General features: G+C 73.3%; 43 protein-coding genes. 21 read left to right on the top strand and 22 right to left on the bottom strand.

The window, feature by feature from the left end; genetic code table 11:
• Positions 1-22: 22 nt before the first annotated feature.
• Both fabG (ACFVIM_RS06310) and ACFVIM_RS06305 read right to left on the bottom strand, forming a co-directional pair.
• Positions 23-727 carry a 3-oxoacyl-ACP reductase FabG gene (fabG, locus tag ACFVIM_RS06310; protein ID WP_384299179.1) on the bottom strand — a complete coding sequence of 235 codons (705 nt, stop codon included), beginning with the start codon at positions 725-727 and terminating at the stop codon, positions 23-25.
• A gap of 323 nt (positions 728-1,050) precedes the next feature.
• On the bottom strand, positions 1,051-1,869 hold the full coding sequence (locus tag ACFVIM_RS06305; protein ID WP_384299164.1) for a TetR/AcrR family transcriptional regulator: 819 nt from the start codon (positions 1,867-1,869) through the stop codon (positions 1,051-1,053).
• 161 nt (positions 1,870-2,030) lie between these two features.
• Between ACFVIM_RS06305 and ACFVIM_RS06300 the strand changes: the two genes are divergently transcribed.
• Entirely contained in the window at positions 2,031-3,710 is a 1,680-nt protein-coding gene (locus ACFVIM_RS06300; RefSeq protein WP_384299162.1) for an MFS transporter, read from the top strand.
• Between the two features lie 202 nt (positions 3,711-3,912).
• Here the strand turns inward: ACFVIM_RS06300 and ACFVIM_RS06295 are convergent, their stop codons facing one another.
• Positions 3,913-4,485: a helix-turn-helix domain-containing protein gene (locus ACFVIM_RS06295; protein ID WP_384299160.1), complete on the bottom strand. Its 573-nt coding sequence runs from the start codon at positions 4,483-4,485 to the stop codon at positions 3,913-3,915.
• Positions 4,486-4,578: 93 nt separating this feature from the next.
• Between ACFVIM_RS06295 and ACFVIM_RS06290 the strand changes: the two genes are divergently transcribed.
• Positions 4,579-5,445, top strand: a complete 867-nt coding sequence (locus ACFVIM_RS06290) for an EamA family transporter (RefSeq protein ID WP_384299157.1) — start codon at positions 4,579-4,581, stop codon at positions 5,443-5,445.
• Positions 5,446-5,597: 152 nt separating this feature from the next.
• Here the strand turns inward: ACFVIM_RS06290 and ACFVIM_RS06285 are convergent, their stop codons facing one another.
• Entirely contained in the window at positions 5,598-6,401 is an 804-nt protein-coding gene (locus ACFVIM_RS06285) for an acyltransferase (protein ID WP_384299154.1), read from the bottom strand.
• 458 nt (positions 6,402-6,859) lie between these two features.
• Between ACFVIM_RS06285 and ACFVIM_RS06280 the strand changes: the two genes are divergently transcribed.
• From ACFVIM_RS06280 to ACFVIM_RS06260, 5 genes are all read left to right on the top strand, one after another.
• On the top strand, positions 6,860-8,716 hold the full coding sequence (locus tag ACFVIM_RS06280; RefSeq protein ID WP_384299152.1) for an ATP-binding protein: 1,857 nt from the start codon (positions 6,860-6,862) through the stop codon (positions 8,714-8,716).
• 114 nt (positions 8,717-8,830) lie between these two features.
• On the top strand, positions 8,831-9,259 hold the full coding sequence (locus ACFVIM_RS06275; RefSeq protein WP_384299150.1) for a roadblock/LC7 domain-containing protein: 429 nt from the start codon (positions 8,831-8,833) through the stop codon (positions 9,257-9,259).
• On the top strand, positions 9,256-9,615 hold the full coding sequence (locus ACFVIM_RS06270) for a DUF742 domain-containing protein (RefSeq protein ID WP_384299147.1): 360 nt from the start codon (positions 9,256-9,258) through the stop codon (positions 9,613-9,615). Before ACFVIM_RS06275 ends, ACFVIM_RS06270 begins: the two co-directional genes overlap by 4 nt.
• A gap of 58 nt (positions 9,616-9,673) precedes the next feature.
• Positions 9,674-10,303: an ATP/GTP-binding protein gene (locus ACFVIM_RS06265; RefSeq protein ID WP_384299176.1), complete on the top strand. Its 630-nt coding sequence runs from the start codon at positions 9,674-9,676 to the stop codon at positions 10,301-10,303.
• Entirely contained in the window at positions 10,300-11,595 is a 1,296-nt protein-coding gene (locus tag ACFVIM_RS06260; RefSeq protein ID WP_384299145.1) for a cytochrome P450, read from the top strand. The genes ACFVIM_RS06265 and ACFVIM_RS06260 overlap by 4 nt, the downstream gene beginning before the upstream one ends.
• A 52-nt stretch (positions 11,596-11,647) precedes the next feature.
• Here the strand turns inward: ACFVIM_RS06260 and ACFVIM_RS06255 are convergent, their stop codons facing one another.
• Both ACFVIM_RS06255 and ACFVIM_RS06250 read right to left on the bottom strand, forming a co-directional pair.
• Entirely contained in the window at positions 11,648-12,877 is a 1,230-nt protein-coding gene (locus ACFVIM_RS06255; protein WP_384299143.1) for a cytochrome P450, read from the bottom strand.
• A 355-nt stretch (positions 12,878-13,232) separates the two neighbouring features.
• A complete protein-coding gene (locus ACFVIM_RS06250) occupies positions 13,233-13,697 on the bottom strand; it encodes a DUF4442 domain-containing protein (RefSeq protein WP_384299140.1) in 465 nt (154 codons plus the stop codon).
• 112 nt (positions 13,698-13,809) lie between these two features.
• On the opposite strand from ACFVIM_RS06250, the gene ACFVIM_RS06245 reads away from it, so the two are divergent.
• Positions 13,810-14,787: a hypothetical protein gene (locus ACFVIM_RS06245; RefSeq protein ID WP_384299138.1), complete on the top strand. Its 978-nt coding sequence runs from the start codon at positions 13,810-13,812 to the stop codon at positions 14,785-14,787.
• Between the two features lie 106 nt (positions 14,788-14,893).
• On the opposite strand, the gene ACFVIM_RS06240 is transcribed toward ACFVIM_RS06245, so the two are convergent.
• Together ACFVIM_RS06240 and ACFVIM_RS06235 are read right to left on the bottom strand one after the other, a co-directional pair.
• Positions 14,894-15,739 carry a spermidine synthase gene (locus tag ACFVIM_RS06240; protein ID WP_384299135.1) on the bottom strand — a complete coding sequence of 282 codons (846 nt, stop codon included), beginning with the start codon at positions 15,737-15,739 and terminating at the stop codon, positions 14,894-14,896.
• A 332-nt stretch (positions 15,740-16,071) separates the two neighbouring features.
• Positions 16,072-17,271, bottom strand: a complete 1,200-nt coding sequence (locus ACFVIM_RS06235; RefSeq protein WP_384299132.1) for a GTP-binding protein — start codon at positions 17,269-17,271, stop codon at positions 16,072-16,074.
• A gap of 593 nt (positions 17,272-17,864) precedes the next feature.
• On the opposite strand from ACFVIM_RS06235, the gene ACFVIM_RS06230 reads away from it, so the two are divergent.
• The 6 genes from ACFVIM_RS06230 to lnt all read left to right on the top strand — a co-directional run bounded on the left by ACFVIM_RS06230 (position 17,865) and on the right by lnt (position 23,703).
• On the top strand, positions 17,865-18,623 hold the full coding sequence (locus ACFVIM_RS06230; RefSeq protein WP_384299130.1) for a TVP38/TMEM64 family protein: 759 nt from the start codon (positions 17,865-17,867) through the stop codon (positions 18,621-18,623).
• 202 nt (positions 18,624-18,825) lie between these two features.
• Positions 18,826-19,698: an undecaprenyl-diphosphate phosphatase gene (locus tag ACFVIM_RS06225; protein ID WP_384299127.1), complete on the top strand. Its 873-nt coding sequence runs from the start codon at positions 18,826-18,828 to the stop codon at positions 19,696-19,698.
• A 52-nt stretch (positions 19,699-19,750) separates the two neighbouring features.
• Positions 19,751-19,942, top strand: coding sequence for a hypothetical protein (locus ACFVIM_RS06220; protein WP_384299125.1), 192 nt, complete (start codon positions 19,751-19,753; stop codon positions 19,940-19,942).
• Positions 19,943-20,172: 230 nt separating this feature from the next.
• A complete protein-coding gene (locus ACFVIM_RS06215; protein ID WP_384299124.1) occupies positions 20,173-21,327 on the top strand; it encodes a methyltransferase in 1,155 nt (384 codons plus the stop codon).
• A gap of 139 nt (positions 21,328-21,466) precedes the next feature.
• The gene (locus tag ACFVIM_RS06210; protein WP_384299121.1) at positions 21,467-21,910 is read left to right on the top strand and encodes a nuclear transport factor 2 family protein; all 444 of its coding nucleotides are present in this window, start codon (positions 21,467-21,469) and stop codon (positions 21,908-21,910) included.
• A 140-nt stretch (positions 21,911-22,050) separates the two neighbouring features.
• The gene (gene lnt, locus ACFVIM_RS06205) at positions 22,051-23,703 is read left to right on the top strand and encodes an apolipoprotein N-acyltransferase (protein WP_384299119.1); all 1,653 of its coding nucleotides are present in this window, start codon (positions 22,051-22,053) and stop codon (positions 23,701-23,703) included.
• On the opposite strand, the gene ACFVIM_RS06200 is transcribed toward lnt, so the two are convergent.
• Together ACFVIM_RS06200 and ACFVIM_RS06195 are read right to left on the bottom strand one after the other, a co-directional pair.
• Positions 23,600-24,532, bottom strand: a complete 933-nt coding sequence (locus tag ACFVIM_RS06200; protein ID WP_384299117.1) for a Gfo/Idh/MocA family protein — start codon at positions 24,530-24,532, stop codon at positions 23,600-23,602. The two genes, lnt and ACFVIM_RS06200, sit on opposite strands and share 104 nt — an antisense overlap.
• Positions 24,533-24,561: 29 nt before the next feature.
• Positions 24,562-25,866, bottom strand: coding sequence for an FAD-dependent monooxygenase (locus ACFVIM_RS06195; RefSeq protein ID WP_384299115.1), 1,305 nt, complete (start codon positions 25,864-25,866; stop codon positions 24,562-24,564).
• Positions 25,867-26,255: 389 nt separating this feature from the next.
• Here ACFVIM_RS06195 and ACFVIM_RS06190 point away from each other — a divergent pair, with 389 nt between their 5' ends.
• Entirely contained in the window at positions 26,256-26,807 is a 552-nt protein-coding gene (locus ACFVIM_RS06190; protein ID WP_384299173.1) for a TetR/AcrR family transcriptional regulator, read from the top strand.
• A gap of 245 nt (positions 26,808-27,052) precedes the next feature.
• Positions 27,053-27,535, top strand: coding sequence for a hypothetical protein (locus tag ACFVIM_RS06185; protein WP_384299112.1), 483 nt, complete (start codon positions 27,053-27,055; stop codon positions 27,533-27,535).
• 15 nt (positions 27,536-27,550) lie between these two features.
• On the opposite strand, the gene ACFVIM_RS06180 is transcribed toward ACFVIM_RS06185, so the two are convergent.
• The 7 genes from ACFVIM_RS06180 to ACFVIM_RS06150 form a co-directional block, all read right to left on the bottom strand.
• Positions 27,551-28,006 (bottom strand): hypothetical protein, encoded by a 456-nt coding sequence (locus tag ACFVIM_RS06180; protein ID WP_384299170.1) that lies wholly within the window; start codon positions 28,004-28,006, stop codon positions 27,551-27,553.
• Positions 28,007-28,386: 380 nt separating this feature from the next.
• Positions 28,387-29,070: a uracil-DNA glycosylase gene (locus tag ACFVIM_RS06175; RefSeq protein WP_384299111.1), complete on the bottom strand. Its 684-nt coding sequence runs from the start codon at positions 29,068-29,070 to the stop codon at positions 28,387-28,389.
• An 80-nt stretch (positions 29,071-29,150) separates the two neighbouring features.
• The gene (locus ACFVIM_RS06170) at positions 29,151-30,731 is read right to left on the bottom strand and encodes an ABC transporter substrate-binding protein (protein ID WP_384299109.1); all 1,581 of its coding nucleotides are present in this window, start codon (positions 30,729-30,731) and stop codon (positions 29,151-29,153) included.
• Positions 30,732-31,221: 490 nt separating this feature from the next.
• Positions 31,222-31,983, bottom strand: a complete 762-nt coding sequence (locus ACFVIM_RS06165; RefSeq protein WP_384299106.1) for an SDR family oxidoreductase — start codon at positions 31,981-31,983, stop codon at positions 31,222-31,224.
• Positions 31,984-31,996: 13 nt separating this feature from the next.
• Positions 31,997-32,758 (bottom strand): 3-oxoacyl-ACP reductase FabG, encoded by a 762-nt coding sequence (gene fabG, locus ACFVIM_RS06160; protein WP_384299104.1) that lies wholly within the window; start codon positions 32,756-32,758, stop codon positions 31,997-31,999.
• Positions 32,759-33,086: 328 nt separating this feature from the next.
• Entirely contained in the window at positions 33,087-33,470 is a 384-nt protein-coding gene (locus ACFVIM_RS06155; RefSeq protein WP_384299102.1) for a DUF3037 domain-containing protein, read from the bottom strand.
• Positions 33,467-34,291, bottom strand: coding sequence for a HipA family kinase (locus tag ACFVIM_RS06150; RefSeq protein ID WP_384299099.1), 825 nt, complete (start codon positions 34,289-34,291; stop codon positions 33,467-33,469). The genes ACFVIM_RS06155 and ACFVIM_RS06150 overlap by 4 nt, the downstream gene beginning before the upstream one ends.
• A 233-nt stretch (positions 34,292-34,524) precedes the next feature.
• Here ACFVIM_RS06150 and ACFVIM_RS06145 point away from each other — a divergent pair, with 233 nt between their 5' ends.
• On the top strand, positions 34,525-36,660 hold the full coding sequence (locus ACFVIM_RS06145; protein WP_384299097.1) for a prolyl oligopeptidase family serine peptidase: 2,136 nt from the start codon (positions 34,525-34,527) through the stop codon (positions 36,658-36,660).
• A 114-nt stretch (positions 36,661-36,774) separates the two neighbouring features.
• Complete coding sequence (locus ACFVIM_RS06140) at positions 36,775-37,272, top strand: Rieske (2Fe-2S) protein (RefSeq protein WP_384299095.1); 498 nt, start codon at positions 36,775-36,777, stop codon at positions 37,270-37,272.
• On the opposite strand, the gene ACFVIM_RS06135 is transcribed toward ACFVIM_RS06140, so the two are convergent.
• Positions 37,259-37,942 carry an isochorismatase family protein gene (locus ACFVIM_RS06135; RefSeq protein ID WP_384299092.1) on the bottom strand — a complete coding sequence of 228 codons (684 nt, stop codon included), beginning with the start codon at positions 37,940-37,942 and terminating at the stop codon, positions 37,259-37,261. The two genes, ACFVIM_RS06140 and ACFVIM_RS06135, sit on opposite strands and share 14 nt — an antisense overlap.
• Before the next feature lie 148 nt (positions 37,943-38,090).
• Here ACFVIM_RS06135 and ACFVIM_RS06130 point away from each other — a divergent pair, with 148 nt between their 5' ends.
• Complete coding sequence (locus ACFVIM_RS06130) at positions 38,091-38,552, top strand: pyridoxamine 5'-phosphate oxidase family protein (protein WP_384299089.1); 462 nt, start codon at positions 38,091-38,093, stop codon at positions 38,550-38,552.
• Positions 38,553-38,699: 147 nt separating this feature from the next.
• Here ACFVIM_RS06130 and ACFVIM_RS06125 read toward each other — a convergent pair whose 3' ends face one another.
• A complete protein-coding gene (locus ACFVIM_RS06125; RefSeq protein WP_384299167.1) occupies positions 38,700-40,031 on the bottom strand; it encodes an aminotransferase class I/II-fold pyridoxal phosphate-dependent enzyme in 1,332 nt (443 codons plus the stop codon).
• A gap of 34 nt (positions 40,032-40,065) precedes the next feature.
• Between ACFVIM_RS06125 and ACFVIM_RS06120 the strand changes: the two genes are divergently transcribed.
• Positions 40,066-40,740 carry a pyridoxamine 5'-phosphate oxidase family protein gene (locus ACFVIM_RS06120; RefSeq protein WP_384299087.1) on the top strand — a complete coding sequence of 225 codons (675 nt, stop codon included), beginning with the start codon at positions 40,066-40,068 and terminating at the stop codon, positions 40,738-40,740.
• A gap of 143 nt (positions 40,741-40,883) precedes the next feature.
• Here the strand turns inward: ACFVIM_RS06120 and ACFVIM_RS06115 are convergent, their stop codons facing one another.
• From ACFVIM_RS06115 to ACFVIM_RS06105, 3 genes are all read right to left on the bottom strand, one after another.
• Positions 40,884-41,981, bottom strand: coding sequence for a DMT family transporter (locus tag ACFVIM_RS06115; RefSeq protein WP_384299085.1), 1,098 nt, complete (start codon positions 41,979-41,981; stop codon positions 40,884-40,886).
• A gap of 313 nt (positions 41,982-42,294) precedes the next feature.
• Positions 42,295-43,410 (bottom strand): DMT family transporter, encoded by a 1,116-nt coding sequence (locus ACFVIM_RS06110; protein WP_384299082.1) that lies wholly within the window; start codon positions 43,408-43,410, stop codon positions 42,295-42,297.
• Positions 43,411-43,730: 320 nt separating this feature from the next.
• A complete protein-coding gene (locus ACFVIM_RS06105) occupies positions 43,731-44,267 on the bottom strand; it encodes a Clp protease N-terminal domain-containing protein (RefSeq protein ID WP_384299079.1) in 537 nt (178 codons plus the stop codon).
• A 246-nt stretch (positions 44,268-44,513) separates the two neighbouring features.
• Here ACFVIM_RS06105 and ACFVIM_RS06100 point away from each other — a divergent pair, with 246 nt between their 5' ends.
• A complete protein-coding gene (locus ACFVIM_RS06100) occupies positions 44,514-44,942 on the top strand; it encodes an SRPBCC family protein (RefSeq protein WP_384299077.1) in 429 nt (142 codons plus the stop codon).
• Positions 44,943-44,981: the final 39 nt, after the last annotated feature.

Here is a 44,981-nt window from a genome sequence, read left to right as displayed (position 1 = left end):
CCCCGCGGGTTCCCCACCCGTCTCAGTGCCCCATACCGAGCCCGCCGTCGACGGGCACCACGGCCCCGGTGATGTAACTCGCGCCGGGCCCCGAGAGGAACCGCACCACCTTGGCGACCTCCGCCGCCGACCCGGTGCGCCCCAGCGGGATGGCCTCGACCATCGACGTCCGCCGCGCCTCGGGCAGGGCGGCGCTCATGTCGGTGTCGATCAGCCCCGGCGCCACGATATTCACCGTGATGTTCCGTGGCGCCAGTTCCCGGGCCAGTGAGCGGCCCAATCCAATGAGCCCCGCCTTGGAGGCGGAGTAATTCGTCTGCCCGGTCGCGCCGAGCATTCCGGATACGGACGAGACAAAGATGATCCGACCGCACCGGCTTTTCATCATCGGCCGCAACGCGCGCTTGGCGACGCGGTACGAACCCGTGAGATTGGTGTCGAGTACAGAGGTGAAATCCTCCTCCGTCATCACGGCGAGCAGCCGATCGGCCGTCACACCGGCGTTGGAGACCAGAACCTCGACGGGACCCTGTTCGGCCTCGATCTCCTTGAACGCCCGGTCCACCTGCTCGGGGTCGGTGACATCACAGACCACCCCGAACAAGCCTTCCGGAACGTCTCCGGAGCGGGTGGTGACCGCGACCCGGTCTCCCGCTGCGGCCATTTCCCGGGCTATCGCCAGACCAATTCCCCGATTCCCTCCGGTAATCAGAACTGAACGTGACACGGACACAGACACCGCTCTCCCATCACCACAGCGACGGTGGAATCCGGGAACCGGATTCCACCCGGCACGGGCACCAGCGAAGCAGAGGACCTTTGCCGGTTCAATACCCGCGGACATGACCGCGGTACATGACGAGGGCGCGGCCCTGGTCGACGCGCCGGACCCGGATCATGGGTGGACGCGGCCCAGGCCACCGGCTTTGAGACACACACCGCCGCACCGGAGGGGCGCGGAGGGGCGCCCCCTGTCAGCACCCAGAAGGGGTTTAGCCTCTGAAACAGAGGCAGAATCCGCTCCCGCTCCCCTAGTTGCTGACTGGAAGGTCAGTCCGGTCGGCGCTCTCCGCCCGCCGCAGGGGCCCCGGCCGCCAGACCGCGCGTGTCCACCAGCCGCTCGATGCCGTCAAGCAGTCGCTGTAGCCCGAAGTCAAAACGGTCGGCGGCATACGGGACCGCCCCCTGGGCGAGGGCACGCTGGAGCGCTGGAAAGCGGTCAAAGTCGACCAGTCTGACCAGCGCGTCATCGCGCTCCCGGGTCGAGGTGTCCTCGGGTACGCCCTCGGGTGCGCCCCGCTCGGCCCGGGACCCGGCCGCCCCCGCCGCGCGATCCATCCGGAGCCGGGCGAGCCCGCGTACATACGCGTCGACGGACTCGATGGCGGCGAGCTTCTCCGGCTCGGTCAGCGCGGTGCCGTCGAAGACCCGCAGCGCGGAGTCGAGCCAGCGGAGCATGTTGGGGCCGGGGACCCGTTCGGCGTCATGGAGCTGGAGCACCCAGGGGTGGCGCAGCACGCTCTCCCAGTCGTCCCGCGCCCAGGCGGCGAGCTTGGCGCGCCAGTCGCCCGGCCGTTCGTGCGGCAGGGCGGAGCCGGTGATGACCGCGTCGAGCATCAGGGCCTCCAGTTCGGCCCGGCCCGGGAGATAGGTGTAGAGGGAGGCGGTGCCGATGCCGAGACGGGAGGCGACCCGGCGCATCGACATCGCCGCGAGCCCCTCCTCCTGGGCCACCTCGATGGCCACGGCGACGATCCGCTCCAGGGTCAGTCCGCGCTCGGGCCCCCGGGAGCCGCGCCGCGTGTCTCCCCACAGCAGTTCCAGGGCGCGCTCGCGCGCGGTCGCCTCGGTCGGCGCGTGCGTCTTCACAGAGCTCCAGCCCTCTCACTTCGCACCAGTGTCTCGAACCTCGCACCACAGTGTCCCGAACCCGTGGTCGCTTGGCGGCCGCCAAAAACTCAGTATATCGTTCGGAGTTAAGCGAACAACGTTCGGTGTTATTCGGGGCTTTCGGACTATGGGGTCTGCGCATGATCGGGGACACGGCGGCGACAGCGGCGAAAGACGGGCGGGCGCGTCGGCGCCGCGAGAAGAACACCCTGCTCGCGGCCACCCTCACCAACGGCCCCAATGAGCTGATCGACTTCATCCTGCCCCTGTGGGCCGGGGCGACCATCGGACTCAGCGCCACCGAGGTGGGCGTCCTGCTCGCGGTGGAGATGGCCATCTCCGTCCTGATGCGCCCGGTGGCGGGTGTCCTCGCCGACACCTACGAGCGGCGCACGATCGCCGCCGTCGGCGCCGCGCTGTACGCGGTCTCCACGGCGGGCTACGCGTTCGCGGAGAACGCCACGCACGCCTACGCGGCCGCCGCGATCGGCGGTGCGGGCGGCGCGCTGCTCTGGGTGGCCGTCCGGGCGATCATCAGCGAGCGGCTGGCCGAGGACTCGGCCGTCTTTCCCCGGCTGCTGGCCGCCCAGGAGACCGGATCATGGGTCGCGTTCGTCGGCGGGATGACCCTGATCGGGTCGATCGACTTCCGGGGCGTCTTCCTCGGCTGTGCCGCCGCGTGCGCCGCCGCCTCGGTACTGCTGCTGACCTCACCCGGGCGCCCCGGCGCCTCCCGGCGCCGCAAGGACCGGCACGAGGATCACCTGACGAAGCGCGAACGCCCCACGGCCGGACTCGGCGAACTGGGCCGCAAGCTGCGGCCCATGCTGATCGCCGTCGCCTTCACCATGACCGCCGAGTCGACGATCTCCCTGCTGCTGGTGATGCACCTCCAGCGCGGCTTCGGGCTGGACGTCACGGCGGTCGCCTTCGTCTTCCTGCCGGGCGCGATCGTGATGTCCCTGGCCTCCGAGCGGCTCCATGGAGTCGTGGTGCGCTTCGGCCGGACCCGGGTACTGACCGTCGCCTCCCTCTTCAGCGCCGTCTTCGCCGCCAGTCTGGCCTGGGCCCCCCATCCGGCGGTCATCGCCGGGCTCTGGGTGCTCAGCGGTCTCGCCTGGGCCACCGTGATGCCCATTCAGCAGGCCGTCATCGCCGAGGCGTCCGGGGAACGCGCGGGCCGCGGCATGGGTGTGTACGAGTCGGCGAGCCTCCTCGGCGCGCTCATCGGGTCCCTGGGGGCGGGACTGCTCTACGACCACGCCAACTGGACGGCGGCCTGTCTGGTCGCGGCGGCGGTCATCCTCGCCGGTGCCGTGGTGGTGCCCCGCGCGGTCCGGCGGCTGGGCGTCGCGGACCTGCCGCCCCCGCCGCCCGCGCCCGCGGAGACACCAGTAGAGGCGCGGGCAGCGGCAGCGAAGGACGCCGGGCAGGGCATGACCCCCGCCCCCTCCCTGAAGAAGGAGAAGCGCGAGGGCGGGGAGAGGCGCGGGAGCAAGCCCAAGGGCGAGGCACCGGTGAAGACCCCCGCCGAGCGCGCGGCCGAGCTGCGCAAGCATGTCGGCACGTTCGTGGCGGCACAGATCGGACTGGCGGTCTTCGGGATCTCCTGGATCGCCGACCTGTTCACCGAGGACTTCGCCACGACCCTGATGCAGGGCGGCGGCCGGGACGGCGGAATGGAGAGCCTCGCCTACGGCGCGGGCCGGATCTGGGTCGTGGTCCTGCTGGTGGATCTGATCTGGACCGGCTCCCAGCTCCTGCGCGCGAGGAGCGCCGCCCGCGCGGCCGACCGCACGGGCGGCGGCCCCCCGCGCTGACGGCACCTCAGCCCCCGGTGCGCCGAGGCACCCGCCACGGCCCCGGACAGCGCCACCCTCCCCGGCCACACACCCAACCGCCCTGACAGCACCGCCTTCCCCGGCGGCCGAGGCAGCCGACCGCCTCGGCCGCCGAGGCGCTCATCCGCCCCTGGCGCACCTCAGCCCCGGCGGCCGAGGCATCGGCCACCGCTGCGGCGCCTCATCCTCCGGTCGCCAGCGAGACCGCCATCGTCAGCTCCACCACCGCGTCCCCGTCATTGCGGTAGCCGTGGGGCACGTTGGCGTCGAAGACGGCCGAGGAGCCCATGGCCACCCGGTGCTCCTCACCGTCCACCACGAGCGTGAGTTCTCCCGCCGTGACGTGGATCAGCTCGACCGTGCCGTCCGCGTGGGCGTCGGACTCGCTGCCGTCCCCGGGCATCAGCCGCCAGGTCCACAGCTCCAGCGGCCCCGGACGCTCGGTGCCCGCGAGCAGCCGGGCCCGGCTGCCGGTGGAGGTGGACCACATCCGTACCGACTGCTCCGGGGTGACGACCCGGACGGCCGCGCTCTCCACCTCGTCCAGCAGGGTGGCGATGCTGACGCCGAGCGCGTCCGCCAGCTTCACCGTCGTACCGACGCTGGGGTTGGTGCGGGCCTGCTCAATCTGGATGATCATGCCCCGGCTCACCCCCGAACGGGCGGCGAGGGCGTCGAGCGTCAGCCCGCGCTCCCCGCGCCAGTGCTTGAGGTTGCGGCCGAGCGCCTGGGCGAGCTGATCGAGATCCGACACATCAAGTCCACTCAACTAAATGACAGAGTCAAATATATTGCACTACGGTGGAATGAACCAAGCCGTTCATCACACTGTACTGCGAGGCATGCCATGACCGTCCTGCTCGCGCTCGCCACCAGCCTGCTCTGGGGAGTGGCCGACTTCCGCGGCGGGCTGCTCACCCGGCGCATGCCCGCACTGACGGTGGTCGTGGTCTCCCAGGCGCTCGCCGTGGCCGCGCTCGGTGTGATCGTGGTCGCCACCGGCGCCTGGCGGGAGGCGGGACCCCTGCTCTGGTACGCGGCGGCGGCGGGCGCGGTGGGCCCGGCGGCCCTGCTCTGCTTCTACCGGGCGCTCGCGCTCGGCCCCATGGGCGTGGTCTCACCGCTGGGCTCCCTGGGCGTCGCCGTGCCCGTCGCCATCGGCTTCCTGCTCGGAGAGCGGCCCGGTCTGCTCCAGTACGCGGGGATCGCCGTCGCCGTCGTGGGGGTGGTCCTCGCGGGCGGACCGGAGCTGCGCGGCGCGGCCGTACAGCGGCGGGCGCTGACCCTCACCCTGGTGGCGGCCGTCGGCTTCGGCGCGGTGATGGCCCTGATCGCCGAGGCGTCCACCACCCTCAACGGACTCTTCCTCGCCCTCTTCGTCCAGCGCGTCATGAATGTCGCGGTCGGCGGCGCCGCGCTCTATGGAGCGGTACGGCGCGGGGCGCGGGCGCTGCCGGAGGAGGGGGGCGCGCGGACCGTGCGCTCGGCGCTGCCGTGGCTGGCCTTCGTGGGCCTGGCCGACGTGGCGGCCAACGGCACCTACGCGCTCGCCGCCCAGAACGGACCGGTCACGGTGGCGGCCGTCCTGGCCAATCTCTACCCGGTGGTGACCGTCCTGGCCGCGCTGCTGCTGCTCGGGGAACGGCTGCGCGCGATCCAGGCGGCCGGCGCCGGACTGGCCCTGGCGGGCACGGTCCTGCTGGCGACGGGCTGAGGCACGGCACCGCACTCCGCCGGGCCGGGTAGGCCTTCCCGGCGCCGGGGAGGCCGGGCGGGTCGGCGGGGAGGCCGGGCCCGCGTCCGCCGTATCCACCCCTCAAACCCAGCGACCCGAGCGACCCCACTGCCCCCGCCGCCCACGCGCGCTCACCCGCCGGTGGGCGCGCCCTCCACCTCCGCCGCCCCCGGGCCAGGAACCGGGCCAGGAACCGGGCCCGACCGTTCCAGCTCCAGCAGCGCCAGCAGCTGTTCGGGCGTCGCCCCGTCCGGGATCGGCACCGGGGCGGGCGTCCGCAGCGGGGGCCGCCAGCCGTGCTCGGGATCCCAGCTCCGTACGACCCGGGCCGGGGCTCCGGCCACCACACAGTGATCGGGCACCTCGCCCCGGACGATGGCGCCCGCCGCGACGACGACATTGCGGCCGATGCGGGCGCCGGGGAGCACGACGGCCCCGGCCGCCAGCCAGCTGCCGGGACCGATCTCCACCGGCGCCACCCGGGGCCACTGGCGCCCGATGGGCTGGTCCGGGTCGTCGTAACTGTGGTTGGTGGAGGTTATGTAGACATACGGTCCGCAGTACGTGTTCGCACCGATGGTGACCCGGGCGTCGGCGACCACATGACTTCCCCGTCCGAGAACGACTCCGTCACCGAGCGTCACGATGGGATCGGGGCCCAGATCGAGTCCCGGCATCATCCCGGCCGTGAGCGTGACCTGTTCGGCGATGACGCAGCAGTCGCCGAGTTCGATCCAGCGCTCACCGAAGACCGTGCCCTGCGGGAAGGCGAGCCGGGTGCCCTCCCCGATACGGCGGAACCGCAGCTTTCCGGGGTGCCGCGCGGTGACCGCGCCCACGTCCCTCACCCAGTCCCAGCCCCGGTGCACGGCGCGGCTGAGAACACCCCGCCACCAGAGGCGGAGCGATGAGAACACGTTTCCGTTTTCGGGCATCCGCCCACCGTAGTCGGGCCCGGCGGGGCCGATCGGAGCGGTGCGCTGTGATGTTTGCCCCATCCGCTTCCGGTCGGTCCGGTCACTCAGCGCAAAGATCACACTTGGCCGAAAAAAGCCTCTTCGAGAGGCACGGGCGTTTCCTCGACGCCTCCCGTCGGCCCCTTCCGCCTCCCGAACCTCCGTCGACCTCTCGGGTTTGAGCAGCGTTCTTGAAGAATTCCCCAGTTATCACGAACCCGGCTGACGGAGGGCCACTTCGGGCCGAACTCCTCCGTTCCGTGGGGTGCGATCCGGGTCAAGCGCTCACCCGCTGCGGCGCATGACTAGCATGAGCGCCACATACGTATGGAAGATCACCGTCAACTTTCGGTGACTGACTGTGGGTTCGACCGGCCCCCCGGCCGAGCGTCCCACAGCCCTCAGTTCTCCCCCGGACCCAAGCAGCGAGGGACCGCATGTCCGTGCCAGTCGCCCCCACTCCGCGCAGAATACGAACACCACGGCCGCTGCCGCTCGCCCTACCGCTGGCCTCGGTCGTCGTGGCCGGAGCGGTCGGCGGCGGCGCCGCGGTCGCCGCACCCTCCGCCGCGCGCGGCTGGGTCGCCGCCACCGTCGCGGTCGCCTGGCTCTGGGTGGCCCTCACCGCCGCCCTCGCCACACTCAAGGCCCGGCGGCTCCATGCCTCGGCGGTCGGCGCCACCACCGAACTCCGCTCCGCGCAGGCCCAGTCGGCGCAGATGGGCGCCGAGTCGGCCCACCTGGTCAATGTGACCCTCCCCTCCGTCATCAAGCGGCTGCGCGACGGCGAGGGCGCCGAGGCCACCCTCGCCGACACCCCGCCGCCCACCGACGCCCAGCTCCGGCGCGTGCTGCGGATGTTCGCCGCCGAACTGGAGCGGGGCGAGCGCCGCCGGGAGGCCGCCGAGGCCGACGCCGCCGCCACCCGGGCCCAGCTGGTCCGCGCGGCCGAGGGCCTGGACACCCTGATGGGCGTGACCCTGCCGACCGCCGTCGCCAAGCTCCGTGACGGGGCGTCGGCCGACACCGCGCTCGGCGAGATCCAGCTCCCCGCCGACCCCCGGATGCGGGCCATGCTCGACACCCTGGTGCGGGACTACGCCTTCAGTGAGCGGCGCGCCGCGGTCGCCCGGGGCGCCAGCGCCAAGGTGCTCAGCCGGGTCCAGGCCAAGGCCGTCTCGATGCTCGCCGACCTGCGCGACTTGCAGGATCGTCACAGCGGAGAGGTGTTCGGTGATCTGCTGCGACTGGACCACAACACCTCCCAGCTGGGCATGCTCACCGACCGGCTGGCCCTGCTGCTCGACGGGCGGGCCAGCCGCGCCTGGAACAAGCCCATCGGCATGGAGAGCATCCTGCGCGGCGCGGTCGGCCGGATCGCCGCCTACCGGCGGGTCCGGCTGCACAACGCCAGCAACGCGGCCGTCGCGGGCTACGCGGCCGAGGGCGTGATGCATCTGCTCGCCGAGCTGATGGACAACGCCGCCAACTTCTCCCCGCCCATCGACGAGGTCCATGTCTATGTGGAGGAGCGCACCGCCGGACTGGTCGTCACCATCGAGGACAGCGGTCTGAAGATGTCCGACGCCGCCATGCGGCGCGCGGAGGAGGCCGTGGCGGGCCACTTCGACGACCTCGCCACGCTCCAGAGCACCCGGCTCGGTCTCGTCGTCGTCGGCAAGCTGGCCACCAAGTACAACATGGGCATCAACTTCCGCCCGTCCTCGCGCGGGGGCACCGGTGTGGTGGTCCTCTTCCCGCCGCAGCTGCTGCACCAGCAGGCCCCGGCCGAGACCGAGCCGCTGACCCGCCGCCCGGTGACGGCGGCCCGGGACGCGGGCGTCACGCACTCCTTCGCCTCCGGCCCGGTGCCGGGCGCCTCCGACACGATGGTGGGGCGCGCCTCCTCCAGCGTGCCGGGGACGCCGGGTGCCCCCGGTGGACCCGACGCGACCGCGGGACGCGGCATCCCGGGCGTACCCGGTGTACCGGACACGGCGGAGAGCATCGTCACCCCGACCGCGCGGCCCGCCGCCGCGCGGGATGTCCCCCCGGCCCGTGAGCCCCTGGCCGAGCGCGGTACCTCCCGGGTGGCGACGCCCAATGGACTGCCCGTCCGCCCGCCCGGCCGGACCATGGCCGCGGCGGACCGGACCCGGCCCACGCCCCCGGCCGGTGGCGAGCGGACCGCGGCCACGGCCCCCCCGGCCAAGAACGCCGGGGAGCGGTTCGGCGCCTTCCACCGCTCCCAGCGCCGTACGCCCCAGGAGCCGCCGCGCACCACGGAGGGGTGAGCCCCCTCCGTACCGGGGCCGTACGGTCCCGTACCCGACCCAGCACCCAGCGCACGACAGGAGGCACGGGCGGCACGCGCCGGAGAATCCGGCGCTGCCCGCCCCACGCAGACCATGCAACCCAGCCAAACGACTGACAACAGCCTGACCTGGCTTCTGGAAAGCCTGCTCGACCGCACCCCGGGCACCCGGCACGCCCTGGTCCTCTCCCGCGACGGGCTGAAGCTCTGCTGGACCCCGCATCTGACGCTCGACCAGGCCGACCAGCTCGCGGCGATCTGCTCGGGCATCCAGGCGCTGGCCCAGGGCGCGTCCGCCGAGTTCGGCAACGGCAGCGGGGGGGTGCGGCACTCGATGACCGAGTTCCACGGAGGGCTGCTCTTCATCGTGGAGGCGGGCTCCGGGGCGCATCTGGCGGTGGTGGCCGAGGACGGCGCCGACCCGGGCGCGGTGGGCCACCAGATGACCGAGCTGGTGGAGCAGATCGGCGAACACCTGCGGGCGGAGCCCCGCGTGTCGCCGACCCAGAGCCCGCTGTCATGATCCGGCGCCCCGTCGACCTGGGCGATCCCGACCGGCTCTACACCGTCACGGGCGGCCGCGACAGCGCGGACGACGACGACTTCGACCTGGTGACACTGATCGTCGCCGAGTGCGAGCCCTCCCCCGGGATGCAGTCGGAGCACGTCCGGATACTGGAGCTCTGCCGCCACCCCGTCGCCGTCGTCGAACTCTCCGCCGAGCTGCGGCTGCCGATCACGGTGGTACGGATCCTGCTCGGCGATCTCCTCGCGACGGGGCGCATCACCGCACGCCACCCCCGGGCGGGCCGCTCGCTGGTGGACCTGCCCGACTCCGCCCTCTTGGAGGAGGTGCTCATTGGACTCCGCAATCTCTGAGACGACGGACGCCCAGATCGCCAGCGGTACCGCGCACGCGCCGCCCACCCCCGCCGCCATGGCCCCGCCAGGCCATCCGGCGCCCGCCGCCGAACCCACCGGCCGCACCCCGCTGCACGACACCGCCGAGACCGGACTGAAGATCGTGGTCGTCGGCGGCTTCGGGGTGGGCAAGACCACCCTGGTCCGCTCGGTCAGCGAGATCCGCCCGCTCAACACCGAGGAGCTGATGACCCAGGCGGGCGTCGGCGTGGACGAGACCCACGGGCTCTCCAGCAAGACCACGACCACCGTGGCCTTCGACTTCGGCCGGATCTCCCTCAACGAGCGGATGGTGCTCTATCTGTTCGGGGCGCCGGGCCAGGAGCGGTTCTGGTTCCTGTGGGACCGGCTCTTCTCCGGCACGCTCGGCGCGGTCGTCCTCGTCGACACCCGCCGGATGAGCGACTCCTGGTACGCGATCGACCGGCTGGAGCACCACCGGACCCCGTTCGTGGTCGCGGTCAACCGCTTCGACGGCGATCCGCACAGCTACTCCCTGGACGAGATCCGCCAGGCGCTGGCGCTGCCCGGGCATGTGCCGCTGATCGACTGTGACGCCCGGGTCCGCTCCTCCGGCAAGCACGTCCTGATCAGCCTTGTCGACCATCTCCACACACTGGCCACGGCCCGGGAGTTGACCCCATGACCGACCTCACCGGACACGAGACGGAGACCGGGCTGGTCCCGCCGGGGGCCGCCCCCGGTCCCCCGCCGGGCTGCCCCGCGCACACGGGCGCCGTCTCGCTGAGCGGGCTGGAGTACCAGCAGACCCCGTCCCAGCTCTACCGCGCGCTGCGGCGCGAGCACGGCCCGGTGGCACCGGTGCTGCTGGACGGGGACATCCCGGCCTGGCTGGTGCTCGGCTATGCCGAGGTCACCTATGTCACCGCGCACGACGACCTGTTCGCCCGGGACTCCCGGCGCTGGAACCAGTGGCACGCCATCCCGGCCGACTGGCCGCTGATGCCGTTCGTGGGCTATCAGCCGTCGGTGCTCTTCACCGAGGGCCCCGAGCACCGGCGCCGCGCGGGGGTGATCACCCGCGCGCTGGAGGCGGTCGACCAGTTCGAACTCGCCCACTGGTGCCGGGGTATCGCCCACAACCTCATCGACGCGTTCGCGGGCAGCGGCCGGGCCGAGCTGATGTCCAGCTTCGCCCACGCGCTGCCGATGCGCGCGGCGGTCCAGATGTGCGGTATGCCCGCCGGGAGCCAGGACACCGAGGCGCTCGTCCGGGATCTGCGGATCTCCCTCGACGCGCACGAGGGCGACGACCCCGTCGCCGCGTATGTCCGGGTCCAGGAGCGCATCCAGCGGCTGGTCTCCGACAAGCGCGCGGCGCCCGGCACGGACGTCACCTCCCGGATGCTGGACCAGGCGGCCGGGCTGAGCGACACGGAGATCGTGCAGGACCTGATCTCCGTGATCGCGGCGGCCCAGCAGCCGACGGCCAACTGGATCTGCAACACCCTGCGACTGCTGCTCACCGACGACCGGTTCGCCCTCAGCGTCTCCGGCGGCCGGCTCAGCGTCGGGCAGGCGCTGAACGAGGTGCTCTGGCTGGACACCCCGACGCAGAACTTCATCGGCCGGTGGGCGGTGCGCGACACCCAGCTCGGCGGCCGCCAGATCCGGGCCGGTGACTGTGTCGTCCTCGGTCTGGCGGCCGCCAACACCGACCCGCAGATCTGGCCGGAGGGGCATGTGGGGGCCGAGAACTCGGCCCATCTCTCCTTCAGCAACGGCGAGCACCGCTGTCCCTATCCGGCGCCGCTCCTCGCCGATGTCATCGCCCGCACCGCGGTCGAGACCCTGATGGAGCGACTGCCGGACGTGGTGCTCGCCGTCGAGCCGGAGGAGCTGGCCTGGCGCCCGTCGATCTGGATGCGGGGCCTGACGGCCCTGCCGGTGAGCTTCACCCCGGTCATCGTGCGCTGAGGCCCGTGTCCGCACCGTACGGAGGTGTCCACCGCCGTACGGTGTGCCGGGGTCAGCCGGTCCGTACGGGGGTGAAACGGACCGGCAGCGCGGCGGGTCCCCGGGTGAAGACTCCCTGCTCACCCGGGGTGAACCCGTCCGCGAGCCGCAGCTCGGGCATCGCGTCGAGCAGCAGGTTCACCCCGATCTCCACCTCCGCGCGGGCGAGCAGGGCGCCCACACAGAAGTGCCTGCCGAGCGCGAAGGCCAGATGGTCGGCCGCCGCCGTGAAGGCGTTCTCGGCGGCGAGGTCCGGGCGGAAGATGTCGAAGGTGTCGGGGTCCCGGTAGCGGGTCTCGTCCCGGTTGGCGGCCCCGATCAGACAGGTCACGGTGGCGCCCGCCGGGATGGTGCCGCCGCTCACCGTGACCTCGGTGGCGGTCTGACGCATGATCATCTGTACCGGAGGGGTGAAGCGGAGGGTCTCCGCGAACGCCCGGTCGATCAGCGAGCGGTCCTCCCGTACGGCGGCGAGCTGCTCCGGGTGGGTCAGCAGATTGGCGAAGATCCCGGCGATGGCCTTGTCGGTGGTCTCCCCGCCCGCCGCGAGCAGCAGACTGCAGAACGCCTTGATGTCCTCGTCGCTCATCCGCACGCCGTCGACCTCGGCCGCGCAGAGCGTGGAGAGCAGATCGCCGCCGAGGTTCTCCCGGCGCTCCCGGATGATCGGGATCATGTACTCGGCGAACTCGACCCGGGTACGGTCCCCCGCCGCCGCGACCTCGGGGTCCCCGGTGAGATTGCCGAGGAACGCGATCACATTGGTGTACCAGGTGTGGAAGCGCGCGTGGTCGGCCTTGTCCAGCCCGAGCATGTCGGCGATGACATTGACCGGGAACCGGGTGGCGAACGCGTCGACCAGATCCACCTCCCCGCTGTCCCGGAAGCGGTCGATCAGCTCGACGGCGTTGCTCTCGATGACCGGCAGGAACTTCTCCCGCAGCTCCGCCCCCCGGAACGCGGGCGCCACCAGCGCCCGCCTGACGGCGTGTTCCCTCCCGCTGAGCTGGAGGATCGTCCGGCCGTGCACGGGCTCGACCTGCCAGGCGTAGTTGTCGGTGCTGTACACCGACTCCTTGTCCTTGAAGGCCCGTTCGACGTCCTCGTAACGGGAGATCAGATAGCTGTTGGTGGCCTCGTGCCAGATCAGGGGTGCGTGGTCGCGCATGACGCGGTAGGCCGGGTAGGGGTCGGCGGCGAACTCGGGCGACAGGATGTCGGGTACGGACTGTGCGGTGACCATGGACGCTCCCTTGACGGTGATGGCGTGCGCACGGCACGTTACCGACCGTTGATCAGCCAAAAAAGAGGGATCTTGGCCGAATCCGATCGCCCCTTGCACCTCTTGACCCTATTTACCCCCTTACTCCCTCCCTCGCACCCTCCTCGCCCCTTCACTCCCTCGCCCCTTCACTCCCTCGCCCCTTCACTCCCTCGCCCCTTCACTCCCTCGCCCCTTCGCTCCCTCGTGCCGACGCGCACCTCTCACCATGAACCCGGGGCCCCACGCGGGCGCGCCCACCAGCGGGGGCCCCGGCACGGGAGCCGCGGGCGCGGCCCATGGGTGGGCCCCCGGGACCCGGGGAGGGAGAAGCGGCTCAGGCGTGCGGCCGCAGCATCCACACGATCGACATCTCCCCCGTCACCGCCCCGTCCTCGCGCCGGATCGCGATCTCGACCCCGAACTCCGGCCGCCCGCCCGCCTCCAGCTCCGCGCTGACCTCGGCCGCGGGCCGGGCCAGTCGGGCCGTCGCCGTCACGGGACCCTTCGCCAGCTTCTTGTAGCCGATCTCGGCCTTCACGGCGAGCGGCACGGCACGGTCCATCAGATGCCCGAACGCGGCGAGGACGATCGCGCCGCTGGCGGACTCGGCGAGGGTGAACATGGCGCCCGCGTGCGGGCCGCCGACATGGTTGTGGAAGTCGGGCTGGTCGGGCAGGCGCAGGACCGCGCGTTCGGCGGTGGTCTCCAGGAACTCCAGGTTGAGGGTCCGCACCATGGGCACGGTGGCGGCGAGCAGCTCGCCGAAGGACGTCTGTTCTGCACTCGTGTCTGCGTTCACGGCCCGGATGTTACCTACGAGTAGGTAGCTTGGCCATCCCCACCCTCCCGCCCATCGGGACAAACCGGTACCGGCGTCGGCGCCTTCACGTGTCACCTCTATCGTTGCCGCCATGTGGCCAGGACAGCAGCCGCCCGGTGGCGGTGACCCGGAGCAGAACCCGTACCACCAGCCGGGGTACCACCAGCCGAACCCGTACCAGCGGCAGCCCGGGTATGGGACGGTCCCGCCGCACCAGCAACCGACGCCCCCGTACGGCGCCCCGCAGCCCCCGCCGGCGCCACCGTCGCGGGGCGGGCGGACCCCGCTCGTGATCGCCCTGGCCACGGCCGTGGTGGTCGCCGCCGTGGTCACCGGCGTCATGGTGCTGCGCGAGTCCGACGACCGCCCCGGATCCGGCGAGCCGCTCGCCGCTCCCTCCGCGCCGCCCACCGGCGCCGCGCCCGCGCCCGGCGCCCAGCCGCGCTCCGCCGACGACGCCCGCCCCACCGTCCCCGGCTGGAAGGTCGTCACCAATCCCCGCCACGGCACCCGCTTCGACGTGCCGCCCGACTGGGAGGTGGAGCGGTCCGGGATGAGTACGGGGTTCGAGGACGAGCGCAAGGGCGATGGCAGCCCCCTGATCACCATGTCCGCCCCGGCGCGGCTGAAGAGCGCGTGGTGCGTCGCCGACACCGACCAGGACGGACGCGCCGAGGAGCACGGTCTGGCGACGGTGGGCACCAAGGGCGGCAAGGGCGCCAAGAGCACCGGGCAGGCCGCCGCGCAGGAGGCGGGCAACTGGGTCTTCGCCGCCTACGCCCAGTCCGAGCCGGGCCGGGTGAAGGCGGCCCCGGCCACGCCCTACACCACCGCCTCCGGGCTGACCGGCAGCGTCGCGACGGCGACGGCGACCGGGACGCGCAAGGCGAACCGGTGCGCCACGGACGGGAAGGCGACGGCGTTCACCTTCAAGGACCCGACGGGCGAGTTCCGTACCTGGGTCCTGTTCGCCAACGCCGGGATCGCGGACGAGCTCCCGGACCCGACCGTACGGAAGATCCTGAGCACGGTCCGGCTGACGGGCGGCCAGGGGACGTCCTCACCGTAGCGCCGGTCTCCCCCTGGGGTTCCGCCGTGCCGGTGACGGCGGCGGTGCTCGCCGTACCGGACGTACGGGCGCTGACCCGGCGTTCCGCCGGTGCCCCGCGCGCGGCTCAGCCGATACCGAAGGCGCCGCCCGGCGGCGGGGGTGAGGGCCGCGCGTCCGCGTCGGCCACCGGCCGCGCCCCGCCGGTGAGCCGCCGTACCGCCGCGCCGTGCTCGACCCGCGCGGGGAAGGCATCGGCCGCCGTACGCCGGGCCAGCTCCTCCGTGTCGAACGGCCGGTGCGCGGCCACCAGCAGCGCGTTGCCGAACCGGCGCCCCCGCAGCACGGCCGGTTCGGCGACCACCGCCAGCTCCGCGAAGACCTCGGCGCAGGCCGCGAGCTGGGAACCGAGGAAGGCGAACGGCGCGCCATCGGCCAGATTGGCGACATAGACCCCGCCGGGGCGCACCACCCGCGCGGCGGCGCGTGCGTACTCGGCCGAGGTGAACGCGGCGGGCACCCGGGAGCCGCCGAACACATCGGCGACCAGGACATCGGCCGAGCCGTCGGGCGCGGAGTCGACCCAGGCGCGGGCGTCGCCGGTACACACCTCGATACCGGAGTCCGGCGGCAGCGGCAGCCGCTCCAGGACCAGCTCCACCAGTGCGGCGTCGGCCTCGACCACCCGCTGCCGGGAGCCGGGGCGGGTCGCGGCGGCGTAGCGGGGCAGGGTGAGCGCGCCGCCGCCGAGATGGAGCAGTTCCAGCGGAGCGCCCGGCTCCGGTATGAGGTCCAGCAGATGGCCGATCCGGCGCGCGTACTCGAACTCCAGGTGGGTGGGGTCGTCGAGGTCGACATACGACTGGGGCGCGCCGTCGACAGTGAGCAGCCAGGCCCGGTCACGGTCGACATCGGGCATCAGCCGGGCGGTCCCGGACGCGACGGTCCGGACGACGGGAAGGGATTCGTCCACCCCCTCATTCTCCGCGCCTCCGCCACGCCGGGACCCCCCGGGTCCGGCCCGCGGAAGCCATGACGGTCACCGCACGGTCGGCGGGAGCCATGACGGTCACCGCACGGCCCGCGGGAGCCCGGACGGTCACCGTCCGGTACGCCGGAACCGGGACCGTCACCGCACCGTACGCGGGAGTGCGGACCATCACCGTCCCGTCCGGTACGCCGGGTACCGGGCGCCGCTGGCCGGGACCGCCGGACCTGACCCACGGGTCCGGCCGTGGCCGGGTCCGTCGATCAGGTCGATCAGACCGGCCCGGGCGGTGCGGCCGGGCCGGCCTTCACCGCGCCTCACACCACCTCGGTCACCGTCCCCGCCCCCACCGTGCGACCGTCCGCGCGGACCGCGAAGCCGAGCCCGGGCTCCAGTGGCAGCCCCCGGTCGAGTTCCACGGCCACGGTCAGGGTCGGGGTCTCGCCCGGCCGCACCCGCTCCGGCCGCGCGCCGTCCGGCCCGGCCGGGCGCGCCGTGCCCGCGACATCGGCGGTCCTGAGGTGGAACCTGAACCGCGCGCCGGGCGTGGTCCCGGTGAGCGGGGACGCCCCGGCGTCGCCCAGCACCGAGACCCGGGCGGTGAACCGTCGTCGCGGGGTGAGGCTGCCGGGGGCGGCCACCACGTCTCCCCGCTGGAGCGAGCCCCCCGGCACCCCCCGTACCCGCAGGGAGACGCTCTCCCCGGCACCGGCGGACTCCGCCGGGCCGTCGAAGGTCTCCACCCCCGTGACGACCGCCTCGTTCCCCGTACTGCCGGCGTTCCCGGTGTTTCCGGTGTTTCCGGCGCCGCCGCCCTCCGCGCCGATCAGCTCCACCTGGTCGCCGACGCGGACCACTCCTCGTTCCACGGCCCCGCTGACGACGCTCTCACCGTCGGTGCCGCTCCGCGCGGACTCCACCGGGAGCAGGAAGGGCGCGTCCGTGGAACGCACGGGCAGCGGCACATAGGTGTCCACGGCGTCGAGGAGCGCCTCCACCGCCCCCCTCCAGCGGGGCTCGCCCGCCAGCGCCCGCAGCGCGGAGACCCGGACGACCGGCGCCGTCTCCCCGCCGTAGCCGTACGCGGTCAGCAGGTCCCGGACCTCCCGCTCCACCCGGTCGGTCCGGTCGTCGTCGCTGGCGTCCGCCTTGGCGAGCGCGACGACGACGTGGTCGACGCCGACCTGGCGGGCCAGCAGCAGATGTTCGGCCGTCTGGGGCATCACCCCGTCGGGGGCGGAGACCACGAGGATCGCGCCGTCGAGCCGGGCCGCGCCGCTGACCATGTGGGTGATGTGGCCCGGCTGGCCGGGGAGGTCGAGATGGGTGTAGCGGCGGGTGCCGGTGGCGTACCCGACGGAGGCGACGGGGGAGCCGTCGTCCCGGGGCGCCCCGGCGGCGGGGCCGCCGAGGACGGTGGCGATGGCGGCGGTCAGGGTGGTCTTGCCATGACCGGCGTGGCCGATGGCCCCGATGTTCAGATGCGGCTGGATACGGACGTCTACGGACTCGGACATGTCGTTTCCCTCGGATGTGTCCTGCGCGGATGAGCGGACCCCGGGTCATGCCGACCCTCCCCCAGCGGGGTCCTCCGGACGATCCGGGAAGGGTCAGCCTCAGGCGCCGTCCAGCAGCGCCGACGCGAGAAGGGCGACGGCGGGGGGAACAGGGCTCTCCACAGGGACACGGGCAGCTCCGGGCGGGTCCGTGACCACGGACCTCACACGGTGAGAGGGCTGCCCGACCATGCTGAGATCCTCGCGGACGCGGTATGCGCCGTCGACTGCTTTTCCCCGCCCAACCGTCCGCGCTCCGCGTCCCGTTCGCGCCCCGGGCCGACCGGGCCGACGGCGCCCGTACGGGCCGCACGCGGTGGAGGTGGGAGCCTCCCGGACCGGGTGCCCGTCCCCGTACCGCCGTCACCCGCCCTCTGTGCCCGGCACCGTCCGCGGGGCCGACCGCCGAGGGCACGGGCGGGGTTCGGACCGTGTACGGAACGGCCGTGGACGCGTCCGGGGAGAGACCGGCGACGGCGTCACGGAACGAGGAGAGCACGGGAGGAGAAGGGGCATTACGGCGATCACATCCCCTGGTCGGTTAGTCTCCCCGGATGTTCGAGCCCGTCTCCACGCCGCCCGCGCCCGGTATCGCGGTGCGCTGCGCCAAGGTGCTGCTCTCACCGTGGGCGCGCCTCGCCGTCCTGCTGACGATGCTCGCCTGCGCCGGTGCCGTGGTGGTGCTGTACGAGCCACAGCGACTCCTCTCGGAGGGCTGGCCGGCGCATCTGGGCGGGGCGGCGGCCGTGGTGCTCTTCGCGGTGGCGTACGGCGCGTGTACGGCGGCCTTCGTGCCCCGGCCCCTGCTCAACCTGGCGGCGGGCGCGCTCTTCGGCTCCCAGGCCGGACTGGTCTCGGCTGTCGCGGGGACCGTCATCGGCGCGGGCATCGCCTTCACCCTCGGCCGGCTGCTGGGGCAGGAGGCGCTCCGGCCCCTGCTGCGCGGGCGGCTGCTGAAGGCCGCGGACACCCAGCTGAGCCGGCACGGCTTCCGCTCGATGCTGGCGATACGTCTCTTCCCCGGGGTGCCGTTCGCGGCGGCCAACTACTGCGCGGCGGTCTCCCGGATGGGCTACACGCCGTTCCTGCTGGCGACGGCGGTGGGGACGATCCCGAACACGGCCGCCTATGTCATCGCGGGCAGCAAGGCGGGGTCGCCGACCTCGCCGACGTTCCTGATCGCGACGGGGTTCATCGTGGTGACCGGGCTGGTCTCGGCGGCGGTCGCCTGGCGCAAGCGGCACTCGCTGCGGCGGAGCTGGGCGGCGGCGGGCCCATCCCCCGCCGTACCGCCGACGGCTGACGGTCCCTGACCACCGTCGCCCCCACGCCACACCACTCCCTTCCATCACGTTTCTGCGCAGCGCTCGCACGCACCCCATTGGTTGACGGTAAGTCACCGTCAGCACACCAGAGCGTCATCTTCGAGCGCTACTCTTCCTCACACACCGATGCGTGATCCGGATGGCCTGGCGCCATCAACCGTGGTCTTTCCTGGGCGGCGTGGTTTCTTCGATGTCATGGTTCGAATCGTTCATCCTCGGGCTCGTACAGGGGCTCACCGAGTTCCTGCCGATCTCCTCCAGCGCACATCTGCGGCTCACCGCCGCGTTCGCGGGCTGGGAGGATCCCGGCGCGGCGTTCACCGCCATCACCCAGATCGGCACCGAGACCGCCGTCCTCATCTACTTCCGTCAGGACATCGCGCGGATCGTCTCCGCCTGGTTCCGCTCGCTCACCGACCGGGCGATGCGACAGGACCACGACGCCCAGATGGGCTGGCTGGTGATCATCGGCTCGATCCCGATCGGGGTGCTCGGGGTGACGCTCAAGGACCAGATCGAGGGCCCCTTCCGGGATCTGCGTCTCATCGCCACCACACTGATCGTCATGGGCCTGGTCCTCGGCGTCGCCGACCGGCTCGCGGCGCGTGACGAGGCCGGTGGCCGCCATCGGGCGGTCAGACAGCGCAAGACCCTCAAGGAACTGACGGTCAGGGACGGTCTCGTCTACGGCTGCTGCCAGGCGATGGCCCTCATCCCCGGTGTCTCCCGCTCGGGAGCGACCATCAGCGGTGGTCTGCTGATGGGGTACACCCGTGAGGCGGCGGCGCGGTACTCCTTCCTGCTGGCCATCCCGGCGGTCCTGGCATCCGGCGCGTACGAACTGAAGGACGCGGGCGAGGGTCATGTCGCCTGGGGGCCGACCATCTTCGCCACGCTCATCGCCTTCGGGGTGGGCTACGCGGTGATCGCCTGGTTCATGAGATTCATCACCACCAGAAGTTTCATGCCGTTCGTGATCTACCGGGTGCTCCTCGGGATCGCCCTGTTCATCCTGGTCGGCACGGACACCCTCAGCCCGCACGCGGGAGAGTCAGGTGGCTGACAGTCGTCACAACGGTGCAGACGGTCGCGGCCGGACGCCGTAACCTGTTCGCATGTCCCCCCATCCAGACGAGCCAGAGAACGCCGTGCCCGCCCAGTCCGCCGCAGAGCTCAACGCCCGCATCCGGGAACTGTGGGCCGATGGGCAGCTGCCCGAGGACCGGCGAGCGGAGTACGAGGCCCTCGTACTGAAGTGGGCGGCGGCGGCCCTGGACCGCGTCGGCAAGATCGAACGCGCGGCCTGATCCCCCGTTCGGTCACCCGCCCTCCGGGCACCAGCGCGTACGGAGCCCCCGGCGCCTCGCATGTCGTTCGAGGCGCCGGGGGCTTCGCCGTGGGTCCCCGTGCCGCGTACCGCCCCTGGGGGCAGCCGCGCGACACAGGATCCGCACGACGGCTCCGGGCGGCAGACCGCGCGACGGTCACGGGCGGACCGGACCGGACGCGGTCCGCACTCCGCTAGCCTGGCCGGACGATGAACCGTTTGAGCACGTCATGGGGCGACCTCGCACTCGCCCGCTACCCCGAGGACCCCCGCGACACCCTCCGCGCCTGGGACGCCTCGGACACGTATCTGCTGCACCATCTGGAGGAGGAGGGCGTCGACCTCTCCGGCACCGTGGTCGTCGTCGGCGACCGCTGGGGAGCGCTGACCGTCGTGCTGGCGGACCACTCCCCCGTACAGATCACCGACTCCTTTCTCGGCCGGCGGGCGACCGAGGCCAACCTCGCCCGCAACGGACGGGCGGACGCCGGGGTGAGGCTGCTCACCGCGCGCGACACCCCGCCGTCCCGGATCGATGTGCTGCTGGTGCGGGTTCCCAAGAGCCTGGCCCTGCTGGAGGACCAGCTGCACCGGCTGGCGCCCGCGACGCACGCGGGGACCGTGGTCGTCGGTACCGGCATGGTGAGCGAGATCCACACCTCCACCCTGCGGCTCTTCGAGCGGATCATCGGCCCGACCAAGACCTCACTGGCGGTACGGAAGGCCCGGCTGATCCACTGCGCCCCGGACCCGGCGCTGCCCCGCACGCCCAGTCCCTGGCCGCTGCGGTACGCGCTGCCGGGCGATGTCCGGACCGTGGCCGGGCGGACGGTCGTCAACCACGCGGGCATCTTCTGCGCCGAGCGTCTCGACATCGGCACCCGTTTCCTGCTGGACCACCTTCCGGAGCGGTCGGGACCCGAGCGGGTGGTCGACCTCGGCTGCGGCAACGGGGTCGTCGGGACCGCCATGGCGCTGGCGAACCCGGAGGCCACCGTGGTCTTCGTGGACGAGTCGTACTCGGCGGTGGCGTCGGCCGAGGCCACCTACCGGGAGAACGTGTCCCCGGACGCGACGGGGTCCGGGGCGGAGTTCGTCGTCGGCGACGCGCTCTCCGAGGTGGCGGACGGCTCGGTCGACCTGGTCCTCAACAACCCGCCCTTCCACTCCCACCGGGCCACCACGGACACCACGGCCCGCCGGATGTTCGCCGACGCCCGCCGCGCCCTGCGCCCCGGCGGTGAACTCTGGGTCATCGGCAACCGCCACCTCGGCTACCACGTGCGGCTGCGCAGGCTCTTCGGGAACTGCGAGACCGTGGCGAGCGACCCCAAGTTCGTGCTGCTGCGGGCGGTGCGGCGGTAGCGGGACCCCTGATCCGCCGCGGCCCGGCCAAAACGCGCCGGGCGCCGAGCCGCGGCCATACGGAGGATCATCAGCCATCGCCGCCGCTGACCGCCGCACGGCTCTTGGCCTCGGGCCGCTCCTGACCGAGACTGAGCCGATGACGCAGCGTGTGGATCTCGCGACGGTGATGGACCGGCTGGCCATCGACGACCTGATCAGCGGCTACGCGATGGCCGTGGACGACGCCGACTGGGCCGCCTGGCGGGCGCTCTTCGCCCCGGACGGACAGGTGGACTACAGCGGCGCGGGCGGGATCACGGGCCCCGCGCACGAGGCGGCGGAGTGGCTGGCGGAGACGATGCGGGACTTCCCCGTACGCCAGCATCTGATCGTCAACCGCCGACTCCGCCTTCAGGACCTGGGCGGATATCCCGGTGATGGCGCCGAGGTGGTCGCCGACTATGTCAACCCGATGCGCCAGGAGTCGGGGGTGGAGTACGTCTCCGGGGGGCGGTACTCCTTCGGTGCGGTGCGGACGGCCGAGGGGTGGCGGCTGAGCAGCGTCGTCGTCCAGGAGCGGTGGCGCCGCACCACATCGTGACCAGCGGCCCGCGCCCCCCGGCCCGCCCCCGGCGAGGCCGGTACGCACCCGGTTGAACGGGGGTGGGGGCGCCCACACACTGGGAGGACGGCCGGGGTCCGAGGCGGGCACCGGCCGCCCAGGCCCGGAGGAGGCGCGGGATGCGGATACCGGTCGCGGCCCGCCGGGGCGCCCGCTGGTGCGTCACCGCCCGGAGCGGCCGCGCCCTGTCCGCCGTCGGGTGCGGCGCGCTCCCCGTGCTCGCCTTCCCCGCACCGTCCCTGTGGTGGTTCGCCCCGGTCGCCCTAGTCCCCTGGATCCTGCTGCTGGCGTCGGCCCCGACGGCCCGGCGGGCCGCGTACGAGGGCTGGCTCGGCGGCCTGGGGTTCGTCCTGGCCGTGCACCACTGGCTGATCCCGAATCTGCATGTCTTCACCCTCGTCCTGGCGGCGCTGCTCGGGGTTCTCTGGGCGCCCTGGGGGCTGCTGGTCCGCGCGCTGCTCGGCGGCGATCCCTCCCCCGGGCGGACGCTGGCGGCGCTCGCGGCCGTGCCGTCCGGCTGGCTCGTGATCGAACGGATCCGCTCCTGGGAGGGGCTCGGTGGCCCCTGGGGGCTGCTGGGCGCGAGCCAGTGGGAGGTCGGCCCGGCGCTCCGGCTGGCGTCGGTGGGCGCGGTGTGGCTGGTGAGCCTGCTGGTGGTGCTGGTGAACACGGCCGTGGCCGCGCTGATCGTGGCGCCCCGCGCCCGTACCGCCGTACTCACCGCGGGACTCGGCTGCGCGCTGACGGCGGCGGCGGTCGGCTACGCGGCGCCGGAGCCGAGGGAGGCCGGACGGGTCCGTATCGCCGTCGTCCAGCCCGGGGTGATCGGCGGACCGGGCGCCGGCCTCCCGGCGGAGCGCCGGTTCGCGCGGGAGGAGGAGCTGACCCGGGGGCTGGTGGGGCGGGAGGTGGACCTGGTGGTGTGGGGCGAGAGCGGGATCGGCGCCGATCTGGCCGAACGGCCGGACCTGGCGGAGCGGCTCGCGGCGCTCTCCCGTGCGGTGGGCGCCCCGCTGCTGGTCAACGTGGACGCCAGACGGCCGTCGGGCCAGGGCGCGCGACCGCCCGGCGAGGGCGCCATCTTCAAGAGTTCGGTCCTCATCGGCACGCACGGCCCCACCGGCGACCGCTACGACAAGATGCGGCTCGTGCCCTTCGGCGAGTACGTCCCCGCACGCGGGCTCCTCGGCTGGGCGACGTCGGTGGGCCGCGCGGCGGACGAGGACCGTGCCCGCGGTGCCGGGCCGGTGGTGCTGGCCCCGGGCGGCGGCGCGCCCCGGCTCGGCCCGCTGGTCTGCTTCGAGTCCGCGTTCCCCGATATGAGCAGGCACCTGGCCCGCGCGGGCGCGGAGCTGCTGGTGGTGCAGTCGGCGACCTCGACGTTCCAGGACAGCTGGGCGCCCGCACAGCACGCCTCGCTCGCCGCCCTGCGCGCCGCCGAGACCGGTCGCCCGGTGGTGCACGCCACGCTGACCGGGGTGAGCGCGGTGTACGGGGCCGGGGGAGCCAGGATCGGCCCGGCGCTCTCCACCCGGACCAGCGGCACCGGGATCTACGATGTCCCGCTGGCCCGGGGAAGCAGCCCCTACGCGCGTTCCGGCGACTGGCCGGTCCACGCGGCGCTCACCGTGCTGGCGGTGGTCTGCGCGGTGGCGGGGGCCCGTTCGCTCAGGAGATCCGGCCCGTTCGCGCCGACGGGGCCGACTGCTCCAGGGCGCTCAGCACGACCTGCTCGCACAGCTCGTGGGTCCGCAGAGCGTCCTGGGCGCTGACCACCGTTCCGGCGCGTACGGAGTCGAGGAAGCCGAGCACGGCCTGCTCGATGCCGCGCTGGCGGGCCACCGGAACCCAGTCACCGCGCCTGCGGATGGTGGGCTGGCCCTTGTGGTCGACGATCTCGGCGAGATTGCGGACCTCGCGCTTGCTGTCCTGACCCGCCACTTCGAGGATCTCCTCGGTGGAGCCGCTCAGGTGGTTCATGGTGCCGATGGCGGTGAAGCCGTCGCCCGAGAGCTGGAGCACGACATGGTGCAGGAGTCCGTCCACGGTCCGGGCCCGGACATCGGTGTGCTCGATGGTGCCGGGGACCAGGAAGCGCAGGGTGTCCACGACGTGGATGAAGTCGTCGAAGACGAAGACGCGCGGGTTCTCGGGGAGGCCGACACGGTTCTTCTGCATCAGGATCAGATCGCGCGGGTGCTCCAGGCACTGGGCGTAGCCGGGCGCCAGCCGCCGGTTGAAGCCGACGCCGAGGCTCACCCCGCGCGCCTCGGCGAGGTCCACGAGGTCGCGCGCGGCGGACAGCTCGTAGGCGAGGGGCTTGTCGACATAGGTGGGGACACCGGCCTGGAGCAGCTCGGTCACGATCCCCGGGTGGGCGGCGGTCGGCGCGTGGACGAAGGCCGCGTCCAGTCCGGCGGCGATCAGGGAGTCCAGGGTGGTGTGGCGCCGCTCGGACGGTACGCGGTAGGTGTCGCCGAGCTCTTCCAGGGTCGCGGGGGTCCGGGTCTGGAGGTGGAGTTCGACCCCGGGGAGCGTGCCGAGAACCGGCAGATACGCCTTGCGCGCGATGTCTCCGAGACCGATGCAGCCGACCTTCACATGCTCTCCCTGGTGATGAGGTGTCCTGTTCAGGCCCGGGATACGGGTCCGTGCGGGGCCCGGTCAGGATACGGGGGACCGGGCGGCCGCCAGTCGGCGATCCCGTCGAAGGCCCGTGCGGCGGCGGCCGGTCCGAGGCGGCCCGCCAGTGACATGAGCGCCGCGCGGACGGCGACGCCCGGCGCCGAGCGCACGCCCACCAGCCGGGCCACCCGGGCGCCTTGGCGGACGATCGCGGTGGTACGCGGCAGCCGGTCGGCGCTGTAGGCGGCGAGGGCGGTGGCGAGGTCGTCCCCGCCGAGGTGGTGGGCGAGGACGATGGCGTCCTCGACGGCCTGGTTGCCGCCCTGGCCGAGGTTGGGGGTCATGGCGTGCGCGGCATCCCCGACGAGGGCGGTCCGTCCGCCGTGGAAGGCGGGCAGCGGATCGATGAGGTGGTGGACGTCATGGCGCAGGATCCGTTCGGGCTCCATGGCGGCGATGGCCTCGGGGACGGGGTGGTGCCAGCCGCCGAAGCGGCGGCGGAGCTCCGCCTTCTCGTCGTCGGCGCGCCGCCCTTCGGGGGCGAGGGCGGCGGCGTACGCGTAGATCCGGCCGTCCTGGAGGGGCAGGCTGCCCCAGAGCGAGCCCGGCCCCCAGGTCTCGTGCGGGGCGAAGGGTTCACCGAGGCCGGGGATGACGCTGCGCCAGGTGGTGAATCCGGTGTAGCGGGGGCCGGGGTGGCGCGGGAAGAGTCGGCGGCGGGTGGCGGAGTGGATGCCGTCGGCGCCGATGACGAGATCGGCCGTGAACGCCTCCCCCGTCCCGGCGGTGTCGGCCGTGTCCGGCACGTCGGCTGTCCCGGTCGCGTCCGGCACGTCGGCTGTCCCGGTCGCGTCCGGCACGTCGGCTGTCCCGGTCGCCACGGTGACGCGGGCGGGACGGGCGCCGGGGAGACCGGGGTCGGTGAGGGCGGCGCGGGTTCCGGTGCGCAGGGTGCCCTCCGGCAGCCGCGAGGCGAGCCGCTCGATCAGGGTGGCGCGGTGGATGAGCACGATGGGTCCGCCGAAGCGGGCGGTGACCGCGGCACTGTCGGTACGGGAGAGCCAGCGGCCGCCCGGCGCCCGCAGCCCGCCCGCGCCCTGCCAGGAGGCGAGATCGCGGATCTCGTCGCCGAGGCCGATGACGTCGAGCGCGCGCTGGGCGTTGGGGGCGAGGCCGATGCCCGCGCCGACCGGCTCCAGGGACGGGGCGCGTTCCAGGACGGTGACCCGCCAGTCCCGCTGGGCCAGCGCGACGGCGGCGGTGAGGCCACCCACGCCGCTTCCGATGACGACCACATGACGCTCGGCCATACCGATCCCCTCCAACTACATCTGTAGTGACACCGGCGAGGCTACTACAGCTGTAGTGGGCGAGGTAGGTTGGCTCCATGGCAGACCCCACCCCGGGCCCGGGCCCGGCCAGCGGCTCCGGCGCCTCCGACGCCTCCGGCGGTTCCCCGGACCCGGCGCCGCTCCCAGGCCGCCCTGACCGTCCCGGATCGCCGCAGCGCCAGGCCCCGGGTCCACGCCCGGCCGCCCCGCCCGTCGGCCCCACGGGCGGCTTCCCCGCTCCGGGACCCGACAGCCGCCCGGCTACCGGCCCCGCGACCCATCCGGCGAGCGTTCCGGCGCCCGGCCCCGCGACCGGCCCCGGGCGGTCAGACACACGGCGGGCCGGTGCCTCCCCCTCGCGCGCCGAACTGATCGCGGACACCGCACTCGCCCTCCTCGCCGAACGGGGCATGCGCGGGCTCACCCACCGGGCCGTGGACGAGGCCGCCGCCCTGCCCCAGGGATCCACCTCCAACCACTTCCGCACCCGGCAGGCACTGCTGGAGGCCACGGTGCGGCGGCTGGCCGAACGCGACGCGGCCGTGCTGGACCTCGACGCACTCCGCACACCGGACGGGGGCGCCGCCGGGCTGGCCGACACCCTCGCGGGCGGGCTGCACCGCTATCTGACGGGCGGCACCGCGCTGCTCATCGCCCGCTACGAGCTCGCGCTGGAGGCGACCAGGCGACCGGAGCTGCGTACCGTCTACGACACCGCGGGCGCGCGGTTCCGCGCGCTGGTGACGGCGTTGCTGGAGGAGGCCGGATCCGCCGATCCACGGCGGCACGCGCGGACGCTGCTCGCCTGGACCGAGGGCACGCTCGTCAGCCACGCGGTGGGGGCGGACCGCGAGGAGCCGCCCTCGCTGGACTCCCTCCGCGCCTCCTACGGCGAACTCCTGCGCCCCCTGCTGCCCTGAAGGCCCGGCGAACGCCCACCGGCCCCGCCGCGTCCCGCCCTCGGCCTGCCCGGTCGGCCTTCCCCGTCAAGGAGCACACCCGGGCCGGTGACCGGCGCGGCACGGACCGGGCCGGGCGAAAGACCGGCGCGGGAGCGCGCCGGACGGAGGATGGGACAGATGGGTGAGGGGTGGGGTCACCCGTACGGATCATTGTCGGTGCCGTGCGTCGGTGAAGCACCCCGGCGCCCACCAGAGTTGCCCGGGTGACCAACCCGAAGAACCCGGACACCGGCCCGCTGCCCCCCACGGCCCGAGCCGTCGTCCGCACCCTCGCCCTCACCCTGTCGGGCCTCGCCGCCGCCGGCTGTGTCAGCGTGGACCCGGTGCCGCCGACGTCCGCGCCGCCGCGGCAGAGCCCCCCGCCGCCACGCAGCGCTCAGCAGCTCACCCAGGGACCCGCCCAGGAGACCCTCGGGTCCGGTACCCCGGCGCCCAGCGCCACCCGGCGCGACGCCACCACCGAGCCACACCACCGCCACGGGCGGACCGATGGCGGAGACGGAGGCGGTGAGCTGCCCCGGGCGCCGTGGTCGCAGCGCGACAGGGTGCCCGCGCCCCGGACACCCGCCCGGCCACCGCTGGACGGTGCCGATCCCTGCGCCCTCGGCGAGCGCCATGGAAGCTGGAGCGCGGACAGCGTCCAGTCCCAGATCTGCCGGGAGATCTACCGTCGCGCCCGGGGCTGAACCGGCCGGACCGGCTCACTCCTCGCGGAGGGTGCGCTCCAGCCGGGTGATCGCCGCCCGTACGTCCTGCCGGTGGCCGCCGTGGCCCTCGCCGCCTGGTCCGAGCGCGTCCGTCGCCGCGCGCGCTCGGGCCAGATGGACCCGCGCGGCCTCCGGCCGCTGGAGCTTCACATAGTCGACCGCGAGGTTCAGGTGGAGCGCCGGATAGAAGGCGCGGACCGCGAGCGCCGCCGGGATCCGGGCGGCGGGACCCTCCCGGCTGAGCCCGTCCGCCGCGGCCAGGGCTCTGAGGTCCCAGGCCAGCTCATCCCCGGGATCGTCCTGGGTGTCGGCCATGTAGTGGGCGAGGGTGCAGCGGTGCAGGGCGTCCCCCGCCTCGCCGATCTCCGACCAGAGCGCGCCGAAGCGGTTTCTGGCCTCTTCCCGGTCGCCGCCGTGCAGCAGCATCACCGCCTGCCCGATCCGGACCATGACCGGGTCGTGTGACGCCTCCGGCTCCCGCTCCCTCACCCTGGCCTCCCACGTCGGTGCGGCGCGGGGCGACGGGCCCCGCACCCCGACGCTAACCGCCGGGCCCGCCGATCCGGCTCAGGCGGGTACGCCGGTGCGGACCCGTGTCACCCCCCGGGCCCATCCCGGTGCCAGGACACCCGCTTCCCGGCCCGGCCGAGGCCCAGGACCGGGCCCCGGCTCCGGCCTCGGGACACCGGGACACGCGTTCCCAAGGCACTCCCCCCGGGGGCACTGACCGCACGGTTCCCCGTGCCGGGACAGGCCCTCCCCGAGCCTGCCCCGGCACGGCTGCGGCACCGGCACCGGGCCCGCTTCCGTACCGCCCGGAGGGCCCGCGCTCAGCCCAGGTTCGGAATGCGCCAGTCGATGGCCTCATGGCCCTGGGCCGCGACCGCCGCGTTGATCTGGGTGAACGGCGCCGAGCCGAAGAACTTCTTCGCCGAGAGCGGGGACGGATGCGCCCCCTTGACCACCACATGACGGGTCTCGTCGATCAGCGGCAGCTTCTTCTGGGCGTAGTTCCCCCACAGGACGAAGACGGCCGGGTCGGGACGGGCGGCCACCGCGCGGATCACCGCGTCCGTGACCTTCTCCCAGCCCTTGCCCTTGTGCGAGTTGGCCTCCCCGGCCCGCACGGTGAGGACCGCGTTGAGCAGCAGGACGCCCTGCTCGGCCCAGGGCATCAGATAGCCGTTGTCCGGGATGGGCAGACCCAGCTCGGCCTGCATCTCCTTGTAGATGTTCCGCAGCGAGGGCGGGGTCTTGACCCCCGGGCGCACGGAGAAGCACAGGCCATGGCCCTGGCCCTCGCCGTGGTACGGGTCCTGGCCGAGGATGAGGACCTTCACCCGGTCGAAGGGGGTGGCGGCGAGGGCGGCGAAGACCTCCTCGCGCGGCGGATAGACCGCCCCCTTCTCCCGCTCCTCCTCCACGAACTCGGTCAGCTCCTTGAAATAGGGCTGCGCCAGCTCATCGCCGAGGACGCCGCGCCAGGACTCGGGCAGCATGTCGGTGTCGGTCACGTCAAGAACCTCCGGAACGCGTGTGGTTGCCAGTCACAGAACCTACCGGCCCCCACTGACAACGGGCCCCGGACCCCGTCCTACCAGCTGGCCTTCCGATACAGCTCCCACATCTGCATCACCGTCTGCGGATCCAGTGTGCGCTCGGCGCCGCCGATCTCCTCATGGGTGGCCACATAGAGCTTGCCCTGCCACAGGGGCAGCAGCCGGACGTCGTCCGCGAGGATCCGCTGGGCCTGCGCGAAGGTGTCGGCCACGGCGCCCCGGTCCGTCTCCCGCCTGGTGGCGGGCAGCAGGACCTTGGTGATCACCGGGCTCTCGTACGGCGTCGCGAGCACGTTGTTCTCCCCGACGAAGGGCGCGATGAAGTTCTCCGCGTCCGGGAAATCGGGGAACCAGCCCCGGCCGAAGACGGGATAGGCGCCGGACTGGTAGCCCTTCTGGAACTCCGTCCACGGCTTGCCCTGGATGGTGACCGAGAACAGCCCCGAGGCGTCGAGCTGCCGTTTCAGCTCGGCGAACTCATTCGCCGTCGTCGAGCCATAACGGTCCGTGGTGTACCAGAGGCTGAGCTTGACCGGGGTCTCGACGCCGTCCTTCTCCAGGATCCTTCGCGCCTTGGCAGCATCGGGTTCGCCGAAGCGGTCGAAGAACTCGGTGGTGTGTCCGGCGATTCCCTTCGGCACCATCGAGTAGAGCGGTTCCGCGGTGCCCTGGTAGACCCGGCCGACGAGTTCGCCCCGGTCGATGACCTGCGCCAGCGCCCGGCGCACGGCGATCTTTCCGACGGCGGGGTCCTTGGGGTTCAGAACGAGATAGCGGATGTCGGCGCCGACGGTCTCCACCAGCCGCAGGTGCTCGTTGCCCGGTTCCTTCCCCTGGAGTTTGACCACGTCCTCCGAGGAGAGCCCCCGGTAGGTGGCGTCGATCTGCTCCTTCCGGAGCGCGGTCACCATCGCGGCGGAGTCCTGGAAATAGCGGATGGTGACGGCTTCGTTGCGCCGCTTCGCGAATCCCTTGTAGTCGTCGTTCCGCTCCAGCTCCGCCTTGTGCTTGGGGGTGTAGGAGCTGAGGACATACGGTCCGGACCCGGTGAGTCCGCCATCGTCGCGGAGCTTGTCCGCGGGGTACTTCTCCGGCGGTACGAGCGAGGTGGCGGGCGCGGCGAGAATGAAGGGGAACGTGGCGTCGGCGGTCTTCAGCCGGAAGGTGACCCGGTGGGCCCCGGTCGTCTCGATGGAGGCGAGGGAGTTGAGCAGACCGTTGGGGCCGCCGGGCACGTCGATGGTGCGGATGCGGTCGATCGAGTGCTTCACCGCTCGGGCGTCGAGCTTCTCGCCGTTGGAGAACGTCAGCCCCTCGCGCAGCTCACAGACGTAGACCGTGTTATCGCCCCCGGTGAAGGCGCACTTGCGGGCGGCGTCGGGCTGGGGCGCGCTGCTTCCGGTGGGAAAGCTCAGCAGGGTCTGGAAAACGTTTCGGTACAGCTCCCAGGAACCGTCCCAGGCCTCCGCCGGATCGAGCGTGGTGGGCGCGCTGGTCGTACCGACCACGATCTTCTGATTTCCATCCGCTTCCGCGTCCGCGAAAAGACCGCAGCCGACCAGCGGGAATATGCACGCCAGTGCCGCGACGGTCCGCAGGGAGGTCCGGTTGAACACGTGTACGCTCCTCGTTCGACCTGAATCGGCCGACCATATCGCAGCGCTGCAACGGGTCAACCTCGCGGTCCGGCCGGGGAGTTGAACGGGTCTGTTCCCGCTCGCGGGGCACTCGGCGCGACAGAAAAGCGGAAGGTAAAGCCCCCCTCAAAGGTGATCTTCGTCCGTCCGGAATGCGGAACGCGTCGTCCACGCATTCGGGTCGCGCACGGTCCGGGCCGCGGCGCGGACACATCGCGGCGCGGGAGTAACGGGGCAGCGCGGCACGGAAGCGGAGAGGCGCGGTAGCGCGGAATCACGGAATCCGGGGACCGGCGATTCACCGGGGCTCCGCCGCCTCCTCACCCCACCCCGGTGAATCACCGGACGATCACCGGAATTCCATGATCATCGATGTCCGGCCCGATCGCGCCCCCGTCACCGGATCCCGCTCACCGGATCCCGCCCGGTGAATCCCGGCGCGGCGAGACCCGGCGCGGCGGAACCCGGCTCAGTGAATCCCGGCGTTGAGGAAGAGCCCACCGTCCACGACCAGTGTCTGTCCGGTGATCCAGTCCGCCTCTCCCGAGGTGAGGAAGGCGGCCGCGCCACCCACGTCCTGGGGCATGCCCAGCCGGCCCAGCGGGTAGGAGGCCGCGATCTCGGCCTCACGGTCCTCGTAGAGCGCCTTGGCGAAGTTGGTCTTGATCACGGCCGGGGCGATGGCGTTCACCCGTACCCCCGGCGCCCATTCATGGGCCAGTTGCACGGTCAGATTCACCATGGCCGCCTTGCTCATCCCGTAGGCGCCGATGAACGGGGACGGCGCCAGCCCCGCGACCGAGGCGATGTTCACGATCGCACCGCCGTTCTCCCGCTGCCAGGCCCGGTAGGTCCGCTGGGCGAAGCCGAGCGCCGAGACCACATTGGTCTCGTACACCTTGCGTGCCACGCCGAGGTCGAGTTCGGCGAGCGGACCGTAGACCGGGTTGGTCCCGGCGTTGTTCACCAGGAAGTCGACCCGGCCGAACGCCTCCAGGGTCCGTTCGACCGCCTCCGTCTGGTGGGCCTCGTCATGCGCCTTGCCCGGCACGGCGATCACCCGGTCCCGGCCCAGCCGGGCCACGGCCTCCGCGAGGGCCTCCGCGCCCCGGCCGGTGACACAGACCCGGTCGCCGCGTGCCACCAGCGCCTCGGCGACCGCGTACCCGATACCTCTGCTCGCGCCCGTGACCAGCGCGACCTTGCCGCTCTCCGGCCTCTCCACCGTCATCTCCGGCCCCGTCTCAGTCGAGCGGCCCGCCGGCCACGTACAGCACCTGGCCGGAGACGAAGCCCGCGTCGTCGCCCGTGAAGAAGGCGATGGCGTTCGCGACGTCCTCGGGGCGGCCGACACGCTGCACGGGGATCTGCGCGGCGGACGCCGCCTGGAGCTCGTCGAAGCCCACCCCGATCCGGGCGGCCGTCCCGGCGGTCATGTCGGTGACGATGAAGCCGGGCGCGACGGCGTTGGCCGTGACGCCGAACTTGCCGAGCTCCTTGGCCAGGGTCTTGGTGAAGCCCTGGAGACCGGCCTTGACGGCGGAGTAGTTGGCCTGACCACGGTTGCCGAGCGCGGAGGACGAGGAGAGCGAGACGATCCGCCCGAACCCGGCGTCCACCATGTGCTTCTGAGTGGCCCGGGACATCAGGAAGGCGCCCTTGAGGTGCACGTTCATCACCGTGTCCCAGTCGGACTCGGTCATCTTGAAGAGCAGGTTGTCCCGGAGCACCCCGGCGTTGTTGACGAGGATGGTGGGCCCGCCGAGTTCCTCGGCCACCCGCGCCACGGCCGCCTCCACCTGGGCGGCGTCCGCCACGTCACAGCCGACGGCGAGGGCGGTCCCGCCGGCCTTGGTGATCCGCTCGACGGTGTCCGCGCAGGCGCTCTCGTCGAGGTCGAGCACGGCGACGGCCCGGCCGTCGGCGGCCAGCCGTACCGCGGTCGCGGCGCCGATGCCACGGGCCGCTCCGGTCACGACGGCCACGCGCCGCTCGGTGGTGGACATGCTGGTTCTCCTCGCGCTGGGGTCCTTGGTAGCGGCTGTTCGCCTCCGGGGCGCTCGCGTCGGGATTCTCGCGCCCGACGCGCTCGATCGCTCGTGCCTCACGGTCTCCGCGCGGTGGCGACCACCCCCAGGCCCCCGCCTGGGGGCGCGCCCCTGTGGCTCACAACCGGCCGCACCGCCCGGCCCACCGGGTGAGCGACCGCTTAGTATCATGCGAAGGCGACGCTAGAACCCCGTACAGCCAGTGTCAATGGCGGCCGTGGCCGCCGCGGGGGCGCGTCCCCTGGCGATATCGGGACCGCACCCGTCCGCGGCAGCCCCCCGGCCCTCAGCGCACCAGCAGGTCCAGCAGCCGGTCCACCTCCGAGGCCGGGTCCGTCGTCAGACCGGTGTGGACCGGGCCGGGCTGGACCACGGTCGAGCGGGGGGCTATCAGCCACCGGAAGCGGCGGCCCGCGTCATCGGACGCGGCCTGACCGGCCGCCTCCCCACCCGCGCAGATCCGTTCCACGGCACTCAAGGCGGCGCGCACCCCGGTCACATCGGCACCGGGGTCAAGCGCCCTCAGCTTGGACTCGTCCAGCAGGGTGCGCGCCGCCACCAGGGAGCGGGCCCGGGAGTAGACCACCACTCCGGCGTTGAAGCACTCGCCACGCTCGACCCGGGGGACGACCCGCAGCAGGGCGTACTCGAAGACCTCGCGCTCGCTCACGCGTCCCCTCCAGCGTTCGTACGGCCGGTGAGCCAGCCGGGGGCCTGTGACGGGCGCGGCGCGGACGGCTCGCCCAGGGTGATACGGGTGTGGATGGATCCCGCGCGGGCCAGGAGCGCCTCGGTGTAGGCGCGCCGCAGCGCGTCGGTGGTGTCGAAGCCGGGCTCGTCGACCAGCCACTCGTCGGGGACGTCGGCCGCCACCTCGGTGAGCAGCTCCTCGGTGACCAGGGGCGCGAGATCGGCCGCGGCCGCGGCGACATCGGGTGAGAAGCGGGCGAGGGCGTGGTCGGAGGCGTCGTAGGGCTTGGCGACGGAGGCGGCGGCTCCGGGCCAGTTGTGGTGCCAGATCATGGTGGCGCCGTGGTCGATGAGCCAGAGGTCGCCGTGCCAGATGAGGGTGTTGGGGTTGCGCCAGGAGCGGTCGACGTTGTTGATCAGCGCGTCGAACCAGATGACGCGCCCGGCCTCGGCGGGGCCGACCTCGTAGGCGAGCGGGTCGAAGCCGAGCGACCCGGGGAGGAAGTCCATCCCCAGGTTGAGCCCGCCGCTGGCCTTGAGCAGTTCCTGGACCTCCTGGTCCGGCTCGCCGAGCCCGATGACGGGGTCCAGCTGGATCCCGACCAGTTCGGGGACGCGCAGCCCCAGCCGTCGGCCCAGCTGGCCGCAGATGACCTCGGCGACGAGGGTCTTGCGGCCCTGTCCCGCGCCGGTGAACTTCATGACGTAGGTGCCGAGGTCGTCGGCCTCGACGATCCCCGGGAGCGAGCCGCCTTCACGCAAGGGCGTGACATAGCGGGTCGCCGTGACTTCGGAAAGCATTGGCCCACACTACGACGGACCAGCGCGGGGCCCGTGCCGCCACCCTCCCGGCGCTCCGCGCTCGACCGCGTCACCAGGGTCGCGCGCCACCCCCGCCGACTCCCGCGCCGACCGCGCCACCAAGGTCGCGCGCCACCCCGCCGACTCCCCTTCAGGCTCCGATCCAGACTCCCGTTCAGGCTCCCGCCAAAACCGTTTGCCCGCCTGCCCCCACCCGTGCGCAGGATCCCTTGATGCGCACCCATGAGCTCCACGCCCCCGACTTCCCCGACCAGTTCGCCCGCACCCGCCGCTTCTCCCTCGGCCTCCCCCAGCGCGTCACCGTCTCCCCCGACGGCTCCCGTGTGCTCTTCGTCCGCACCACCGCGGGCGATGACCCCGTCAGCCGTCTATGGCTCCTCGCGGACGGCCGTGAGCGGGTTCTCGCCGACCCGTCGGCGCTCGGCGCCGCCTCGGACGCCTCCCTCCCCGAGGCCGAGCGCGTCCGCCGGGAGCGGGCCCGGGAGACCGCCTCCGGCGTGGTCGCGTACGCCACCGACGCCGGGGTCCGGCTCGCCGCCTTCGCCCTCGGCGGCGAGCTGTGGGTGGTGGGGACCGACGGGAGCGCGGCACGCCGCGTCGGGACGGCGGGACCGGTCGTCGACCCGCGTCCGTCCCCTGACGGCACGTGGATCGCGTACGTCAGTGGGGGCGCGCTCCGGCTCGTCAGGTCCGACGGGAGCGGCGACCGGCCGCTCGCGGTGCCCGAGGCCCCGGAGGTGTCCTATGGGCTGCCCGAGCACGCCGCGGCCGAGTCGATGGGCCGGACGCGCGGCTATTGGTGGGCGCCCGACAGCGCGGCGCTCTTGGTGGCGCGCGTGGACACGGCTCCTGTGGGGCGTCTGTACGTGACGGACCCGGCCGAACCCGCCCGGCCGCCCCGGTCCGCCCCGTACGCCATGGCCGGGACCGCCAACGCGCGGGTGAGTCTCCTGGTGGCGCGCGTGGACGGTACCCGCGTCCCGGTCGCGCTGCCCACGGAGGCTCCGGAGGCCACGCATCCGCGGGGAGCCTGGACGGACCGCGCGTTCGAGTACGTCGCGGCGGCGGAGTGGGACGCCCACGGTCCCACCGCCCTGGTCCAGACCCGCGATCAGCGCACGACCCAGTGGCTCGCCGTCGACCCGGCGACGGGCGCGAGCGAGGTACTCGGGTCGCGGCGGGACGCCGCGTGGGTGCCGCTGGTGCCGGGCGTCCCCTCCCGTACGGCGTCCGGGACACCGGTGTGGACGTTCACGGGCGAGGACGACCTGGAGCGGCTCGCGGTCGGTGACGCGCGCTCCCCCGCGGGCCTCCAGGTCCGGGAGGTCTTCGGAAGCGCCGGGGAGCGCGTCTACTTCCAGGCGAACGGGGAGGAGCCGACGGAGATCCACGTCTGGTACCACGACCCGGCCTCGGGTTTCGTCCGTCTGAGCGAGGGGCCGGGCGTGCATGCCGCGGTCGGGTTCGGCGACGACACCGTCGTCCTGGAGAGCACCACCTGGTCGGGCCGGACCGTGACCGTCCGCAGCGGTGGCAAGGACACCGGGCGGATCGCGGTGCGCGCGCAGGAGCCCGTGGTGACGCCGCGCCCGTCGCGTCTGGTCCTCGGGGGGCGCGCGCTGCGCTCCCATCTCCACCTCCCCTCCTGGTACGAGGAGGGGGCGGGCCCGCTGCCGGTGCTGCTCAACCCGTACGCGGGGCCGAACATGCAACTCGTGGTGGAGGCACGGTCCTGGTGGAGCACGGTGTCACAGTGGTTCGCCGAACAGGGCTTCGCGGTGCTCGTCACGGATGGGCGGGGCACCTCGGGCCGGGGCCGCGCCTGGGACACGGCGATCCACGGGGACCGGCTCACCCCGGCCCTGGAGGACCAGATCGACGCCCTGCGCGCGGCGGCCGGACTCCACCCCGGGCTGGACCTGTCCCGGGTCGCGATACGCGGCTGGTCCTACGGCGGCTATCTGGCGGCGGGCGCGGTACTGCGCCATCCGGAGGTCTTCCACGCGGCGGTCGCGGGCGGCGCGCCGACGGACCGCCGGTTGTACGACACCCATTGGGAGGAGCGCTTCCTGGGCCATCCGGAGCTCTTCCCCGGCGCCTACGACCGCAGTTCACTCCTCGCCGACGCGCACCGGCTCCGCCGCCCGCTGCTGCTGGTGCACGGCCTCGTGGACGACAACGTCCATGTGGCGCACGCCCTGCGGCTGTCGGCGGCTCTCCTGGAGGCGGGCCGTGAGCACAGCGTGCTGCCGTTGCCGGGTACCGGTCATCTGGTGACGCGAAGGGAACAGATGCGCGGCTTGTTGCTGCGGGAGCTGGAGTTCCTCGCGAGGTCCCTGGATCTCTGAGAGGCTGAACTCCTCGCGTCTCGGCCCCGTACCACACCGGGAACCGGCCACACAGGCCCGCGCGTTCTCGCGCCGACAGGGCAGTCAGGCCCGTGAAGAGTGAGGAGTCACACCATGAGCGGATCACAGAGCCGTGGGACCGCCGCCCGCCGTACGCTCACCCGCCGCACCGTCGTCGCGGCGGCGGGCGGCGCCGGACTCACCGCCGCCCTCGCCGCCTGCGGAGACGGCGGCGGAGGTGGCGGGGACGGCGGCGACGGCGAGCGCGTCGTCACGGAAGGCGGCGGAGACGGTGCGCGGGAGACCACCGCGTCCCCCTCGGAGCCCGTCGGCCCGGTGATCGCCCAGACCGCCGACATCCCCGAGGGCGGCGGCAAGGTCATCGGCGACCTGGTCATCACCCAGCCGTCACCCGGCCGGTACAAGGCGTTCTCGGCGAAGTGCACCCACCAGGGCTGCAAGGTCCGCTCGGTCAGCGACAACGTCATCAACTGCCCCTGCCACAACAGTGACTTCGACGCGGAGACCGGGGATGTCCAGGGCGGCCCGGCCCGGTCCCCCCTGCCCTCCCGGGCAATCCAGGTGGAGGCGGGCGCGATCAGGCTGGCCTGAGGCCCCCAGGCCGAGGAGAGCCCCCCTGGCCGCCCTCCGGTGCTCCGCGCCAGCACTCCCGTACCTCCGCGGTGCTCGCCACCGTCGCCACCAGTCCCAGCGTGTACCGGACCATCGCCCGGGTGTACACGGCGGGCACCCCGGCGATGGCGTCCTCCACCACGACCGCCGTATAGCCGAGGTTGACCAGGTCGAAGACGGCGTTGGGCACGGCCACATTGGCCGACACGCCGACGACCACGACGGTGCGGCGGCCGAGGTTGCGCAGCAGCGCGTCGACCCCGGTGCCCGCCAGCGGCGACAGACCGTGCAGCCGCCGCGTCACCAGATCCCCGTCCCCGACCGTGACCGGCGGCGCGATCCGTACCGCGTCGGTCCCCGCGAGCTGGCGCACCGGCAGTCGCTCGACCGCGCGGAACAGGGGTGCGTTCCGGTTCGCTCCCCGGCCGTCCGGCCGCCGTTCGGCGACCGCGTGGACCACCTGCACCCCGGCCGCGCGGGCGCTCTCCACCAGGTCCGCTATCCGCTCCAGTACGCCCGTCTCCCGTACCAGTGCGGCGAGTTCCGGGAGCGCGCTCCCCTCCCCCACCACCCCGCGCTGGCACTCGACGGTGAGCAGGGCGGTGGTCGCGGGCGCGATCCGCCGGGCGAGGGCGTCGGAGGGGGGCATGGCACCGGCCTTCCCGGGTTCCCCCGCCCCGTACGCACGCGGCCGTCGCGCATGAGGCCGTCGCGCACGGAGGAGGAACCGCTCTTGTTTTCTGACGTGACGTCAGCTACTTCTCGTCGGATACCAGCGGCGGCGGGAAGGGGCAACGATGGGCACCGGTCAGCGCCGACGGCGGCGGATCATGATGGACCCCGCCGAGCTGGACGCGTTCCTGTCCACCGCGCGCACCTGCCGGGTGGCCACGGTCGCGGCGGACGGAAGCCCCCATGTGAGCGTCCTGTGGTTCGTCTGGGACGGAACCGCGCTCTGGCTGTACTCGCTCGTGCGCAGCCGCCGCTGGTCGCAGCTGCGGCACGACCCCCGTATCGCGGTCGTCGCCGACACCGGTGAGGAGTACGGGGAGTTGCGCGGGGCGGAGCTGTCCGGGCGGGCGACGGTGGTCGGCGAGGTCCCCCGTACGGGAGAACCCTGCCCGGAACTCGACGCACCGGAGGCGCTCTTCGCCCGCGCGCACTTCGCGCTGGAGCGGATGCCCCACGACGGACGCCACGCCTGGCTGCGGCTGGTCCCGGACACCGTCCTCTCCTGGGACATGCGCAAGCTGGGCTGACGGCACCGGCCGGTCGCGGGCGCCCCGGCCCCAGCCGCACCGCTGTGACCAGGAAGGTCCACCGGCCCGCGCCACCCCGCACGACCCCACGGGCACCAGACGCCACGGGGCCACGGCACACCCCATGCCGGTCACCGCACCGGCGGCTCAGCCGTAGCGGCGCGGCCGCCCCGGCGTCAGCGCCGCGGCCACCGCGTCGGCCAGCGGAACGATGTCCGCCGCCGTCAGTCCGGACACGGTCACCCGTATCCCGGGCCCCGTCCCCAGCCGGTACCGCGCGCCGGTCGCCACCGCCCAGCCCGCGTGCAGCAGCCCCGCCACGGCCGCGGTCTCGTCCGGCACGGGCACCCAGACATTCATCCCGCTGCGCCCGTGTGCCACCACGCCCCGCTCCGCCAGCGCCCGCACCAGGGCGTCCCGACGGCTCCCGTACGACGCCGCGACGGCCCGCGGATCGACGGCGCCCGAGGCCCACAGTCCCGCGACGGCGCGCTGGGCGATCCTGCTCACCCAGCCGGGTCCGAGCCGCTGACGACCCGTGACCCGGTCGAGGGTGAGCGGATCCCCGGTGAGGACCGCGACCCGCAGGTCGGGCCCGTACGCCTTGGCCGTGGAGCGTACGAAGGCCCAGCGCTCCGTCGCACCCGCGAGCGGGTGGAGCGGAAGGTCGACGATGCCGTGGCCATGGTCGTCCTCGATGACGAGGGCGGCGGGGAAGCGGGCGAGGACCGCGCGCAGCAGCCGCGCCCGTTCCCCGGTGATCGCGGCACCGGTCGGGTTCTGCGCCCGGTCGGTGACGATGACGGCCCTGGCCCCGGCGGTGAGCACCCGCTCCAGCGCCTCCGGCAGCGGCCCCTCGTCGTCGACGGCCATCGCCATCGGGCGCAGCCCGAGCGCGGGGACGAGATCGAGCACGTTCCCCCAGCCCGGGTCCTCCACGGCGACACCGTCCCCGGGCCGCAGATGGGCGCCGAGGACCCGCTCGACGGCGTCGAGGGACCCGGAGGTGACGGCCAGGGCACCGGCCGGTACCCCGTCGGCGTCCAGCGCGGCCCGCGCGAGCCGCTCGAACTCCGGGTCGACCGGCTCCTCCCCGTAGAGCCCCGACCGCCCGCCGTCCCCGCGCACGGCCGCGGCGAACACCGCGTCGATCCGCGGCAGGAGTACGGGATCGGGGTTGCCGGAACACACATCGCGCACCCCCGGCGGCGCCTCGACCCCGAGCGAGTGGCGGGGGGTGCTCGCCGGTCGCGCGCGCACCCGGCTCCCCCGGCGGCCGTCCGTCGCGATCACCCCGCGCTCCCGCAGCACGCGGTACGCGGCGGCGACGGTGTTGGGGTTGACGCCCAGCTCGGCCGCGAGCTCCCGCAGCGGCGGCAGCGTCTGTCCGGGCTCCAGCGCGCCGGAGCCCACCCCGCTCTCGACACTGGCGGCGATCTCCGATGCGCGGCGCCCTTGGATTCGATACTCTCCTAGCACAAAAGCCATTATGCACTAATACAAAGGATGCCGCATGTCCCACAGCCCCCACTCCTCCGGCCCGCTCGATGACTACGGCCCCACCGAGCGCACCGTTCCCACCCGTTCCAAGGAGCGCGCCTCCTACGACCGCGCCACGGTCCACGCCCTCCTCGACGACGAATACGTCTGCCACCTCGGCTTCATCCGCGACGGCGCGCCCGTCGTCCTGCCGACCCTCTACGCCCGGGTCGGCGAGCGGATCTACGTCCACGGGTCGACCGGTTCCCGCCCGATGCGGGCCGCGGACCCCGGCCTCGCGGTCTGTCTGACCGTGACCCACGTCGACGGACTGGTCCTCGCCCGCTCGGCCTTCCACCACTCGATCAACTACCGCTCCGTGGTCATCCACGGCACCGCGTACCAGGTGGCCGACCCCGAGGAGAAGCGCCTCGCCCTGGACGCGCTCGTGGACGCGGTCGTTCCCGGCCGCGCCGCCGACTCCCGCCCGGCGAACGCGCGGGAACTGGCGGCGACCGCCGTGGTCCGGCTGGACCTCGCCGAGGCATCGGCGAAGATCCGCACCGGCCCGCCCAACGACGAGGCCGAGGACATGGACCTGCCGCACTGGTCGGGCGTGGTGCCCCGCACCCGCGTCTACGGGACACCGATACCGTCGTCCGACCTGGACCCGTCGATCGGGCTGCCGGAGTACCTGGCGGGCCGCTGAACGGGTGGCCCGTGCGGGCCGGGTGGCGCCCCGTCGGACGCGGTGCCGCGGGGTCACCCCCGGGAACGACGGCGGTGACCCCGCGTGTCGCGTGACACCCAGGTCGCCGCCGTCCCCGCACGCCCCCGGCCCCTATGGGTTCGTCACCGGGGGTTCTCCCGGGACGGCGGGGCCTGCGGGAGGAGAACCGCGAGGAGAACCGCCGCCAGCAGCAGGGCCGAGCCCGCGACCGTCGGGAGGGTGAGCCGCTCGTCCAGCAGCGTGACCGCGAACAGGGCCGCGCTCACCGGTTCCAGGAGCATCACCACCGAGACCGTCGCCGCCCGTACCACCGCCGCGCCCGCGAAGTACAGCACGTACGCCAGAGCCGTGGGCACGGCGGCCACATAGACCAGCAGCGAGACGACCCGGAGCAGTTCCTCCGTATCCCGCGCGCTGGGGAGGAGGCCCTCGGCCGCCGCCATCGGCAGCAGCGCGGCGGCGCCGATGGCGAAGGCCCACGCGGTCGTGGCGAGCGCGTCTCCCCCGCCGTCGCGGCCGAGCCAGCGGGCGAGCAGGGTGATGGCCGCGTATCCGGAGGCGGACAGGAGCGCGAGGACGACTCCGGCGGGCCGGACCGTGCCGCCTCCGTCGCCCAGGGCCAGAACGCCGAGCCCGGCGAGCGCGCCGCCGACGGCGAGGAGCCCGCCGCCGCCGAGCCGCTCGCCCAGGGTGAGCCGGGCGCCGAGGGCGATGAGCACCGGACCCGTCCCCAGGGTGACGACGGTGGCGACGGCGAGCCCGGTGGCCTCCACGGCGGCGAAGTAGGCGCTCTGGAAGACGGTGAGCCCGATACCCGTTCCCAGAGTCCGCGCCAGCCTGCGGGAGCGGGGTTCGACCGCGGTACGGGGATGCCGGGTCCCTCGCGTACGGGTGCCCTTCGCACGGGACCCTCGCGTACGGGTGCCCTTCGTACCGGACCCTCGCGTACGGGTGCCCTTCGCACCGGACCCTCGCGTACGGGCGTCGCGCAGCGCGAGCACCGCGCCGAGCAGCAGCAGCCCTCCGGCACAGCGCCAGAAGGAGAGGGCGAGCGGCCCGAGATCGCCGCTCGCGAAGACAAGGGAGGCGGCGGCCCCGGCGGTACCCCAGGCGAATCCGGCGATGACCAGGTAGATGAGGCTCCGCCTGGCACTCAGGGCGGGGGCGGGGTGCTCGGCCCCATGGGCGGGGGACAGGGCCGAAGGACCGGTGGATACCACCGGGCGATGAGACGACACGTGAGATCTCCGAGGGAGAAGAACGGGTGAGGGATCGCTCCGCGCTCGCGCGCGGACAGCGGCGACCCGCCCGGGGGCGACACCCCGGACCCGGTCTTCTTCAACCCGCCGCCCGCGCTAGGCGGCGGGAGGCGGCAGCACGGTCGAATGCATGATCGGCATCCTAGAGCGTCTCCGATGGATCAGGGCGGGTCAGCGAGCGAGATCTGGCGCGCAGAGCGCTCCCTCCCACTCCCCCTGGGCCTGGCGGCCGGGGGCCCGGGGCGGCGCCTGGGCACGATCCACCAGAGGCGCCCTAAGGTCCGGTGTGTCCGGCCTGTCCGGTGTGTTCGGCCGGCAACTCCCCCTCGTCCGGCACCGCTCCGGAATCAGACCGTCCGGAGTCAGACCGTCCGGAGTCAGACCGTCCGGAGTCAGACCGTCCGGAGTCAGACCGTCCGGCGGCGGTCGTCCCATCACCCGGCGCCACCGCTCCTCCGGCCGCCACGGGCCCCGCCGAGGGGGCCTTCGGCGCCTGCGACTGCGCGATGAACGCGCCCGCGAGCACCAGCGCCCCGCCGAGGATCTGCGGCAGGGAGAGGTGTTCGCGCAGCAGCACCCAGGCCAGCACGGTGGCGATGACCGCCTCCAGACAGGCCACGACCCCCGCGACCTGCGGTGACAGCTTCCGTACCGAGATCACCCCGGTCACATAGGCGACCACCGTCGCGATCAGCACCACCCACGCCAGCAGCAGCCACGCGGCCACCGGCGTCCCACCCATGTCCACCTCTCCCGCGAGGACCGAGGCATCCATGCCCCAGGGCCGGGCGACGACGGTCAGGGCGAGGGTGCCGACGATCAGCCCGTAGGCGATGACCCCCAGCGGGTCCGCGCGGTCCTCGTCATCGGCGCCGTGGTCGGAGAGGACGAAGTAGCACGCCTGGCAGCAGGCACCGCCGAGCGCCAGCAGCAACCCGATCACATCGAAACTGAGCCCGGCCCAGAACTCGACGACACACGCGAGACCGGTGACGGCGAGCACCACGCCGACAGCGGCGGCCCGGGTGACCTGTCGGCGCTGGACGAAGCGGATATAGCCGAGGACGAGCGCCGGGGCGAGGTACTCGATCAGCAGCGCGACCCCGACCGGGATCCGGGAGAGGGAGGCGAAGTAGAAGGTCTGCACCCCGGCGACGGCGAGCAGTCCGAAGCCGGTGAGCAGCGCGGGCTTGCGCCGCAGCAGGCTCCGGTGGCGCCAGGCCAGCGGGAGCATCACCAGCGCCGCGCCGGTCACCCGGAGCCACACCACGTGCAACGGGTCGAGCCCCGCCTCGATCAGCGGCTTGGCCGCGACCCCGGAACCACCGAACGCCACCGCCGAGACCAGGGCTATGCCCAGGCCGGCGCTTCCCCTCCGAGACGCCTGCATCGGCACATCATGGCAGCGCCCACCAGCGGGGTCGACCCCTGATCTGCCGCCGGACCAGCGGTCTTGCGGTCATGATCGATCCATTCACGATCCGCGCTGCGGCCCCGGGAGCCACCTCCTCCGGCACCCCTCCAGACCACCTCAGGCGATCTTCGCCCACCGCGCGCCCACGCCGCCCGGGTACACCCCCGCCGCGTACTCACACCACGCACTCACACCACGCACTCGCACCACGCCCGGAAACTCCCACCGCGCACTCCACCACCCCCAGCCACCCCCGCCGCGCACTCACCACCACTCCCAGCCGCCCCGCGGCCCGCTCACGCCGCCTCCGCACACCCCCGCAGCCGGTCCAGATCGACGCCCGCCCGGCGCAGGACCTCCACCGCCCGGGAGGAGGGGTCCGCCGCCAGCGCCATCAGCAGATCGGCCCCCGCCACCCGTTCACCTCCGCGCGCCCGCGCGCACTCCGACGCCCGGTCCATCGCCGCGACCGCCGAGGGCGACCAGCCCGCCGTGTCCCAGACCCCCAGGGGTACGCGGGGGAGGGAGCCCGGCCGCTCCACCGCCCCGCGCCAGCGCAGTCCGTAGCCGATGCTGCGCTGGACGAGGTAACCGAGCACCCGCGCCCCACGGCAGCCGAGCGCCGCACGGGCGCCGGGGTCGGATTCGATCAGTGAGTGCAGCAGATGGGCGGTGTCGATCGCCGGGTCGCCGTCGCGCTGCGCCCTGCGGCGGGCCGCCGCGACCACGGACGCCAGCTCGGGGGTGAGTGCCGCGCCCAGCGGATCGGCCGGACCGAGACCACCAGGGAACGGAGGGGACTGCCGGGGTGTGTGGGGCGTAGAGCTCTGCACACGCCCCACCCCATCAGAGACGGCGACCCGGCGCGTCCCCGTGAGGTGCCATCCGCGTATCCCACCGAAGGTGGGCACAGACAGACGGTTTCTCCTCCTTATGAAGGAGATCGCGGCATTTCATTCTCAGGGCGCGTGCGCCGGGCGTACACGCCCCCCACATCTCTGACAGTTCATCAGTATTGAATGTTCCCCGGGTACCGGCTACGTTCCGCGACATCGTGACCGACGCGGAGGGGTGATCCCATGGTCGACGTCAGCGCCGAGGCCCGCATCGAGGCACCGCCCGCGAGGGTCTGGGCCCATCTCACCGACTTCAGCGCCCACGGCCGCTGGAGCGCCACCCACACCAGCTTCCCCCGGGGTGGCCCCGCGCCCCTGGAGGCGGGCGCCGCCTACACCGAGAACATGAAGCTGATGGGCTTCCCCGCCGAGGTCGCCTGGACGGTCGAGGAGGTCGTCCCGGACCGCTCCCTGGCCATCAAGGGCAAGGGCCCGATGGGGGTCACCGTCGGCACCCGCTACACGCTCACCCCGGACGGCGACGCGACCGTGATGCGTATCGACGGCGCGTTCACGGGCGCCGCCGTCGCCATGATGGCGGCGAAGCTGACGGAGTCGGCGACGGCCGCCCTGGAGGAGTCCCTGCGGCGGCTGGGCGCGCTGGCCACCTGAGCGGACCCGCGCCCCAGGACCGCGAGCGGGGCCCGCGCG

This window comes from Streptomyces sp. NPDC057638, from assembly GCF_042800315.1.
In the GTDB taxonomy this organism is placed as follows: Bacteria; Actinomycetota; Actinomycetes; order Streptomycetales; family Streptomycetaceae; genus Streptomyces.
Note: the sequence above shows the minus strand (reverse complement) of the source record. Positions and strands in the feature narration are given on the sequence as shown.

Coding starts and splice junctions, on each gene's coding strand:
- ACFVIM_RS06165 (WP_384299106.1), bottom strand. CDS start 31,983: ATGACGGTGGAGAGGCCGGAGAGCGGCAAGGTCGCGCTGGTCACGGGC.
- ACFVIM_RS06145 (WP_384299097.1), top strand. CDS start 34,525: ATGCGCACCCATGAGCTCCACGCCCCCGACTTCCCCGACCAGTTCGCC.
- ACFVIM_RS06285 (WP_384299154.1), bottom strand. CDS start 6,401: ATGCCCGAAAACGGAAACGTGTTCTCATCGCTCCGCCTCTGGTGGCGG.
- ACFVIM_RS06255 (WP_384299143.1), bottom strand. CDS start 12,877: ATGGTCACCGCACAGTCCGTACCCGACATCCTGTCGCCCGAGTTCGCC.
- ACFVIM_RS06275 (WP_384299150.1), top strand. CDS start 8,831: ATGCAACCCAGCCAAACGACTGACAACAGCCTGACCTGGCTTCTGGAA.
- fabG (WP_384299104.1), bottom strand. CDS start 32,758: ATGTCCACCACCGAGCGGCGCGTGGCCGTCGTGACCGGAGCGGCCCGT.
- ACFVIM_RS06225 (WP_384299127.1), top strand. CDS start 18,826: ATGTCATGGTTCGAATCGTTCATCCTCGGGCTCGTACAGGGGCTCACC.
- lnt (WP_384299119.1), top strand. CDS start 22,051: ATGCGGATACCGGTCGCGGCCCGCCGGGGCGCCCGCTGGTGCGTCACC.
- ACFVIM_RS06130 (WP_384299089.1), top strand. CDS start 38,091: ATGGGCACCGGTCAGCGCCGACGGCGGCGGATCATGATGGACCCCGCC.
- ACFVIM_RS06245 (WP_384299138.1), top strand. CDS start 13,810: ATGTGGCCAGGACAGCAGCCGCCCGGTGGCGGTGACCCGGAGCAGAAC.
- ACFVIM_RS06120 (WP_384299087.1), top strand. CDS start 40,066: ATGTCCCACAGCCCCCACTCCTCCGGCCCGCTCGATGACTACGGCCCC.
- ACFVIM_RS06280 (WP_384299152.1), top strand. CDS start 6,860: ATGTCCGTGCCAGTCGCCCCCACTCCGCGCAGAATACGAACACCACGG.
- ACFVIM_RS06265 (WP_384299176.1), top strand. CDS start 9,674: ATGGCCCCGCCAGGCCATCCGGCGCCCGCCGCCGAACCCACCGGCCGC.
- ACFVIM_RS06230 (WP_384299130.1), top strand. CDS start 17,865: ATGTTCGAGCCCGTCTCCACGCCGCCCGCGCCCGGTATCGCGGTGCGC.
- ACFVIM_RS06215 (WP_384299124.1), top strand. CDS start 20,173: ATGAACCGTTTGAGCACGTCATGGGGCGACCTCGCACTCGCCCGCTAC.
- ACFVIM_RS06210 (WP_384299121.1), top strand. CDS start 21,467: ATGACGCAGCGTGTGGATCTCGCGACGGTGATGGACCGGCTGGCCATC.
- ACFVIM_RS06220 (WP_384299125.1), top strand. CDS start 19,751: ATGTCCCCCCATCCAGACGAGCCAGAGAACGCCGTGCCCGCCCAGTCC.
- ACFVIM_RS06270 (WP_384299147.1), top strand. CDS start 9,256: ATGATCCGGCGCCCCGTCGACCTGGGCGATCCCGACCGGCTCTACACC.
- ACFVIM_RS06100 (WP_384299077.1), top strand. CDS start 44,514: ATGGTCGACGTCAGCGCCGAGGCCCGCATCGAGGCACCGCCCGCGAGG.
- ACFVIM_RS06135 (WP_384299092.1), bottom strand. CDS start 37,942: ATGCCCCCCTCCGACGCCCTCGCCCGGCGGATCGCGCCCGCGACCACC.
- ACFVIM_RS06180 (WP_384299170.1), bottom strand. CDS start 28,006: ATGGTCCGGATCGGGCAGGCGGTGATGCTGCTGCACGGCGGCGACCGG.
- ACFVIM_RS06290 (WP_384299157.1), top strand. CDS start 4,579: ATGACCGTCCTGCTCGCGCTCGCCACCAGCCTGCTCTGGGGAGTGGCC.
- ACFVIM_RS06260 (WP_384299145.1), top strand. CDS start 10,300: ATGACCGACCTCACCGGACACGAGACGGAGACCGGGCTGGTCCCGCCG.
- ACFVIM_RS06150 (WP_384299099.1), bottom strand. CDS start 34,291: ATGCTTTCCGAAGTCACGGCGACCCGCTATGTCACGCCCTTGCGTGAA.
- ACFVIM_RS06110 (WP_384299082.1), bottom strand. CDS start 43,410: ATGCAGGCGTCTCGGAGGGGAAGCGCCGGCCTGGGCATAGCCCTGGTC.
- ACFVIM_RS06140 (WP_384299095.1), top strand. CDS start 36,775: ATGAGCGGATCACAGAGCCGTGGGACCGCCGCCCGCCGTACGCTCACC.
- ACFVIM_RS06195 (WP_384299115.1), bottom strand. CDS start 25,866: ATGGCCGAGCGTCATGTGGTCGTCATCGGAAGCGGCGTGGGTGGCCTC.
- ACFVIM_RS06300 (WP_384299162.1), top strand. CDS start 2,031: ATGATCGGGGACACGGCGGCGACAGCGGCGAAAGACGGGCGGGCGCGT.
- ACFVIM_RS06235 (WP_384299132.1), bottom strand. CDS start 17,271: ATGTCCGAGTCCGTAGACGTCCGTATCCAGCCGCATCTGAACATCGGG.